The 55,289-nt window shown below is 71.8% G+C and carries 56 protein-coding genes (1 of these 56 running past the window's edge); 33 read left to right on the plus strand and 23 right to left on the minus strand.

The features are described 5' to 3' along the window. Positions 1-161: 161 nt before the first annotated feature. Together ACVKXF_RS16925 and ACVKXF_RS16930 are read right to left on the minus strand one after the other, a co-directional pair. The gene (locus ACVKXF_RS16925) at positions 162-1,208 is read right to left on the minus strand and encodes a YdcF family protein (RefSeq protein WP_456796420.1); all 1,047 of its coding nucleotides are present in this window, start codon (positions 1,206-1,208) and stop codon (positions 162-164) included. Positions 1,209-1,258: 50 nt separating this feature from the next. Beyond that, positions 1,259-1,714, minus strand: coding sequence for an iron chaperone (locus tag ACVKXF_RS16930; RefSeq protein WP_340196019.1), 456 nt, complete (start codon positions 1,712-1,714; stop codon positions 1,259-1,261). An 89-nt stretch (positions 1,715-1,803) separates the two neighbouring features. Here ACVKXF_RS16930 and mgrA point away from each other — a divergent pair, with 89 nt between their 5' ends. Further along, on the plus strand, positions 1,804-2,847 hold the full coding sequence (gene mgrA / locus ACVKXF_RS16935) for an L-glyceraldehyde 3-phosphate reductase (RefSeq protein WP_456796421.1): 1,044 nt from the start codon (positions 1,804-1,806) through the stop codon (positions 2,845-2,847). Positions 2,848-2,856: 9 nt separating this feature from the next. On the opposite strand, the gene ACVKXF_RS16940 is transcribed toward mgrA, so the two are convergent. Further along, on the minus strand, positions 2,857-3,903 hold the full coding sequence (locus ACVKXF_RS16940) for an aldo/keto reductase (protein WP_222659220.1): 1,047 nt from the start codon (positions 3,901-3,903) through the stop codon (positions 2,857-2,859). A gap of 206 nt (positions 3,904-4,109) precedes the next feature. Here ACVKXF_RS16940 and ACVKXF_RS16945 point away from each other — a divergent pair, with 206 nt between their 5' ends. Next, positions 4,110-5,375: an MFS transporter gene (locus tag ACVKXF_RS16945; protein ID WP_456796422.1), complete on the plus strand. Its 1,266-nt coding sequence runs from the start codon at positions 4,110-4,112 to the stop codon at positions 5,373-5,375. A gap of 3 nt (positions 5,376-5,378) precedes the next feature. Here ACVKXF_RS16945 and ACVKXF_RS16950 read toward each other — a convergent pair whose 3' ends face one another. From ACVKXF_RS16950 to ACVKXF_RS16980, 7 genes are all read right to left on the minus strand, one after another. Beyond that, entirely contained in the window at positions 5,379-5,735 is a 357-nt protein-coding gene (locus ACVKXF_RS16950) for a cation:proton antiporter (RefSeq protein ID WP_396289919.1), read from the minus strand. Beyond that, a complete protein-coding gene (locus tag ACVKXF_RS16955; RefSeq protein WP_222659222.1) occupies positions 5,732-6,076 on the minus strand; it encodes a sodium:proton antiporter in 345 nt (114 codons plus the stop codon). The genes ACVKXF_RS16950 and ACVKXF_RS16955 overlap by 4 nt, the downstream gene beginning before the upstream one ends. Next, positions 6,073-6,657, minus strand: coding sequence for a Na+/H+ antiporter subunit E (locus tag ACVKXF_RS16960; protein WP_123310848.1), 585 nt, complete (start codon positions 6,655-6,657; stop codon positions 6,073-6,075). The genes ACVKXF_RS16955 and ACVKXF_RS16960 overlap by 4 nt, the downstream gene beginning before the upstream one ends. Beyond that, positions 6,654-8,345: a Na+/H+ antiporter subunit D gene (locus tag ACVKXF_RS16965; RefSeq protein WP_456796423.1), complete on the minus strand. Its 1,692-nt coding sequence runs from the start codon at positions 8,343-8,345 to the stop codon at positions 6,654-6,656. The genes ACVKXF_RS16960 and ACVKXF_RS16965 overlap by 4 nt, the downstream gene beginning before the upstream one ends. After that, the gene (locus tag ACVKXF_RS16970; RefSeq protein WP_123310844.1) at positions 8,342-8,752 is read right to left on the minus strand and encodes a Na(+)/H(+) antiporter subunit C; all 411 of its coding nucleotides are present in this window, start codon (positions 8,750-8,752) and stop codon (positions 8,342-8,344) included. The genes ACVKXF_RS16965 and ACVKXF_RS16970 overlap by 4 nt, the downstream gene beginning before the upstream one ends. Next, the gene (locus tag ACVKXF_RS16975) at positions 8,749-11,661 is read right to left on the minus strand and encodes a Na+/H+ antiporter subunit A (protein WP_456796424.1); all 2,913 of its coding nucleotides are present in this window, start codon (positions 11,659-11,661) and stop codon (positions 8,749-8,751) included. The genes ACVKXF_RS16970 and ACVKXF_RS16975 overlap by 4 nt, the downstream gene beginning before the upstream one ends. Before the next feature lie 202 nt (positions 11,662-11,863). Then, positions 11,864-12,613 (minus strand): SDR family NAD(P)-dependent oxidoreductase, encoded by a 750-nt coding sequence (locus ACVKXF_RS16980; protein ID WP_123310837.1) that lies wholly within the window; start codon positions 12,611-12,613, stop codon positions 11,864-11,866. A gap of 45 nt (positions 12,614-12,658) precedes the next feature. On the opposite strand from ACVKXF_RS16980, the gene ACVKXF_RS16985 reads away from it, so the two are divergent. The 6 genes from ACVKXF_RS16985 to ACVKXF_RS17010 all read left to right on the plus strand — a co-directional run bounded on the left by ACVKXF_RS16985 (position 12,659) and on the right by ACVKXF_RS17010 (position 17,794). Further along, positions 12,659-13,381: an SDR family oxidoreductase gene (locus ACVKXF_RS16985; protein WP_456796425.1), complete on the plus strand. Its 723-nt coding sequence runs from the start codon at positions 12,659-12,661 to the stop codon at positions 13,379-13,381. Further along, positions 13,378-14,037 (plus strand): FadR/GntR family transcriptional regulator, encoded by a 660-nt coding sequence (locus tag ACVKXF_RS16990; protein ID WP_456796426.1) that lies wholly within the window; start codon positions 13,378-13,380, stop codon positions 14,035-14,037. Before ACVKXF_RS16985 ends, ACVKXF_RS16990 begins: the two co-directional genes overlap by 4 nt. A gap of 66 nt (positions 14,038-14,103) precedes the next feature. Beyond that, the gene (locus ACVKXF_RS16995; protein ID WP_123310831.1) at positions 14,104-14,724 is read left to right on the plus strand and encodes a DedA family protein; all 621 of its coding nucleotides are present in this window, start codon (positions 14,104-14,106) and stop codon (positions 14,722-14,724) included. A 37-nt stretch (positions 14,725-14,761) separates the two neighbouring features. Beyond that, positions 14,762-15,640 carry an SMP-30/gluconolactonase/LRE family protein gene (locus ACVKXF_RS17000; RefSeq protein ID WP_456796427.1) on the plus strand — a complete coding sequence of 293 codons (879 nt, stop codon included), beginning with the start codon at positions 14,762-14,764 and terminating at the stop codon, positions 15,638-15,640. Between the two features lie 7 nt (positions 15,641-15,647). Further along, a complete protein-coding gene (rlmC, locus tag ACVKXF_RS17005) occupies positions 15,648-16,799 on the plus strand; it encodes a 23S rRNA (uracil(747)-C(5))-methyltransferase RlmC (protein WP_456796428.1) in 1,152 nt (383 codons plus the stop codon). 302 nt (positions 16,800-17,101) lie between these two features. Beyond that, positions 17,102-17,794, plus strand: a complete 693-nt coding sequence (locus ACVKXF_RS17010) for a LysM peptidoglycan-binding domain-containing protein (RefSeq protein ID WP_111085877.1) — start codon at positions 17,102-17,104, stop codon at positions 17,792-17,794. 83 nt (positions 17,795-17,877) lie between these two features. Here the strand turns inward: ACVKXF_RS17010 and ACVKXF_RS17015 are convergent, their stop codons facing one another. Together ACVKXF_RS17015 and ACVKXF_RS17020 are read right to left on the minus strand one after the other, a co-directional pair. Beyond that, positions 17,878-18,912 carry an LCP family protein gene (locus ACVKXF_RS17015; RefSeq protein WP_456796429.1) on the minus strand — a complete coding sequence of 345 codons (1,035 nt, stop codon included), beginning with the start codon at positions 18,910-18,912 and terminating at the stop codon, positions 17,878-17,880. A 78-nt stretch (positions 18,913-18,990) separates the two neighbouring features. Next, entirely contained in the window at positions 18,991-19,404 is a 414-nt protein-coding gene (locus ACVKXF_RS17020; RefSeq protein WP_456796430.1) for a MarR family winged helix-turn-helix transcriptional regulator, read from the minus strand. Between the two features lie 99 nt (positions 19,405-19,503). On the opposite strand from ACVKXF_RS17020, the gene ACVKXF_RS17025 reads away from it, so the two are divergent. Next, positions 19,504-21,630, plus strand: coding sequence for an MMPL family transporter (locus ACVKXF_RS17025; protein ID WP_456796431.1), 2,127 nt, complete (start codon positions 19,504-19,506; stop codon positions 21,628-21,630). Positions 21,631-21,642: 12 nt separating this feature from the next. Then, positions 21,643-22,293 carry a GntR family transcriptional regulator gene (locus ACVKXF_RS17030; RefSeq protein ID WP_340196007.1) on the plus strand — a complete coding sequence of 217 codons (651 nt, stop codon included), beginning with the start codon at positions 21,643-21,645 and terminating at the stop codon, positions 22,291-22,293. 16 nt (positions 22,294-22,309) lie between these two features. On the opposite strand, the gene ACVKXF_RS17035 is transcribed toward ACVKXF_RS17030, so the two are convergent. Continuing rightward, positions 22,310-23,086, minus strand: coding sequence for an IclR family transcriptional regulator (locus ACVKXF_RS17035; protein ID WP_340196006.1), 777 nt, complete (start codon positions 23,084-23,086; stop codon positions 22,310-22,312). A 29-nt stretch (positions 23,087-23,115) separates the two neighbouring features. Beyond that, complete coding sequence (locus tag ACVKXF_RS17040) at positions 23,116-25,362, minus strand: FAD-dependent oxidoreductase (protein WP_456796432.1); 2,247 nt, start codon at positions 25,360-25,362, stop codon at positions 23,116-23,118. A gap of 109 nt (positions 25,363-25,471) precedes the next feature. Here ACVKXF_RS17040 and ACVKXF_RS17045 point away from each other — a divergent pair, with 109 nt between their 5' ends. The 3 genes from ACVKXF_RS17045 (at position 25,472) to ACVKXF_RS17055 (ending at position 29,224) form a co-directional block, all read left to right on the plus strand. Further along, entirely contained in the window at positions 25,472-26,824 is a 1,353-nt protein-coding gene (locus ACVKXF_RS17045; RefSeq protein WP_123310813.1) for an MFS transporter, read from the plus strand. An 88-nt stretch (positions 26,825-26,912) separates the two neighbouring features. Next, a complete protein-coding gene (locus ACVKXF_RS17050; protein WP_123310811.1) occupies positions 26,913-28,406 on the plus strand; it encodes an LCP family protein in 1,494 nt (497 codons plus the stop codon). A 35-nt stretch (positions 28,407-28,441) separates the two neighbouring features. Continuing rightward, complete coding sequence (locus ACVKXF_RS17055; protein ID WP_456796433.1) at positions 28,442-29,224, plus strand: endonuclease/exonuclease/phosphatase family protein; 783 nt, start codon at positions 28,442-28,444, stop codon at positions 29,222-29,224. Position 29,225: 1 nt separating this feature from the next. Here ACVKXF_RS17055 and ACVKXF_RS17060 read toward each other — a convergent pair whose 3' ends face one another. Beyond that, the gene (locus ACVKXF_RS17060) at positions 29,226-29,957 is read right to left on the minus strand and encodes a hypothetical protein (RefSeq protein ID WP_456796434.1); all 732 of its coding nucleotides are present in this window, start codon (positions 29,955-29,957) and stop codon (positions 29,226-29,228) included. Positions 29,958-30,156: 199 nt separating this feature from the next. On the opposite strand from ACVKXF_RS17060, the gene ACVKXF_RS17065 reads away from it, so the two are divergent. Beyond that, positions 30,157-31,098 carry an SDR family oxidoreductase gene (locus ACVKXF_RS17065; protein ID WP_123310805.1) on the plus strand — a complete coding sequence of 314 codons (942 nt, stop codon included), beginning with the start codon at positions 30,157-30,159 and terminating at the stop codon, positions 31,096-31,098. Between the two features lie 156 nt (positions 31,099-31,254). Here the strand turns inward: ACVKXF_RS17065 and ACVKXF_RS17070 are convergent, their stop codons facing one another. After that, complete coding sequence (locus tag ACVKXF_RS17070) at positions 31,255-31,572, minus strand: hypothetical protein (RefSeq protein ID WP_148061697.1); 318 nt, start codon at positions 31,570-31,572, stop codon at positions 31,255-31,257. 173 nt (positions 31,573-31,745) lie between these two features. On the opposite strand from ACVKXF_RS17070, the gene ACVKXF_RS17075 reads away from it, so the two are divergent. Next, complete coding sequence (locus ACVKXF_RS17075) at positions 31,746-32,429, plus strand: TetR/AcrR family transcriptional regulator (RefSeq protein WP_340196004.1); 684 nt, start codon at positions 31,746-31,748, stop codon at positions 32,427-32,429. 10 nt (positions 32,430-32,439) lie between these two features. Here the strand turns inward: ACVKXF_RS17075 and ACVKXF_RS17080 are convergent, their stop codons facing one another. Next, positions 32,440-33,960 carry a threonine/serine exporter family protein gene (locus ACVKXF_RS17080; RefSeq protein WP_396289936.1) on the minus strand — a complete coding sequence of 507 codons (1,521 nt, stop codon included), beginning with the start codon at positions 33,958-33,960 and terminating at the stop codon, positions 32,440-32,442. Between the two features lie 113 nt (positions 33,961-34,073). Beyond that, entirely contained in the window at positions 34,074-34,514 is a 441-nt protein-coding gene (locus ACVKXF_RS17085; protein ID WP_111085865.1) for an OsmC family protein, read from the minus strand. Positions 34,515-34,780: 266 nt separating this feature from the next. Here ACVKXF_RS17085 and ACVKXF_RS17090 point away from each other — a divergent pair, with 266 nt between their 5' ends. Continuing rightward, positions 34,781-35,824, plus strand: coding sequence for an NAD(P)-dependent alcohol dehydrogenase (locus ACVKXF_RS17090; protein ID WP_396289938.1), 1,044 nt, complete (start codon positions 34,781-34,783; stop codon positions 35,822-35,824). Positions 35,825-35,933: 109 nt separating this feature from the next. On the opposite strand, the gene ACVKXF_RS17095 is transcribed toward ACVKXF_RS17090, so the two are convergent. Beyond that, positions 35,934-37,811, minus strand: coding sequence for a gamma-glutamyltransferase family protein (locus ACVKXF_RS17095; RefSeq protein ID WP_456796435.1), 1,878 nt, complete (start codon positions 37,809-37,811; stop codon positions 35,934-35,936). 163 nt (positions 37,812-37,974) lie between these two features. On the opposite strand from ACVKXF_RS17095, the gene ACVKXF_RS17100 reads away from it, so the two are divergent. The 4 genes from ACVKXF_RS17100 (at position 37,975) to ACVKXF_RS17115 (ending at position 42,094) form a co-directional block, all read left to right on the plus strand. Then, on the plus strand, positions 37,975-39,171 hold the full coding sequence (locus ACVKXF_RS17100) for a peptidoglycan DD-metalloendopeptidase family protein (RefSeq protein WP_456796436.1): 1,197 nt from the start codon (positions 37,975-37,977) through the stop codon (positions 39,169-39,171). 116 nt (positions 39,172-39,287) lie between these two features. Then, the gene (locus tag ACVKXF_RS17105; RefSeq protein WP_456796437.1) at positions 39,288-39,938 is read left to right on the plus strand and encodes a DNA alkylation repair protein; all 651 of its coding nucleotides are present in this window, start codon (positions 39,288-39,290) and stop codon (positions 39,936-39,938) included. 69 nt (positions 39,939-40,007) lie between these two features. Then, positions 40,008-41,528 (plus strand): MFS transporter, encoded by a 1,521-nt coding sequence (locus ACVKXF_RS17110; RefSeq protein ID WP_456796438.1) that lies wholly within the window; start codon positions 40,008-40,010, stop codon positions 41,526-41,528. A gap of 8 nt (positions 41,529-41,536) precedes the next feature. Then, positions 41,537-42,094, plus strand: coding sequence for a TetR/AcrR family transcriptional regulator (locus tag ACVKXF_RS17115; RefSeq protein WP_340195998.1), 558 nt, complete (start codon positions 41,537-41,539; stop codon positions 42,092-42,094). Between the two features lie 75 nt (positions 42,095-42,169). Here the strand turns inward: ACVKXF_RS17115 and ACVKXF_RS17120 are convergent, their stop codons facing one another. Next, positions 42,170-42,538 carry a nuclear transport factor 2 family protein gene (locus tag ACVKXF_RS17120; RefSeq protein WP_456796439.1) on the minus strand — a complete coding sequence of 123 codons (369 nt, stop codon included), beginning with the start codon at positions 42,536-42,538 and terminating at the stop codon, positions 42,170-42,172. 22 nt (positions 42,539-42,560) lie between these two features. Between ACVKXF_RS17120 and ACVKXF_RS17125 the strand changes: the two genes are divergently transcribed. From ACVKXF_RS17125 to ACVKXF_RS17150, 6 genes are all read left to right on the plus strand, one after another. Further along, positions 42,561-43,448, plus strand: a complete 888-nt coding sequence (locus tag ACVKXF_RS17125) for an aminoglycoside phosphotransferase family protein (protein ID WP_456796440.1) — start codon at positions 42,561-42,563, stop codon at positions 43,446-43,448. Between the two features lie 124 nt (positions 43,449-43,572). Then, a complete protein-coding gene (locus ACVKXF_RS17130) occupies positions 43,573-44,766 on the plus strand; it encodes a zinc-dependent alcohol dehydrogenase (protein WP_123310777.1) in 1,194 nt (397 codons plus the stop codon). Beyond that, a complete protein-coding gene (locus tag ACVKXF_RS17135; protein WP_340195995.1) occupies positions 44,766-45,854 on the plus strand; it encodes an NAD-dependent epimerase/dehydratase family protein in 1,089 nt (362 codons plus the stop codon). Before ACVKXF_RS17130 ends, ACVKXF_RS17135 begins: the two co-directional genes overlap by 1 nt. A 149-nt stretch (positions 45,855-46,003) precedes the next feature. After that, a complete protein-coding gene (ccmI, locus tag ACVKXF_RS17140; RefSeq protein WP_456796441.1) occupies positions 46,004-46,258 on the plus strand; it encodes a c-type cytochrome biogenesis protein CcmI in 255 nt (84 codons plus the stop codon). A 9-nt stretch (positions 46,259-46,267) separates the two neighbouring features. Beyond that, a complete protein-coding gene (locus ACVKXF_RS17145; protein ID WP_456796442.1) occupies positions 46,268-46,678 on the plus strand; it encodes a DUF6314 family protein in 411 nt (136 codons plus the stop codon). A gap of 34 nt (positions 46,679-46,712) precedes the next feature. Further along, a complete protein-coding gene (locus ACVKXF_RS17150; RefSeq protein ID WP_456796443.1) occupies positions 46,713-47,378 on the plus strand; it encodes a pentapeptide repeat-containing protein in 666 nt (221 codons plus the stop codon). On the opposite strand, the gene ACVKXF_RS17155 is transcribed toward ACVKXF_RS17150, so the two are convergent. Beyond that, on the minus strand, positions 47,363-48,340 hold the full coding sequence (locus ACVKXF_RS17155) for an NAD(P)/FAD-dependent oxidoreductase (protein ID WP_456796444.1): 978 nt from the start codon (positions 48,338-48,340) through the stop codon (positions 47,363-47,365). The two genes, ACVKXF_RS17150 and ACVKXF_RS17155, sit on opposite strands and share 16 nt — an antisense overlap. A gap of 58 nt (positions 48,341-48,398) precedes the next feature. On the opposite strand from ACVKXF_RS17155, the gene ACVKXF_RS17160 reads away from it, so the two are divergent. Next, positions 48,399-49,016 (plus strand): helix-turn-helix domain-containing protein, encoded by a 618-nt coding sequence (locus ACVKXF_RS17160; protein ID WP_456796445.1) that lies wholly within the window; start codon positions 48,399-48,401, stop codon positions 49,014-49,016. A gap of 25 nt (positions 49,017-49,041) precedes the next feature. Here ACVKXF_RS17160 and ACVKXF_RS17165 read toward each other — a convergent pair whose 3' ends face one another. Continuing rightward, entirely contained in the window at positions 49,042-49,719 is a 678-nt protein-coding gene (locus ACVKXF_RS17165) for a hypothetical protein (RefSeq protein ID WP_456796446.1), read from the minus strand. 94 nt (positions 49,720-49,813) lie between these two features. After that, on the minus strand, positions 49,814-50,569 hold the full coding sequence (locus ACVKXF_RS17170; RefSeq protein ID WP_456796447.1) for a glycosyltransferase family 2 protein: 756 nt from the start codon (positions 50,567-50,569) through the stop codon (positions 49,814-49,816). A 52-nt stretch (positions 50,570-50,621) separates the two neighbouring features. Between ACVKXF_RS17170 and ACVKXF_RS17175 the strand changes: the two genes are divergently transcribed. The 6 genes in view from ACVKXF_RS17175 to ACVKXF_RS17200 are tightly spaced (at most 57 nt apart) and all read left to right on the plus strand, a layout consistent with a single transcriptional unit that may run on beyond the window. Then, entirely contained in the window at positions 50,622-51,047 is a 426-nt protein-coding gene (locus tag ACVKXF_RS17175; protein WP_123671116.1) for a MarR family winged helix-turn-helix transcriptional regulator, read from the plus strand. Between the two features lie 57 nt (positions 51,048-51,104). Further along, the gene (locus ACVKXF_RS17180) at positions 51,105-51,746 is read left to right on the plus strand and encodes an MBL fold metallo-hydrolase (RefSeq protein ID WP_456796448.1); all 642 of its coding nucleotides are present in this window, start codon (positions 51,105-51,107) and stop codon (positions 51,744-51,746) included. 55 nt (positions 51,747-51,801) lie between these two features. Beyond that, positions 51,802-52,491, plus strand: coding sequence for an HAD family hydrolase (locus ACVKXF_RS17185; RefSeq protein ID WP_340195987.1), 690 nt, complete (start codon positions 51,802-51,804; stop codon positions 52,489-52,491). A 40-nt stretch (positions 52,492-52,531) separates the two neighbouring features. Further along, positions 52,532-53,014 carry a GNAT family N-acetyltransferase gene (locus ACVKXF_RS17190; RefSeq protein WP_260232943.1) on the plus strand — a complete coding sequence of 161 codons (483 nt, stop codon included), beginning with the start codon at positions 52,532-52,534 and terminating at the stop codon, positions 53,012-53,014. Positions 53,015-53,064: 50 nt separating this feature from the next. Further along, positions 53,065-53,685, plus strand: coding sequence for a TetR/AcrR family transcriptional regulator (locus tag ACVKXF_RS17195; protein WP_260232942.1), 621 nt, complete (start codon positions 53,065-53,067; stop codon positions 53,683-53,685). Then, on the plus strand, positions 53,682-55,289 hold the 5' portion of the coding sequence (locus ACVKXF_RS17200; protein WP_340195985.1) for an MDR family MFS transporter. The gene runs 99 nt beyond the window's last position; only the first 1,608 of its 1,707 coding nucleotides appear in the window; it begins with the start codon at positions 53,682-53,684; its stop codon lies beyond the right edge, outside the window. Before ACVKXF_RS17195 ends, ACVKXF_RS17200 begins: the two co-directional genes overlap by 4 nt.

The raw sequence follows: 55,289 nt of genomic DNA on the forward strand, positions 1-55,289 counted from the left end.
CCCGGGGGGGCGGGGGGGGGGGGGGCGGCGCCGTGCGCGCGCCCCGCCCCCCGCGCGGGGGGGGGGGGGGGCCCCCCCGGGGGGCCCCGGGCGGGGCCGGGGGGGGGGGGGGGGGGGGGGGCGCCCCCCCCGGGCCCCCCCCCCCCCCCCGTCGCCCGGGTCTACCGCTGCTGGAACGACTCCCAGAGCAGGAACGCGGTGAACAGGACGAACGGCGTGCACGCGACCACGTTGAGCCACCGGTGCTCGACGACCACCGCGACGAACTCGCGCAGGAACGCGCTCGGCACGTAGTACGGCGCCGTGCGTGCACCGACGACCTGCGCCGGCAGGTCGAGCCGCCGCGCCAAGGTGGCGGCGCGGAGCACGTGGTAGTCGTTCGTGACCACGACGACCTGACCGTCCCGCCCGGCCTCGGCCTGCACGGCGCGCGAGAACCGCAGGTTCTCGCGGGTGTTGCGGGAGTCGGTCTCGGGTCGGACGTCGTCGGGGTCCGCGCCGTTCGCCAGCAGGTACTCCGCCATCGCCGTGCCCTCGGCGCGGGGTTCGTCGTCGCCCTGCCCTCCGGAGGGGATGAGCAGCGGCCGACGCCCGGCGGCTCGTTCGGCGCGGTACACGACGAGTGCGCGGTCGAGGCGGCTGCGGAGCAGTGGCGGCACCTCGCCGCGGATCAGGCCGGAGCCGAGGACGACGATCGTGTCCGGCACGGTGCCGTGACGCATCCGGCCGTAGACGACGGAGTACACCGCGAACGCGACGAGGGACACGGCGAAGTACCCGCACACGAACACCATCAGCACGGCGACCGCGATCCGGGTGCCGTCCCAGAGCGTGAACCCCGCGCCGCTCGCCGACACGAACAGTGCGATCGCCACCGCGGGCAGCACGAAGACGAGCACCCCGGCGAGCAGGGAGAGCGTGTTGCCGAGGCTGCGCCCCTCGGAGCGGAGCATCCGGAACCCGTTCGCGATGAGGGCCACGCCGAGCACGACCACCGCGAGCGGCACGAGCAGCAGCACGGTACCGACGACCAGGCTGAACCCGGGCACCACGAGCGTCAGGGCGGCCACGGCCGTGGCGAGCGCGAAGAACGCGGCGGCTGTCAGGAACACCCCGTTGCGGAGCATCCGCGGGTCCCGCCGCCTGCTCACGACGTACAGCAGCAGGAAGACCAGCGCGAAGACGGCGGGCGCGCCCACAGCGGTCATCGGGCGGCCGAACGGAGCGCGGTCATGCGCTCCACGCTACCGGTCGATGCTCAGGAGACCGCCCGGCGGATCAGGTCGGCGACGGTCGCTTCGTCCGCCTCGGAGAACTCCGGCGTGATCGCCCACGACGTCGGCCAGAACGACCCGTCGTCGAGCGCGGCCGAGTCCTGGAACCCGAGCGTCGAGTAGCGGGCCTTGAACTTCGCGGCGTCCTGGAAGAAGAACACCGCCTTGCCGTCCTTCGCGTAGGCGGGCATGCCGTACCAGAGCTTCGGCGCGAGCTCGGGCGCGACCTCGAGCGCGATGCGGTGGATGCGTTCCGCGAGCCCGCGGTCCGGCTCGGGCATCTCGGCGATCTTCGCCTCGACCGCAGCGGCGTCCGCTGCCGCCTTCTCCGCCTTGGTGCCCTTCGTGCCGCGCGTGCGTCTGACCTCGGCGGCGTGCTCCTGCATCGCCGCGCGTTCCTCGTCGGTGAAGGTGCCCTCGGTCTTCGTCGTCCGTGCCATCGTCGTGCCCTTCCGTGTCGGTGGGACGATCATGCACCCGATCACGCCTCGCTGCGCTCGTCCGACGGCGCTGGTGGCAGGCTCGGGCCATGACCTACATCGCCAGCGACGACCGCTACGACTCCATGACGTACCGCCGCACCGGCCGCTCCGGCCTCGACCTGCCGCTGCTCTCCCTGGGGTACTGGCACAACTTCGGCGACGACGTGCCGTTCGAGACGCAGCGCGCGATCAGCCGTCGGGCCTTCGACCTCGGCATCACGCACCACGACCTCGCGAACAACTACGGCCCGCCGTACGGTGCCGCCGAGGTGAACTTCGGGCGCCTGATGCGTGAGGACTTCCGCCCCTACCGCGACGAGATGGTCGTGTCGACCAAGGCCGGCTGGGACATGTGGCCGGGGCCGTACGGGCAGGGCGGTGGCTCGCGCAAGTACGTGCTCGCCTCGCTCGACCAGTCCCTGCAGCGCACGGGCCTGGACTACGTCGACGTCTTCTACTCGCACCGACTCGACGCCTCGACCCCGCTCGAGGAGACGATGGGGGCGCTGCACACCGCCGTCCAGCAGGGGAAGGCGCTCTACGTCGGCATCTCGTCCTACGACGCCGACCGGACCCGGCAGGCCGCCGCGATCCTGCGCGACCTCGGCACCCCGCTCCTCATCCACCAGCCGTCGTACTCGATGCTCAACCGCTGGATCGAGACGGAGGGCCTGCTCGACGCCGCGGGCGAGCTCGGCTTCGGCGTGATCGGGTTCACCGCCCTGGCGCAGGGCCTGCTCACCGGCAAGTACCTGGACGGGGTCCCGTCGGACTCGCGCGCCGCCGCAGGCAAGTCGCTCGACGCGTCGAGCATCACCCCCGAGGTCGTCGGGCACCTCCGGGCGCTGGACGACGTGGCCTCGGCCCGCGGGCAGTCCCTGGCGCAGCTCGCCCTGGCGTGGGCGCTGCGTGACGACCGGGTGACCTCGCTCGTGATCGGGGCGTCCAAGGTGTCGCAGCTCGAGGACAACGTCGCGGCGCTGGCGAACACGTCGTTCACCGACGAGGAGCTCCACACCATCAACGAGCACTCGGTCGGCATCACCGACGTCGACCTGTGGGCGGGAGCGCGTGCCGGCGAGGTCTCCTGACCGCAGGGGCTACCGGCGGTCCGGCCCGGCGCCCACCGGCGTGCGGCCCCGCAGTCGCTCGCGGCTGAGCGCCGGCAGCGCGAACCCGGTGTCGCGCTCGAGCACGTGGGTTCCCGGCGCGACGATGGCGTCGATCGCGTCGAGCAGCCCGTCGTCGAGGACGATCTCGGACGCCTGCACGTAGGCGTCCACGTGCGAGACGGTGCGCGGTCCGATCACCACGGAGGACACGTCCGGGTGGGTCAGGGCGAAGGCGACCGCGAGCTCCGACACCGTGAACCCGGAGTCGTCGGCCAGGCGTCCGAGCCGGTCGGCGACCTCGAGCTTCCGACGGTTCCGCGGTGCGCCGATGTCGTACGCGTCCGGGTGCTCGTCGACGTGCGGTGAGCGCGGTTGGACGGTGCCGGCGCGGTAGGTCCCCGCGAGCCAGCCGCCGGCGAGGGGTGCTCCTGCCAGCACCCCGAGGCCGAAGCGACGGGCGATCGGGAACACCGTGCGCTCCGCCGTGCGGGTGAGGACCGAGTAGGGCACGTGCGTCGCGGTGGCGCTCTTCGACCCCGACCGGAGCCACTGCGCCTCGACGAGTTCCTCGGCGGGGAACCCGGGGATGCCGAAGGCGCGGATCTTGCCCTGCGCCACGAGGTCGGCGAGGGCGTCGAGTGTCTCGTCGAGCGACGTCGCCGGGTCCGGCAGCGCCGGCTGGTACAGGTCGATGACGTCGGTGCCGAGCCGCTGCAGGCTCCGCTCCACGGCACGGAACATCCACCGCCGCCCGTTGCCCCGGTGCGCCGGGTCCTGGTCGACGGGGGCGCCGAACCGCACCGACAGGAACACGTCCTCGCGCCGACCCGCGATCGCCGCACCCACCGCGGTCTCGGCCAGGCCCGCGCCGTCGGCGTCCGAGACGTCGACCGACGTCACGCCGCGGGTGAGGGCCTCGAGCACGAGGGTGACGCCGGCCGACGGGTCGTGGGCCGCGACGCCGGCGACGGCACGCGTCCCGAGCGTCAGCGAGCTGACGGGCGCCCCCGTGCGCCCCATGCGTCGCTGTTCCATGCGCGCCACGATATGGGCCGGGCGGGACGCGGGACCCTCCGGTGACGAAGCATTACCCCTGGCCCGGACCGGAACGATTGGTACGATGGGCGCAGTTCTGAAACACGCAGTGTGTATCTACCGGCCGCCGGCTCCCCGGCGGACAACGGCGGCACCCGATGGGTCCGCCCCCACCGAACCGGGCCGGGCCGAGAAGGCACACCCCCATGCTCCACACCAGTCCCTCCCCGTCCGCGCCCACCGCGGACCGCACGGACACCACGACCGCCGGCGACGCCTCGCTCGTCTCCCTCGCCGGACGCTGGTACTTCCCCGTGGCGTTCATCGCCCGTCTGCCCTTCGCGATGATGGTCGTCGGGGTCCTCACCCTCGTCGTCGCCGCGCGTGACTCCGTCGCCCTCGGCGGCGTCAACTCCGCCTCGGTCGGCATCGGTGCCGCGGTCTTCGGGCCGCTCGTCGGCGCCGCCGCCGACCGGTTCGGCCAGCGTGCCGTGCTCGTCCCCGTCGGCCTCGTCAACGCTGCGCTGCTCGGTGCGTTCCCCTTCGTCGTCAGCGGCAGCGCTCCCGACCTGGCCGTGCTCGCGATGGCGTTCTGCATCGGGGCGTCCGCGCCCCAGGTCGCGCCGATGTCCCGCACCCGGCTCGTCGCGATCATCGCGCAGCGCATGCAGCCGGCCCGCCGCGAGAAGACCCTCAGCGGCACGATGGCGTACGAGTCGGCTGCCGACGAGACCGTCTTCATCATCGGACCGTTCCTGGTGGGCATCCTCGCCAGCGCGATCGCCCCCTGGGTGGCCGTCGCCGGTGCATCGGCGCTGACCTTCGTGTTCGTGACCGCGTTCGCGTTGCACCCCACCGGCAAGCTCGTGCTCGGGCAGCACGAGGAACTCACCCAGGCGCCGGCCCGTCAGCTCCTGCGCCCGCGGCTCGTCGTCGTGGTCGTCGGGATCCTCGGCATCGGTCTGTTCTTCGGCTCGACGCTGACGTCGCTGACGGCGTTCATGGAGACCCACGGCGAGGCGTCCCAGGCGGGCCTGCTCTACGGCCTGATGGGCATCGGTTCGGCCGGGCTCGCCCTCGGGTCCGCCGCGTTCCCACGGTCGTTCGGCCTCGGCTGGCGCTGGCTCGTGTTCGGGGTCGTCCTGCTCGGCGGTGCGATCGCGTTCTCGCAGGCGGACTCCGTCGTGGCGGTCGGCATCGTCCTGGCGATCATGGGCGTCGGGATCGGCCCGACCCTGGTCGCCCAGTACAGCCTCGGTTCGGACCGTTCACCGGTCGGCCGCTCCGCGACCACGATGACGATCCTGGGGTCCGCCGTGATCGTCGGGCAGTCGATCGCCTCCGCCGTCACGGGCGACCTGGCGGAGCAGCACGGCACGTCCGTCGCGATGGTGCTCCCCGCGGCCTCGGCAGCGGTCGTCGTGCTGGCGGCCGTCGTCAACCTGCTGCTGCGTCGCCGGACGGCCGCCTGACCGTCAGGACTCGGTGTCGTCGACCAGCAGGTCCTCGTGCCGGTAGTCGTCCGCTCGCAGCCCGGCGCGGGCGATCATGTGCGTCGAGACGGGCACCAGGAACAGCTGGAACACCATGATGGGCAGGACGACCCAGAACGCCGTCCACGTCCCCACCGCGACCACGATCGCGGCCAGGGCGAACGCGAGTCCGAGCACCTGCGGCTTCGCCATGGCGTGCAGGCGGACGAGCGGGTCCGGGAACCGGACGATGCCGACCCCCGCACCGAGGGACAGCACCGAGCCGACCAGCAGCAGGGCGAGTGCGATCCACGCCCGCACGCCGGCACCGTCGAGGAACGCCTGGATGATCTCGGTCACGACTGCTCCTCTTCTTCGACGGCGTGCTCGGGGGTGGTGGCGGTGAGCCCCTCGTCCGACGGGTCCGACGACGGGGTGACCGCTCGGGCCACCGCGATGGTGGCGAACACGCTCGTCGCGGCGATGACCACGAGCACGGGGATGCCGGTCAGGTCGCGCCGGACCACCATCGACGCGGCGATCACGACGAGCACGGTCGTCAGGACCATGTCCGATCCGATCATCCGGTCGAGGATCGTCGGGCCGCGCACGATCCGGAACACCGCGAGTGCCAGGGTGGCGCCGAGCAACGCCAGGACGAGGGCGATGCCGATCCCCATGACGACGACGGCGGCGCTCATCGGGTGACCTCCGGCAGCGGTTCGGACAGTTCGGCGACGTCCTGCTTCGACCCCAGGGCGCGGATGACCATCGCCTCGATGCCGACGGCCTCGCGTCGGGCCGCCTCGACCTGTTCGACCCGCTCGGTGTCGAGCACGTGCAGCAGCAGGCGCCGGCGCCGGAGGTCGACGTCGGCGACGTACGATCCGGGCACCAGCGAGATCGCGAGCGTCGCCAGCGTGAAGGTCATCTCGGCGGTGGAGTGCAGCTGCACGAGCGTGATCGAGCTCCGGCGGACGCCCCGCGGCCGGAACGCGACCCAGGCGACCCGGAAGGACGCCACGACGACGAGGCCGGACCACACCACCAGGAACCGGACCGCGTGCACGATCGAGAACCGCGCCGACAAGGGGACGGGCGGGAGCGGCAGCGCCTGGGTGACCAGGAGTGCGACCACGATGCCGCACAGCAGCGTCAGCGGAGTCCACGAGCCCCAGAGCAGGGCCCACAGGACGGTCAGGCCGGCGACGAGCGGGACGTCGTACCGCCACGCCACCGCGATGCGGCGGGCGTTCGCGACGTGTCGGGTGTCGGTGTTCACCGGTCACCCCCGAGGACTGCCTGCACGTACCGGTCCGGTGACTCGAGCGACTCCGCTGCGCGGGTCGCGTAGCCGTAGAGCGGGCCGGCGACGACGGTCAGGGCGACGGATCCGAGGACCGCGACCGTCGTCACGCCGACGAGCATGCGCGGCAACCGGACCTTCGTCGGCGCCTCGCCGACGGTGGCGGTCGACCCGGTGGTCGGACGGGAGGCACTGCTCGCGTGGGGTGCGTCGGTGACCGTCACCGAGCCTCCCGGGTGGAAGGCCTCACCCGTGTCCTCGGAGACCGTCAGGGGGGCGGGTTCCGGCGACCGCAGGTGGGCGTGCGGCTCGGCGGTCGTCGCGTGCGGCGCCGCGGCCTCGGCCGCGGGCTTCGGCCGCCAGAAGGCGGCGTCCCACACGCGCATCAGCGCGTAGAGCGTCAGGAGCGACGTGACCACACCGGCGGCGATCGTGAGGTACGCCATCGGGGAGCCGTCCTCGGCGGCGGCGCGGAACAGCCCGAGCTTGCCGATGAAGCCCGAGAACGGTGGGATGCCGCCCAGGTTGAACGCGGGGACCAGGTACAGCGCCGCCAGCAGCGGAGCAGCCTTCAGCAGGCCGCCGAGCGACCGGGTCGACGTGGTCCCGCCGACGCGTTCCATCAGGCCCGACACCAGGAACAACGTGGTCTGCACGACGATGTGGTGGACCGTGTAGAACACCGCGGCCGCCGTCCCCGTGACCGTGCCGAGTCCGACGCCCATCACCATGAAGCCGATGTGGCTGATGAGCGTGAAGGACAGCAGCCGTTTCACGTCGGTCTGGGACACCGCGCCGAGCACCCCGACCACCATCGTCAGCACCGCCACCACGAGCAGCACGGTGTTCAACTGCGGCCCGGGGAAGATCACCGTCTCGAGGCGGATGATCGCGTAGATGCCGACCTTCGTCAGCAGGCCGGCGAACACCGCCGTGACCGGGGCGGGAGCGGTCGGGTACGAGTCGGGCAGCCAGAACGCCAGCGGGAAGACCGCCGCCTTGATGCCGAACCCGATGAGCAGCATCGTGTGCAGGAGCAGCTGCACGTGCTCGGGCAGCTCGGCGACGCGCTCGCTGATCTGGGCGATGTTGACGGTGCCGGTCGCGCCGTAGACCAGGCCGATCGCGGCGAGGAAGATCGCCGACGCGATCAGGCTGGTCACGATGTACGTGGTGCCGGCCCGGACGCGCTGTTCACTGCCGCCGAGGGTGATGAGCACGTAGCTCGCCACGAGGAGCATCTCGAACGCGACGTACAAGTTGAACAGGTCACCGGCGATGAACGAGTCCAGCACACCGGCGGCGAGGACCAGGTAGGTCGGGTAGAAGATCGTGACCGGCGCCTCGCCGTCGTCGGCCGCGAGCCCCTGACCGATCGAGAACAGCAGGACGATGAGCAGCACGCTCGCGCTCACCGTGAGGAGCAGGGCGCTCAGGCGGTCGACCACGAGCGAGATGCCGTACGGGGCGTCCCAGCCGCCGACCTGCACGACGATGGTGCCGTGGTGGTCGACGAGCACCATGAGGGTCGCGGCGACGGCCAGGGCGACGACGAGCACCACGACGGTGATCGCCCGCTGGAGCTTCTGGTGACGCAGCAGGCCGAGTGCGACCGCTGCGCCGAGCAGCGGGACGAGGACGAGGAGCGGGACGAGCCAGGTCATCGGGTCGCCTCCTGTTCTGCGTCGGTGGTGGTCTCCGGGTCTTCGTCGGCGGGCTCGTCGCGATCGCGTCCGATGGCGGCGTCCGCTTCGTCGACCTCGACCTCGTCGGCGCGGGACAGCTGCCACGAGCGGTGGATGAGGGCGAGCAGGAACGCGCTGACGGCGAAGGTGATCACGATCGCGGTCAGGGCGAAGGCCTGGGGGAGCGGGTCGGTGATGCCCTCGGCGGACTTGCCGATCGGCGGGTTGCCGGCCGCGCCGGACATCACCAGCAGGAGCAGGTTCAGGGCGTTGCCGAGCAGCAGGAAGCCGAGCAGCATCCGGGTCAGGGAGCGTTCGAGCAGCAGGTAGACGCCGCAGGAGAACAGCACGGCCATCGCGATCACGAGGACGAGGGTGACGGTCATGTGGCGCTCCCTTCCGGGGTGGGTGCCTCGAGGGTGTCGCGGACGGACCCCTCGGTGGTGTCGCGGGTGGGCGCCCCGGCGTCCTCGAGGCGTTGCCGGTCGACCTCGGCGCCGAGGCTGCGGAGGACGTCGAGCACCAGGCCGACGACGACCAGGTACACGCCGATGTCGAAGAACGTCGCGGTGACGAACTCGACGTGGCCGAGGATCGGGACGGTCGCCTCGAAGAACTCGGAGTACAGCGCGTCGCGACCGAAGAACAGCGGCACGATCGCGGTGATCGCCGCCGTCGCGACGCCGAGCCCGAGCAGTCGACCGGCGCGGACCGGTGCTGCGGCTCCGAGCTCGGCGGGGCCGCCGGCCAGGTAGCGGGCCGCCAGGGCGATGCCGGCGACGAGGCCACCGGCGAAGCCGCCGCCGGCCGCGTTGTGCCCGGCGAACAGCAGGTACACCGACAGGACGATGAGCCCGTGGAACAGCAGCCGGACGACCACGTCGAGGAGCGCCGAGCGGCCGGTCGGGATCGCGGCGCTCGTCGGCAGCCAGGCGCGCGGTTCGCCGTCGGTGCGCTGGCCGTCGGCCGTCAGGGTCTCCGGCAGGTCACGGAGGCGCGGCAGCGTGTCCTCGCGGGAGTTCACGAAGATGAGGCTCGCGACGCCCGTCGCCGCGGCGACGACGACGGTGAGCTCCCCGAGGGTGTCCCACCCGCGCAGGTCGACGAGGGCGACGTTGACGACGTTGAGGCCGTGCCCGAACGAGCTCGTGAGCGCCGGCAGGTCCGGCCAGATCGGGTCGGCGGTGCGTGAGGACGCGGCGACGATGACGACGATCGCCAGGGTGAGGCCGGCGAGGCCCGCGAAGAGCGCACGGACGATGCGGAACCGGCTCGGGTTCGTCGTCGCGATGCGCGGGGGGAGCCGCCGCAGCACCAGGACGAACGCGATGAGGGTGACGGTCTCGACCACGAGCTGGGTGAGCGCGAGGTCGACGGCACCGTGCAGGACGAACAGGACGGACATGCCGTAGCCGGTCACGCCCACCAGGACGGCGGCGGCGAAGCGGGTCTTCGCGGTGAGGACGGCGATGGCGCCGACGGACATCACGATGACGACCGGGATCTGGCCCCACGAGTCGGAGAACCGGACGTGGAACTCCCACGGCCCGCCGAGCACGAGGTTCGCCAGCGCTCCCGCGACGAACACCGACAGGATCACCGTCAGGTAGTAGGGGAGCGAACCGCGCTGGACTCCCGCGGTCAAGCCCGTCGCGAAGCGGTCGAGACCCCGCATGAGGTGCCGGTACGTGCCGGAGGCGCTCGGGAACCCGGCGAGCCGGTGCTGCAGTGCTTCGACCGGTCGTCGTAGGGCGAAGAGCGCGAGACCGCCGACCAGGGTGACGGCCGAGATGCCGAGTGCGGGTTCGAGGCCGTGCCAGAGCGCGAGGTGGGGGACTTCCTCGCCGGAGAGCGATGCCACCGTCGCCGCGGGCTCGAGGCCGTGCGCGACGACCGGCGTCAGCAGGCCGAGGGCGAGTCCGGTCAGGGCCAGGATCGACGGCACCACGCCCAGGCCGTGCAGGGCGTGCGGTTCGGTCTGGGCGACGTCGGGCTTGCGGGCGAACGCGCCCCAGAAGAAGCGGAGCGAGTACGCCACCGTCAGCACCGAGCCGAGCGTCACACCGACCAGGGCGAACCACGCCCAGCCGGCGTCGGGGCCGTGCAGGGACTCGGTGAAGCCGGTCAGCACGGCTTCCTTCGCGACGAAGCCGATCGTCGGTGGGATGCCGGCCATCGACACGAGTGCGAGCGCGGCCACGACGGCGAGCCACGGTGCCTTCCGGCCGAGGCCGCTCAGGCGCCCGAGGTCGCGCGTGCCGGTGGTGTGGTCGATCGCGCCGACGACCAGGAAGAGGGTGGACTTGAACGCGGCGTGCGCCACGAGCAGGGCGATCCCGCCGAGCGCCACCGCGGGCGCGCCCCACCCGGCTGCGAGCACGAGGAATCCCAGCTGCGCGACGGTGCCGTAGGCGAGCAGGAGCTTGAGGTCGGTCTGGCGGAGTGCGCGGTAGCCGCCGATGAGCATGCCGAGGACACCGAGCACGGTGATGGTCTCGCGCCAGCCGTCGAGCAGTGCGAAGGCCGGGGCGAGCCGGGCCACCAGGTAGATGCCCGCCTTCACCATCGCCGCGGCGTGCAGGTACGCGCTGACCGGGGTCGGCGCGGCCATCGCGGCCGGGAGCCAGAAGTGGAACGGCACGATGGCCGACTTCGTGAGCGCACCGAGCAGGACCAGCACCACGGAGACGGTGACGATCGGACCGGTCGGCGGGGCGGCGATGATGCCGGAGAGCGAGGTCGTGCCCGCTGCGACCGACAGCACCACCAGGCCTGCGAGCATCGCCAGGCCGCCGGCGGTGGTGACGACGAGTGCCTGCATCGCGGCGGCACGGCTCGCGCGTTTGTCGGCGTCGTGTCCGATGAGCAGGTACGAGAAGACCGTGGTGGCTTCCCACAGGACGAAGAGCACGATGACGTCGTCGGCGAGGACGAGGCCGAACATCGATCCGGCGAACGCGGTCAGCACGCCCGCGAACCGGCCGATCCCCGGTTCGTCCCGCCCGAAGTACGCGGCGCAGTACACGAGCACGAGTGCCCCGACGATCGACACCACGAGTGCGAGCACCCACGACAGGGCGTCCATCCGCAGTGTGATCTCGAGGTCGAGCTGCGGCACCCACCGGTGTCGTTCGACGACGCTGCCGTGCAGGGCCGCGTCCGTCTGCAGCACCGTCAGCACGGCGGCGGCTGCGGGTGCGAGGGCCGCGACATAGAACACGCGGCGGCCGAGGACGGGGGTCAGGGCGGGGACGATCAGGGCGACGATCGCGAACGCGACGAGGACGAGGACCATCGGGCACCTCCTCGGGGTCGGGCTGCAGTCCGGCTCACTGGGCCCTCACAGCCTACGAAGAGCGGCATGTGGAGAACCTGTGCGACCGGACAGGCTGCTCGCGCTCGGTCCACACTGTGAACACCACTCTGCCCGTGCTCCCGGCGGGCTGTCCGGCCCGCGTCGCCCAGTGGCAGCGCGGAGCGGATGCTGCGCTGAACCCTCAGCGGCCGTGCGCGCGCGACGGGATCTGCGTCGCGAGCTTGCCGCCGGAGACGTCGAGCAGGGTGCCGGTGATGTACGCCGAGGCGTCACTCGCCACGAACACGAGCAGGTCGGCGACGTCGTCGGCGGTCTCCCACCGGCGCAGCGACAGTGTGTCGAGCAGGCGGTCCTGCGCCTCGGCCGGCATGGTGGCGAACCCGTTCATCGCGGTCGGGACCATGCCCGGCGCGTACGCGTTGACCGTGATGCCCCACGGGCCGAGTTCCGACGCGAGCACCCGGGTGAACGAGACGACAGCGGCCTTCGACGCGGCGTAGGCCGCGCTGCCGACGCTCGGCACGATCGCGGCGAACGAGGCGGCGTTGACGATCCGACCCCGTCCCGCGGCCTGCATCACCGGCGCGACGGCCTGGCTCATCAGGAAGGTGCCGCCGAGGTTGACGTCCATGCAGCGGCGCCAGGCATCCCACTGCAGCTCGGCGACGGTGCCCTCCACGTTGATGCCGGCGTTGTTCACGAGCACGTCGATCGTGCCGTGGCGCGCGACGACCTCGTCGACGGCGGCGCGGACGGACGCCGGGTCGGCGACGTTGCACACGACCTGGTCGAGCGGGAAGTCGGGCTCGAAGGCCAGGTCGAGGGCGACGACGCGGCAGCCCTCCGCGACGAACCGGTCGGCGAGCGTCCGCCCGATCCCGCGTGCTGCTCCGGTCACGACCACCACGCGGTCGGTCAGGTCGAGGTGCATCGTTGCTCCTGTCGTCGGTGCCTTCAATAGGCATACTATTCGAGCATGACGGATCAGCGTGTGCTCTGGGTCACGGGTGGGGGCAGCGGCATGGGGGCCGCGAGTGCCGAGGCAGCGGCACGTGACGGTTGGTCCGTGGTGCTCAGCGGGCGTCGTGTCGATCGGCTCGAGCAGGTCGCAGGTGCCATCCGGGACGCCGGTGGCACCGCGGAGGTCCTGCCCCTCGACGCGAACGACCCCGACGCGGTGGCAGCCGCGCGGGACACCGTGCTCGAACGGCACGGCCGACTCGACGGGCTCGTGCTGGCGGCCGGGCTCAACGCCCCGCGACGCCGGTGGGCCGACCAGTCGCTGAACGACTTCCGCGCGATCGTGGACACGAACCTCACCGCCGTCGTCACGCTGGTGGACGCCACGCTGCCGGCACTCCGCGCGGCCGGCGGTGTGGTCGTGGTGGTGTCGTCGTACGCCGGGTGGTCCTTCCAGCCGGGGGCGGGTGTCGCGTACTCGGCGAGCAAGTCCGCGCTCGCGTCGGTCGTCCGGACGCTCAACCAGCAGGAGGCCGAGCACGGCGTGCGCGCCACGCACCTGTGCCCGGGCGACGTCGCGACCGACTTCCTCGACCAGCGGCCGGAGGTCCCCGACGCGGCCGCCCGGCAGCGCATGCTCCAACCGGAGGACGTCGGGCGGACGGTCGCCTTCGTGCTCGGGGCGCCGGCGCACGTGCGCATCGACGAGCTCGTGCTGTCGCCGGTCTCGCAGCGGTGACGAGCACCTTCGAGCGGGTCCTCGACCAGGTCGGGGCCGCCGTCGTCTCCGGTGAGGTCGCCGTGGGCAGCCGCCGGAGCGTCGACGACCTGGTGACCTGGACGGGCGCCAGTCGCAGCATCGTCCGCGAGGCGGTCCGCGTCCTCGTCGCCCTCGGCCTGCTCACCGCGCGGCGCCGGGTCGGCGTGACCGTCCTCGGCGTGCGGGAGTGGGACGTCCTGGACCCGCGCGTGGTGCGGTGGCGGCTGCAGGGTCCCGACGGTGACCGCGTGGCGGTCGAGCTCCGCGAGCTGCGTGCGGCGGTCGAACCCGTCGCCGCTGCCGCAGCGGCCCGACGGGCAGCGCTCGACGAGTGCGCGGACCGACGGGAGGCCCTCCGCACCACCGCGGACGAACTCGCCGCCGCCGCGACCCGCGACGACCGCCTCGGCTTCGTGATCGCGGACGTGCGGTTCCACGCGCTCGTGCTCGACCTGTCCGGCAACGCGCTGTACCGACGACTGCACCAGGTCGTCGGCCAGGTGCTGCGCGAACGCGGGAGCATCCGCCCGGACCGCCACGACGTCGGCCTCCACCTCGCACTCGCCGATGCCGTCCTCGACGGTCGCCCGGACGAGGCGGCCTCGACGATGCGGGCGATCGTGGACCGCACGTGAACGGGGAGCCCCGGACCTGCGAGGATGGACCCGGCGCGCCCCTCCGGTGCCCGTGGAGGGTGAGTCGTGGACGCAGCACAGGACCTGGTCGTCCAGCTCGTCGGTACCCCGTGGGCGTTCTTCGTGGTCGGCCTCGTGCTCGCCGTGGGCAGTGTCGCGGTCTTCCTGCCCAGCCAGGCACTCGTCGTCGCGATCGGCACGCTCCTGGTGGGCGGTGACGGCGGCCTCCTGTCGGTCCTCTTCCTCGTCGTCGCGGCCTCGATCGGCATGGTCCTCGGCGACCTCGGGCTGTACCACCTGGCGCGCTCGGTCGACCTCGGCTCGCGGTCGTGGTTCGCGCGTCCGAAGGTCCGTGCGGCCCGGGACGCCATCGACGGCCGCTACCGTGCCGCTCCCGGGCGCATCGCGGTGCTCGGACGCTTCATCCCGATGGGCCGGCTGACGACGAACCTGGTCGGCGCTGACAGCGGGCTCGACCTCCGGCGGTTCCTGGTCAGCTGCGTGCTCGCCGACGTCGTGTGGGCCGCGTACTGCGTCGGCATCGCCTCGGCCACCGGGCGCTGGAGCCGCGAGCAGCCCTTCCTCGTCACGACCCTCGCGGTCGTGGCGTCGATCCTGCTCGGCCTCGCGATCTCCGCGATCGAGAAGGCCGTGCGACGTCGCAACGAGGCGGCGGCCGCGGCCTGACGAACGTAGGGTGGGCACACCGTTCGAAGGAGAACCCGTGCTGCTCGACGACCTCGTACCGGACCCTGACGCGCTCGAGCGCATCGCCACCGGCAGCACCTGGGCGGAGGGGCCCTGCTGGATCCCGGCGACCCGCACCCTGCGGTGGTCGGACATCCCCGGGGACCGGATCCTGCAGTGGCACGCCGACTCCGGCGAGACGACCTCGTACGCCGACGGAGTCGAGTTCACCAACGGCCGGACCCTCGACCGCGACGGCAGCGTCGTCCAGTGCTCGCACGGGCTCCGGCGGGTGGAGCGGGACCGCGACGGCACGGTCACGCCGATCGTCGACGCCTGGGACGGCGGCCGGCTGAACTCGCCGAACGACGTCGTCGTCGCCCGTGACGGCAGTGTGTGGTTCACCGACCCGGCCTACGGCATCACGCAGCCGCGCGAGGGGCATCCCGGTGTGCGCGAGTACGGCGACCACTGGACGTTCCGCTGCGGGCCGTCCGGCGAGGACCTGCGACCCGTGGCGACCGACGTCGACGAGCCGAACGGCCTGGCGTTCGACCCGTCCGAGCAGGTCCTCTACATCGCGAGCTCGTCGGGGGACGAACCGGTCATCCGGGCCTACGACCGCCGCGGTGACAACGGCGAGCTGCTCAAGAACGGTCGGGTGTTCGCGCGACTCGCGCCGGGCGAGGGCGCACCGGACGGGATCCGGGTGGACGTGCACGGCAACGTGTGGTCGTCGTCGCACCGCGGCGTCGTGGTGTTCGACCCGTCCGGCGATCGGATCGGCGAGGTGGCCGTCCCGGAGGTCACGTCGAACCTGTGCTTCGGCGGTGACGACGGCACCACGCTGTTCCTCACCGCGACCACCTCGGTGTACCGGATCGCCACGACGACGCGGGACGCTGCCGTATCCTGACTCGGCCATGCAGTGCGACTACTTCGACCGCGGGGTGTGCCGGTCGTGCACGCTCATGGGGCAGCCCTACGCCGACCAGGTCCTCGACAAGGAACTCCGCACCCGCGAACTCCTGCACGACGCCGTCGAGGCGGCCGGCGGCCCCGGAGCGGTCGCGTGGTCGCCGGCGATCACGAGTCCCGAGGCCGGGTACCGGAACAAGGCGAAGATGGTCGTCGGCGGCTCGACCGAGCACCCGACCGTCGGCATCCTCGACCACCGGCAGCGCGGCGTCGACCTGCGGCACTGCGGGATCTGCACGCCCGGCATCCGGCACGCGCTGCCCCTGCTCGCCGAGTTCGTCACGACCGCGGGGCTGATCCCGTACGACGTCGCTGCCCGACGCGGCGAGCTGAAGTACGTCCTGGTCACCGAGTCGCCCGACGGTGAACTGATGGTCCGGTTCGTCCTGCGGTCCGAGGGGCAGGTCGCTCGGATCCGGCAGTACCTCGACGTGCTGCGCGAGGTCCTGCCGAACGTGGTGGTCGTCACGGCGAACCTGCTGCCCGAGCACAAGGCTGTGACCGAGGGTGACCGCGAGATCGTGCTCACCGAGCAGGAGACGCTGCCGATGCGCCTCGGCGGGATCACGATGCACCTGCGGCCGCAGAGCTTCTTCCAGACCAACACGGCCGTCGCCACCGAGCTGTACGCGCAGGCCTCGGCGTGGATCGACGAGCTCGACCCGGCGTCGATGTGGGACCTGTACTGCGGCGTCGGTGGGTTCGCCCTGCACGCCGCACGGCCGGGTCGAGTGGTGACCGGCATCGAGACGAGTGCCGAGGCGATCCGATCGGCGAAGCAGTCCGCGCGCGAGGCCGGGCTGGAGGGTCTCCGGTTCGCCGCCGACGACGCCACCGAGCACGCACTCCGTGCCCGGCCCGACGCCGTGCCGGAGCTCGTCCTGGTGAACCCGCCGCGACGCGGGATCGGCGAGACGCTGTCGACCTGGCTCGAGGGGTCGGATGTGCAGCACGTCGTCTACTCGAGCTGCAACCCGGTGACCCTGGCCAAGGACTTGGCGCGCATGCCGTCGTTCCGACTGCGTCGCGTCCGGGTGCTCGACATGTTCCCCCAGACCGGCCATCTCGAGGCCGTCACCCTGTTGTCGCGGACGTGATCCGGGCCTCCCGGTCGTCATTGCCAGGGAATTGCCAAGGTGACGTACCCGGGTACGAGTCGATCACCATGGCCATGGGCATCGCGGCGTACAGGTTCACCACCGGGGGACATAGCACCAACGGGTAGAACCGTTTGTCTCGGTTTGATAACGACGAAGAGTTTCCTATGGTTGCCGACCGAGGTGCCGCCGGCCCGATGACCACTGCCCCCGGTGGCGCACCCCACAACTGACCGCGATCGGTCGGGGTGGGCAGTGGATTCCGCGTTCGAAGCGGCTCGTGACCCCGGTGGAGCAATCACATGAAGAAGCTTTCCCGTACCCGCACCATCGTCGGCGGCCTCGCGTTCGCCGGCATCGCCGCGACCGGTGTCGGCCTCGCGGCAACCCCCGCGAACGCTGCGTCCGGCTCGACCTGGGACGCCCTCGCGCAGTGCGAGTCCGGCGGCAACTGGGCCATCAACACCGGCAACGGCTACTACGGCGGCCTGCAGTTCAACCTCGGCACCTGGCAGGCGAACGGTGGTGTCGGCAGCCCCGCCGGCGCGAGCCGAGAGGCCCAGATCGCCGTCGCCGAGCGCGTCCTGGCCACGCAGGGCTGGGGCGCCTGGCCCGCCTGCTCCGCGCAGCTCGGGCTGAGCGGCACGAGCGGCGCCGCACCGGCCGCCGCCGCGCCGGCTCCGGCAGCCCCCGCCGCTCCGGCCCCGACGCAGCAGGCCGCACCGGCCCCGGCTGCCCCGGAGCAGGCCGCCCCGAGCACTCCGGCTCCGGCACCCGCGCAGGAGGCCGCACCGGCCGCCACGACGCCGAGCAAGCCCGCCGCCGTGAAGACGAGCGGCAAGACGTACACGGTCGCCTCGGGCGACACGCTCGACACCATCGCCACCAAGCTCAAGATCGACGGTGGCTGGAACAAGCTGTGGGCCGCGAACACGTCGACCATCGACGACGCGAACCTGATCTACTCGGGCCAGGAGCTGCAGCTCCCCGCCTGATCGTCCCAAGACGAACACGACGCCCCGCGACCTCGGTCGCGGGGCGTCGTCGTGCGTGGCGCGTGTCGGAAGGGGTGGGAGCGCTACTGCGGGTTGTCGGCCAGCCAGGCCGCGACGTCGTCGGAGCGCAACGCCTGTGACAGCGAGCCGACCGCCAGGTCGTTGAGCATGACGATGGACTGCCCGTCCGGGGAGGTCCCGGACCCCGCCGTGGGCACCGTGAAGGTCGTGAGGTCGTCCGTCCGGACGTCGCGCAGCGACCACCCGAGGCCGACCAGGGTGCGGAACGAGAGCCCGGCGTCCACGGCGAGGTGCTCGCTCGTCGCGGTGACGAAGTCCTGGATGCGTCCGGGGTTCGTGATCGTGCCGCGGGAGAGCAAGCCGCTCATGACGCCGCGCATGAACGCCTGCTGGTTCCGCACGCGCGTGTGGTCGGCGTCGGCGAAGGCGTACCGCTCGCGGACGAAGGCGAGTGCGGCGTCGCCGTCGAGTCGGTTCGCGCCGGCGACGAAGTCGTGACCGCCCGCGGAGAACGCACGGCCGGAGTCGACCGTGACGCCGCCGAGGGCGTCGGTCATGCCCTTGAAACCCGTGAAGTCGATCTCGGCGACGTGGTCGACGCGGACGTCCAGCAGCTGCTCGACGGTCTGCACCGTGAGCGGGACACCGCCCCACGCGTACGCGGCGTTGATCTTGGCTCGTCCGTGACCCGGGACGTCCACCCACGAGTCACGCATGATCGACATGAGGTAGACCGCTCGTCGATCGGCCGGGACGTGCGCGAGCATCAGGGTGTCCGACCGACCGCCCGCGGTCCGGTCCGCATCGCCGCTCGATCGCCGGTCCGAGCCGATCAGCAGGATGTTCTCCGCGCCGTCGGTCGCCGTCGGGCGTTCGCCGGCCGGGAAGGCATCGGTGATCGTGTCGGTGTGGGTGTCGAAGCTGCGCGCCAGGCCGCCGACGAAGACGCTCGCCACGACGGCGACCACGGTGGCGATGCCGACGAGCGAGCCGATCGTCGCGATCAGGGCGACGAGGAGGGGTCGTCGGCGCTTCGGGCGGCGGGCGGTCCGTGCTGCGGTCTCGGCGGCCTGACGGGCCGCCCGTCGTTCGGACATGCGGGACTCCTGCGGATTCGGTCGGCCGTGCCACCGACCGATCCATCCTACCGCATGTGGTATTTCAGGTACAGGGTGTCACCGTTCGGTCTGTGACGGCTTCCCGAGGAGCCTGCTGAGAGCAGCTCGCAGTGCCGGGTCGTCCGGCAGGACCTCGCGCTCGATGTGCCGAGCGGTCTCCCATGCCCGGCGTCCGCCGTCCGTCACCGTCACGAGTCGTCGACGTCGGTCGTCGGGGTGCGGGGTGCGCTCGACGAGGCCGTCCCGCTCCATCCGCTCGAGCGTCCGCGACATGGTCTGCGGCTGCACCCGTGCCGTCCGGGCGATCGTGTCGGCACCGGTGGGCCCTGTGCGGATCAGGATGTCGACCGCGATGAGGGCTGCGTGCGGCAGTCCGATGGCGCGGAGTCGTTCGTCCCAGTCCCGTTCGACGGAGCGTGCGGCGGCCGAGAGCAGGCGACCGAGGGGCCACTGCTCGGTCGTGTCGTCCATGGCCGCAGTCTACGGTCGACACCGACAGCGGCTGTTCGGGGCTCTCCATCACATCCGTCTAGTAATCAGCATGCTGACGATCGGTGTACGCTCACCGACGTGTCCCGCTTCCTCCGCATCGTCCTCCCCGCGCTCGTCATCGTGGTCTGGCTCGCGATCGCCTCCGTCGGCGGTCCGTACTTCGGCAAGATCTCCGAGGTGTCGACGAACGACCAGACCTCGTTCCTGCCGGCGTCGGCCGACGCCACGAAGGTGCAGGAGCGGTCGTCCGAGTTCCGGCAGGAGTCGGGCGCACCCGCGATCATCGTGCTCGAGCGTGACGGCGGGATGTCGTCGTCCGACCTGTCCGCGGCGAAGGACCTCACGACGCAGCTCGGCGACCGCGACGACGTCGAGTCCGTCAGCCCGGTGATCCCGAGTGCGGACGGCGACGCGGTGGAGATCGTCGCGACCCTCACCACGGCAGCCGACACCGGCGATGCCGTCGAGGCGATCCGCACCGACGTCCAGGACGCCCTGCCCACCGGTGTGAGCGGCTACGTCACCGGACCAGCCGGGTTCACCGCCGACCTGACCGAGGCGTTCGCCGGCATCGACGGCCTGCTGCTCGGGGTCGCGCTCGCCGCGGTGTTCGTGATCCTGATCATCGTCTACCGCTCACCACTGCTGCCGATCCTCGTGCTCGGCACCGCGACGTTCGCCCTGTGCGCCTCGATCCTGGTGGTGTGGTGGCTCGCGAAGGCCGGCATCGTCACCGTGAACGGCCAGGTGCAGGGGATCCTGTCGATCCTGGTGATCGGTGCGGCGACGGACTACGCCCTGCTCTACACGGCGCGCTTCCGCGAGGCGCTGCGCGACCACCGCACCGGCTGGGGTGCGACGAAGGCGGCCCTGCGGGGGAGCCTCGAACCGATCCTGGCCTCCGGCGGCACCGTCATCGTGGGCGTGCTCTGCCTGCTGCTCTCCGACCTCAACTCGAACAAGGCGCTCGGTCCGGTCGCGGCGATCGGCATCGCGTTCAGCCTGCTCGCCGCCCTGTCGCTCCTGCCCGCACTGCTGCTCGCGTTCCGTCGAGCGGCGTTCTGGCCGCTGCGTCCCGCGTACGGCAGCGCCCACCCGGTGCTCACCGGTCCGGAGGCCCGCGGCGTCTGGGCCCGGGTCGGTCGGCTCGTCGCCAAGCGCTCCCGGATCGTGTGGATCGTCTGCACGGTGGGCCTGGTCGCGATGGGCACGGGCCTGGTCGGGCTCAAGGCCGACGGGGTCCCGCAGAGCGACCTCGTCATCGGGGCCTCGCAGGCACGTGACGGGCAGGACGTCCTCGCCGACCACTTCCCGGGCGGCTCCGGCAGCCCGGCGCAGGTCATCGGGTCGGAGCGTGACCTCGACGCCCTCGTCGACGCCGTCACGGCGGTCGACGGCATCGACGGGGTCGTCGCCGCCGCGAAGGACGCCCCGTCCGGCACCGTGCCCGTGACGAGCGACACGAGTTCCGCCGGCGGCGTCGCCGCCGAGCCCACCGTCTCGCGCGGGGACGTGCTGCTCGAGGCCACGTTGTCCGACCCAGCCGACTCCGACGCGGCCGAGCAGACGGTCCGTGACCTCCGCACCGCCGTCGAACGGGTCGATCCCGACGCGGTCGTCGGTGGCGTCACCGCGACCGCCGTCGACACGAACGACACCGGGATCCGTGACCGCACGCTGATCATCCCCGTGGTGCTGGTCGTGATCCTGCTCATCCTGATGCTCCTGCTCCGCAGCATCGTCGCCCCGCTCGTGCTCATCGGCAGCGTGATCGTGTCGTTCGCCGCGGCCCTCGGCGTCGGGGCGCTCGTGTTCGACCACGTGTTCCACTTCCCCGGTGCGGACCCGAGCGTGCCGCTCTACTCGTTCGTGTTCCTCGTCGCGCTCGGGGTGGACTACAACATCTTCCTCATGACGCGGGTGCGGGAAGAGGCACTGCGGCACGGCCCGCACGAGGGGGTCCTGCGAGGGCTCGGTGTCACCGGCGGGGTCATCACCTCGGCCGGCGTGGTGCTCGCGGCGACGTTCGCGGCCCTCGGCGTCATCCCGATCCTCTTCCTCGTGCAGATTGCGTTCGTGGTGGCCTTCGGCGTCCTGCTCGACACGATCGTCGTCCGTTCGCTGCTCGTGCCGGCGCTCGCGTACGACCTCGGACGGCGGGCCTGGTGGCCGTCGCGCCTCTCGCGCGCGAACCATCACATGTGACACGCTGGGTGCATGCCAGTTCCTTCGACGCAGCCCGCCGCCGAGCGCAAGCTCCTCCGTGACACCGTGCAGGACAAGATCCGCGACGCGATCATGGACGGCACGCTGGAACCCGGCGAACGGCTCAACGACGACGACCTGATCGCGTGGCTCGGGGTCTCACGCACCCCGATCCGCGAAGCGCTCGCGGAACTCGCCCGCGCCGGCCTGATCGAGATGGCGCCGAACCGCTACACCCGCGTGGCGGCCCCGACGAAGGACGAGCTCCTCGACGCCTACCGCACGCTCGGCGTCATCTACGGCGGCGTCGTGCGCCTGGCCGTGCCCAACTTCACCGAGTCGCAGCGCAAGAAGATCGTGAAGATGCTCGACGACGTCATCGCGCGGGTCGGTGCCGACGAGCAGGACCAGATCGCCCGCGACGGCGCCGACATCTACTCGCAGTGGGCGGACGCCTGTGGCAACCCGTCGCTCGTGCAGCTCTGCCGATCGACCACCGACGGACTGTCCTTCAAGCTCCGGGTCCCCGAGCTCGCCGAGCTGGTGCCGGCCGCGGTGATCCTGCCCGAGATCGAGAAGCTCAAGGCAGCCGTCCTGGCGAAGGACCCGATCGCGGCAGAGCTCGCGATGGAGGCCATCCACCTGCTGCCGTCGCGCGCGTAGCGCCGTCACGCGCGCGTCAGTGCGCGACGGCGCTGATCATCCCGAGGCCGACGCTGATGCGGTCGGCGACCTCGATGAGGTCCTCGGCGAGGGAGTCCAGGTCGCGGTCGCGCAGCTGCGTGAGGCGCCCTGAGATCGACAGTGCCGCCGCGATGCGCCCCGAGGCGTTGCGGATCGGTGCCGCGATGCAGAACCGGCCGAGCGCGAGCTCCTGGTTCTCCTCGCACCAGCCGCGCCCGGCCGAGGCGACCAGGTCGGCCGTCAGTGCGTCGTGGGTCGTGATCGTGTGGTCGGTGTACCGGGCCAGGTCGTCCCCGAGCAGTGCGCGCCGCTCGTCCTCCGACAGGTCGAGCATCAGCGCCTTGCCGAGCGCCGACGCGTGCATCGGCTGTCGCATCCCGATCATCGTGTGCGACTTCGGCGCGAGCGAGCCCTCGAAGTGGCAGAGGTAGATGCACGAGGCAGTGTCCTGCACGCCGACGTTGGCGGTCAGCCCGACGCGGTGCGCGAGTTCCTGCGCCGCCGAGCGGCTCTCGCGGTGCACCGGGTTGTGGTTGAGTCCCTGGCTGGCGAGCTCGAGCACGGCTCGACCGACCGAGTACGCCTGGGTCTCCGGGTCGCGTCGGACGTACTCGAGCGACTCGAGCGTCGCCAGGAGCCGTCCCGTGGTCGAGGTCCCCAGCCCGATCGCCCGCGCGATGTCGGAGGCGCGCACGGCCCCGTCGGACGCGCCGAGCGCGCCGAGGACCGCTGCGGCTCGCTCGATGCTCTGGTTCGGAGGGGTGGTCGCCATGCCCTCATTCTGGCCCGTCCCGGCGCGCGTCAGGAGACCTTCACGGCGCTCGCGGTGACGAACGGGGATCCGTTCGTCGCGGTCACGACGACCCGCAGTGCGGCCGTGCGCACCGGTTCCACGTCGTGGATGCGGTGGCGGTGCCGGTTCGCGTCGACCGCGGCGAGCGTGCGCCAGGCCCCTTCGACGCACGCCTCGATCCGGTAGTCGCGGGCGAGTGTGGGCACGGCGTCCCAGGGGGTGCGGTGGTGGTGCAGGTTGATGAGGTCGGCGTCGACGTCGTCGTTCCAGACGATGCGCACCTGTCGGACGTCGACGGGCTCCGCCCAGTCGAGCGAGAGCACGGCTGCGCCGGCACCCGCGTCGGACGACCACATGTGCGGTCCGCCGAACGGGCGCTGCTGGCCGTCGGCGACCCGGGAGGCCCGCCACGCGTCCGTCTCGCCGGCTGCGGTGAACGAGAACGCGTGTCCGCGCAGGGCGCGCGCCTCCCAGTCGGTCACCGGCTGTCCGGACTCCTCGGGGATGTGGTCGTCGAACTGCTCGTCGTCGGCGCTGCGTGCGCGCAACGCCATGACGCCGTACGGGTGGCCGTCGGTCAGGACGAGTCGGACGCCGGGCTGCCGTCGGACCACGACGACCGCGTTGCACGACTCGTCCGGGTGGAAGGCCAGGTCGACCACCGCTTCGTCCGGTCCGGCGGCGACGTGTGCGGTGTGGGTGCTGACGTGGTCGATCGGGGCGTAGTTCTGGGGTCTGCCGGTGGTCCAGAGCTCGAGGGTCAGGTCGGTGCCCTCGTCCGCCTCGGTGCGGAGCCGGAACTCGCCGAGCGCGGGGTCGGCGGGCAGGAGGACGGCGACGTCGCGGTCCAGGTCGAAGCGGTCCTCGGTCGCGAACGGCGTCGTGTCGATCGTGGTCAACTCGCTGCTCGCGGTGATGCGGGCGGTGCGGGCCAGGTCGGCGGGGTCGTCGGCGCGGACCCCGATGAGCGGTGCGTCCTCGCGCAGCAGGGTCTGCTGCAGCAGTTCGATCCGATCGGTGCCGAGGGACCGCGGTGTCGTGCCGTGCCGTGCCACGAGGTGCGCGGCGGTGCCGGCGGCCTGCCCCTGGGCGGCGCAGGTGGCCATCACCCGGGTGGACCCGAATGCGACGTGCGACGCGGAGATGTCCCGGCCGGCGAACAGCAGGTTGGACACGTTCGCCGAGTACAGCGAACGGAACGGGATGTCGTAGGTGCCGTCGGTGTACCGCTGCTGGGCGCCGGCGGTCTCGGCGTAGACACCCTCGACGGGGTGCAGGTCGATGGACCAGCCTCCGAACGCCACCGTGTCGGGGAACGCGCGCTGCTCGAGCAGGTCCTGCTGCGTCAGGGTGTGGTCGCCGACGAACCGGCGGTACTCGCGCTTGCCGGGGATCGCGCCCACCCAGTCGAGCGTCAGGGTGTCCGCGTCGAAGGCCCCCGAGTTCTTGATGTGGTCCCAGATGCCGTAGACGACGCCCCACAGCTCGTCGCGGATGCGCTCGTTCTCGGTGACGGTGTCGAGCGCTCCGCCCCACTCGATCCACCAGTAGTTGCAGCCGTTGTCGCCGGTCCGGATCGCCCGGTTCGCCAGGATCGGCGTCGTGGACAGGTCGACGGCGATCGACGGCGGGACGAAGCGGTCGTGCCTGCCGGTGTCGTGCGTCGAGAAGAAGATCGAGCTGCCGAGCAGTTCGTCGTCCGCCTGTTCGGGTGCCCAGGCCTCGCCGTGTTCGTCGCGGCCCTCGCGCCCGATGCGGTACGCGGCGCCGGCGAGGGCCCCGACGAGGCCGTCTCCCGTGCAGTCGAGGAACACCGGGGCCGTGAACGTCGTCTCGATCTCGGACCCCATGGTCCAGCCCGTGACGGCGGTGATGCGCGGGGCGCCACGGTCGTCGTCCGCCGTCTGCACGGTCCGGACGTCGGTGTTGAGGTGGAGGTGCACGTTCGGCTCGGCCCGGACGAGGTCGAGCACGACCTGGTCCCAGTAGACGGCGTTGCCCTGCGGGTTCCGGTACTGGTTCTCGAGGAAGAGCTCGCCCATGATCCCGGTCTCGCGGGCGAACCGGTGCGTGCCGTGCGCCGTCGCGCCGACCACCCACACCCGGATCTCGCTCGAGGCGTTGCCGCCGAGGACCGGGCGGTTGGTGACGAGGGCGACGCTCGAGCCGAGGCGGGCGGCGGCGACGGCGGCGCTGACACCGGCGAGACCTCCGCCGACGACCACGACGTCGTGGTGCTGTTCACGGGATTGCATGCTCGGGACGGTATCACTCGGCGGCTCTTCTTTCCCACTGTGTGGCAATGTGTGCCCGGCAAGTGCTATCGTCAACGAATTCTCGACAACGAAGTGTGAGGCCCACCCCATGAGCGACGGAACCCGGACGCAAGCCAGCGTCGATGCCGCCACCGCCCCCGACGTCCAGGTGGCCCTGGGCGACGACGCACGCCGCCAGGGCATGCGGAAGGTGATCGTCGCCGCGGGCGTCGGTCACTTCGTCGAGTGGTTCGACTTCGGCCTCTACGGCACGTTGGCGACCGTCATCTCGCTGTACTTCTTCAAGCAGGGCGATCCGCAGGTCGCACTCCTGTCGGCCTTCGCCGTGTTCGGCGCCGGCTTCGTGATGCGTCCGCTCGGCGGGCTGTTCTGGGGCTCGCTCGGCGACCGGGTCGGCCGGAAGACCACGCTGGCGACGGTCATCCTCATCACGAGCGGCGCGACCGCCGTGATGGGCATCCTGCCGACCTACCAGAGCGTCGGGATGCTCGCACCGATCCTGCTCGTCGTGGTGCGTCTGGTGCAGGGGTTCGCCGCCGGTGGCGAGGGCGCCGGGGCGACGACCCTGCTGGCGGAGTACGCCCCGTCGAACCGGCGCGGCTTCGTGACGAGCTTCATCGACGTCTTCGGGTTCGCCGCGTTCATCGTCGGTGGCGGCCTGGTCTTCCTGTTCACGGCGCTCGCCGGGGACGGAGCTCTCGAGTCGTGGGGGTGGCGCGTCCTGTTCCTCGTCGCGGTGCCGCTCGGCCTGGTCGGGTTGTACCTGCGGACCAAGCTCGAGGACACCCCGGAGTTCCGCGCGCTCAAGGCGAAGGGCGAGGTCGCCGCGAACCCCCTGCGCCGCTCGCTCCGGACCGGCTGGAAGGCCCTGCTCTTCTGCGTCGGGTTCGTCGTCCTCAAGGCCGTCGGCCACTGGATCCTGCAGACCTTCATGCCCTCCTACCTGCAGGCGGACCTCGGGTACTCGCCGCTGGTGTCGTACGGCGTCGTCGTCATCGGCTTCCTGGTGATCGCCGGCCTCGTCCCGTTCTTCGGGCTGCTGTCCGACAAGATCGGCCGGAAGCCCGTCATGCTCGCCGGCTGCGCGGGGTTCCTCGTGCTGACGTACCCGACGCTCATGCTCATGGACGCCGGCAACTTCTGGGCGGCCGCAGCCGCGATGGTGCTGCTCGGCCTGTTCATGGCGGCGTTCGACGGAGCGGTGAGCGCCGCGATGGCCGAACTGTTCCCGACCGCGATCCGCTACGGGTCGATGGGCATCGCCTACAACATCAGCGTGGCGCTCTTCGGCGGCATCACGCCGTACTTCGCCACGTGGCTGATCAGCGCGACGGGGAACACCTTCGCGCCGGCCTTCTACGTGATGGCGGCCGCCGCGATCACCGGTGTGACGGTGCTCCGCGCACGCGAGACGCACAAGCAGGGACTCGTCGCCGAGTGAGCCGAGCGCGGGCCCGTCGCAGGGGCTGTGGAGTGACCTTCCAGGCGGATTCCATGTCCCCTGCGCGCGCTGCGGTTATGGTTTCCCGGTGAGCAACGAACCCGAGCAGACGACGGAGCCCGCGCGCCGCGGTGCCGTGACGCCGCGCCACGGGCGCCAGAAGCGACGAGCGGGTGTGGTGTTCCCGGCGATCGCGGGCGTGCTCACCATGGCCGTCCTGCTGAGCGGTGGCTACGCGGCGTACGCGTACAACCAGCTGTCCGGCGGGGTCACGATCGTCAACGCGATCACCGGCAAGAAGGACACGAAGGACGACGTCGACGGCAAGGCGCAGAACATCCTGCTCGTCGGTGACGACCACCGGCCGGACAACGCCACCCCCGAGCAGATGGCGGAACTCAGCACCACGTCGGACGGCGGTGCGACCAACACCGACACGATGATCGTCCTGCACATCAACGCCGACGGCTCGCAGGCGACGATGATCTCGTTCCCGCGTGACTCGTACGTCGACATCCCGGACGTGGGCAAGGGCAAGCTCAACAGCGCGTTCTACTACGGCACGCTCAACGGTGGCGGCGACACCGGTGGTGCGAAGATGCTCATCAAGACCATCGAGAACCTGAGTGGTCTGCAGATCGACCACTACGTCCGTGTCTCGCTGCTCGGCTTCTACCAGGTCGTCAAGGAGCTCGGGCCGGTCGAGGTCTGCCTGAACCAGGCGACCAACGACCCGTACTCCGGCGTCGACCTGCCGGCCGGCAAGTCCTCGCTGAACGCGAAGGAAGCCCTGTCCTTCGTCCGTCAGCGCCACGGCCTGCCGAACGGCGACCTCGACCGCAACGTCCGCCAGCAGTACTTCCTGTCGCAGGAGGCCCGGAAGGTCACATCCGCCGGCACGCTGCTCAACCCGGTCAAGATGGGCAACATCCTCAAGGCCGTCGGGGGGTCGATCCAGACCGACACGAACCTGATCGACCTCGCCTCGCAGATGCGCAACCTGCGACCCGCGAACATCCAGTCGGCCACGATCCCGACCCTCGGCACACCGACCGTGTACGTCAACGGTTCGGCGCTGTCCATCGTCGAGGTCGACACCGTCGGCCTGCCCGCCTTCGTGCAGGGCCTCGTCGGTGAACCGGAGGCCTACGCCAAGGCCGGTCGCGCCCAGCCGGCGAACACCTCGGTCACCGTGCTGAACGGCAGCGGTGTCGAGGGTGCCGCGACCACGGCCGGTCAGGTCCTGACCAGCCGCGGGTTCCAGGTCGCACCGGCCGGTTCCTCGGCCACCACGAAGGTCACGCAGGTGCAGTACCCGGCCGGCCAGGAGTCGCAGGCGAAGGCGATCGCGGCGGCCGTGCCCGGCTCCGTCGCCGTCCGCACCAGCGCGGTCACCGGCGTCACGCTCGTGCTCGGCACCGACGGCAAGACGGCGAAGGCCGCGAGCGAGCCGAGCGCGACGGCGTCGAAGCCCGCCAGCACCGGCTCCGGGTCGAAGCCGAGCAAGCAGGCGACGAAGGAGCCCGCGCCGAAGTCGACCGACGTGCACAACTACGGCACCGAGGGCACCTGCATCAACTGAGGCCACGGCCGGGACTTCCTCGCTAGGTTCGAGGGGTGAGCAGCGCAGCGCGTCCGATCGTCCTGATGACCTACAACATCAAGAATCCGGACCCGGAGCACGACTGGCCGGCCCGGCTCCCCGTCCTCCTCGACGTCATCCGACGGCACGACCCCGACCTGGTCTGCGTGCAGGAGGCCTTCGCGCACCAGCTCGACGACCTGCGCGCCGGCCTGCCGGACCACGCGGACGTCGGACAGGGCCGCGAGGGCGGCACCGCTGGCGAGCACCCGGCGGTGTTCTACCGACGCGACCGTTTCCGGCCGACCGACGAGGGCTCGTTCTGGCTGTCGGACACCCCGGACGAACCGGTCTCGAACACGTGGGACAGCCTGTACCCACGGATCGCGAACCACGCCGTGTTCCTGGACACCGACGGCCCGGCCGTCACGGTGCTCACCACGCACCTGGACCACGAGCCGGGTGAGCACGGTGACGAGGTGCGCGGCAAGAGCGCGGCGCTGATCGTCGAACGGCTCGCGCGGGAGACCGGTCCCGTCGTCTTCGCCGGTGACTGCAACGAGCCGGCCGGCACCGGCGCCGCGTCACGCGTCTTCGCCGAGGCCGGGTTCGACGACACCTGGCTGCTCGCCGGTGACCCGGAGGACCGGACCGCGACGTTCAACGACTGGCAGCCACCGGTCGACACCGCGGAGCGCATCGACTGGGTGCTGACCCGCGGCGTCTCCGGCGTCGATCGTGTCGTCATCGACCACGACGGTCCGGAGACGTGGTTCGCCAGCGATCACTTCCCGGTGATCGCGACGATCCGCGTGTGAGTCAGCAGCTCCGCTGCGCGTGCACGGGCATCGGGGATCCGAGCACCGTGACCGTGGTCTCGTCCGTCAGCGCCGAGACCCCGTTGGTGCCGGCGGAGTCGGCCGGGTGGTCGTCGCCGGAGGTGTCGTCGGCCCAGCCCTCGCGCAGCAGCAGCTGCCACGCGCGGGAGTCGTCCGAACCGTAGGACACCCGCTCGGAGCGGGGAGCGTCGGCGATCTCGTCCGCGATGTCGTCGCCGACCTGCACGCCGCCGGGGCCGGTCAGCTCGATCCGTGCACCGAGTCGGCTGCGGACCTGGTCGCGCAGGACGCGGATCTCGACGGCATTGCCCGCGCGCGCCTCGGTGGTCAGGGCCGCGACCCGGATCGCACCGCCCCACGTGGACGTGGTGCCGGCAGGGAAGCACGCGCCGCCGACGCCTTCAGCGGTCTGCGTGCGAGTCGGGGTGCCGAGCAGACGGTCGAGCAGGCTCACGGTCAACCGGGAGTCGCGCATCGACGACTCGACGACGGTCTTCCCGCCGTTGCGGAGCACCAGGGACTCGGCGTCGAGCTCGATCGAGTCGACCCGACGGAGCTTCGCGTTCGACACGTGCACCGGAGCGGCGTCGTGTGAGGTCTCGGCGGCCACGGCCGCGTCGGCACCGATCCCGGTGGTGCCGTCGAACGCGAGCGCGCCGGCCGAGAAGGCGAGCACGGCAGCGCCGAGCGCCAGCAGGGTCCGAGGAGTCACTGTTCGACGGTACGACCCCGACCCGTCCAGAACGACAGGTGTTACCGAATCGGGTCCTGGCCGTCACCGGACCGTGACAATCGAGGAAGACGCAGGTGCGGCCCTGGACCGGTGGGGCCGGCGGACGTCAGCCGGTCCGCGCGCCCGGGGGACAGCCTCCTGGACGGCCCGTGGTGCGCCCCTGCGTACCGTCGGCGGCATGACGGACCAGCAGAACGACCAGGCAGGGCTCGACCAGGCAGCGCTCGACCAGTACTCCATGCAGGACCCGACGAAGATGTACGCCGACAAGAAGCCGGACGAGCAGTACCTCGAGGGTGCCGGCACCGACGCCGAGATGGCGGAGAACGTCCCCGCCGACCACGGCGAGGACACCTACCGCGGCTCCGGCCGACTCGCGGGCCGCAAGGCACTCGTCACCGGTGGCGACTCCGGCATCGGCGCAGCAGTCGCCATCGCCTACGCACGCGAGGGCGCCGACGTCGCGATCTCGTACCTGCCCGAGGAGCAGGAGGATGCCGACCGCATCGTCGCGCTCATCGAGGCCGCCGGCCGCAAGGCGGTCGCACTGCCCGGCGACATCACGTCCCTCGCGGTGTGCGAGCAGATCGTCGCCGACACCGTGGCGCAGCTCGGCGGGATCGACATCCTCGTGAACAACGCGGGCAAGCAGCAGAACGTCGACGACATCACGAAGATCTCCGACGAAGAATTCGACGAGACCTTCAAGACGAACGCCTACGCGACCTTCCGGATCACGAAGGCCGCCGTGCCGCACCTGCAGCCGGGCTCCGCGATCATCAACACGACGTCGATCCAGGCCTACGCACCGTCGCCGCACCTCGTGCACTACGCGGCCACGAAGGCGACCGTGAACAACCTGGCGAAGGGCCTGGCGGCGCAGCTCGCGCCGAAGGGCATCCGCGTCAACGCCGTCGCACCGGGGCCGATCTGGACCCCGCTGCAGCCGGCCGGTGGCCAGCCGCCCGAGGCGCTGCCGTCCGCGGGCGAGCAGACCTACCTCGGCCGCTGGGGGCAGCCCGCCGAGCTCGCGCCGGCCTACGTGTTCCTGGCGAGCGGTGAGTCGTCCTACGTCGTGGGTGAGACGCTGCACGTCGACGGCGGGATGCCGACGCCGTAACGCGTCGCCGACGAGCCGACGAGCCGACGAGTTCGACGAGTCCGACGAGTCCGACGAGTCCGACGGAACCAGGTTCCGGACACAGCACCGTGTGATCGCGTGGTGTGGTGTCCGGAACCTGGTTCCTTGCGTACGGGCCGACCGCGCGGGCACGCGTCAGCAGGTGACGGCGCGCGCCATCCGCTCGAGGAGCTCCCGCGCGGAGAGCGCGGCGGCGAGTTCGACCTCGACCGGGTTGATGCCGATCGCGTGCTCGAACGCGCGTCGGCGTGCCTGGTCGACGATCGGGACCTCGGGGCGTTGCGGCAGCACCGCGATGGCCCGTGCCGCGGCGTCGAACGCGCCGGCGGGGCGGCCGAGCTGCTCCCACATCGCGCGGACGTCGTGCGCGACCTGCTCCGGGTCGCCGCCGAACTCGAAGCCGGCCGAGGCCATCGTCGCGAGTCCCTGTGCGGTGGGGTCGTTCGGGGTCATGCCCGGCATGGTCACACGGATCCGTGCGAACCCGCTGGGCATCGCTCCCGTGTCCCCCCATGTGCCGACACCCGTACCGGGGATTCTGTTGTCCCCCGTTCTGCGTTTGGATGGACGTGCCCCGGCGTCGGGGCGACCCCGGACAGGACGTCCGTGGAACGACGGAGGGCACGATGCTCGAACACACCAGCGCCGACACGCAGGCCGCAGCGGCCGCGGCGGCGACCCTGCACCTCCGGATCACGATCGTGGGGGCCACCGTCGACCTGCTCCGCGACGTCCCCTTCCACGAAGCACGCGCCGTGCAGGTCGCCGAACGGATGGGCATCTCCGTCGAGGAGCTCGAGCAGCACTTCCCGTCCTGGGACGGCCTGGTGCTCGCCGCCGTCGACCGCTGGAACGGCGGCCGGATGGACGAGGTCACCCGCGAGGTCGGCGACGGCTCGACCGTCGAGCTCCTGCGCGCGATCGTCGCGTCGAACGCCGAGGACCCCGCGCTCATGCGCCTGCTGGTCGCGCTGCTGTCCGTCGCGGGCAACCCCGAGCACCCGATGGCGACGTACCTGCGGTCGCGGTACCAGCTCTTCTACGCCCAGGTGAAGCGCGGCCTCGAGCGCGACATCGCGGTCGGTCGCGCACCGCACACGATGGAACCCCGTCGCGGCGCCGAACAGCTCATCGCGCTGTACGAGGGGCTGCAGCTGCAGGCCCTGCTCCGTTCCGACCTCGACCTCGTCGCGGCGTTCGACCGTGCGGTGGCCCGCCTCGAGCGCGGCTGGATGGAACGCTACGAACCGCACGCCGCACGCCGGCACGCGACATGGAGCGACGGCGACGACGGCAGCTGGGACATCTGACCCCGGACCGTCAGCGCCCGTCGGACGCCGATCGCGACCCGCGCGGCACCGAGCCGTCGCCGGGGTCGTACCCGGTGTCGCGGATGACCCGGAGCGCCGTCGTGTCGTTGTGGACCGAGTGCACGACGACCCGGCGGGTCCGACGGAGCGCCCGGCGCGCGCCCGGTGTCGCGAACAGGCCGCCGAGCACGAGCCCGGCGCCGATCCCGAGCGCCACGGAGACCGCCGCCACGAAGTCGAGGGCCGCGCTCGACGACCCCGACATGAAGTTCAGCAGCGCGTTCGACACCGCGACACCGGGCAGCAGCGCCCCGCAGAACGCCGGCACCGCGATCGCCGCGACCGCGGTCCGCATCCGTGCCGCCGCGTAGGTCGAGAGCACGCCCAGCAGGACGGCGGCCAGGAACGTCGCGCCGAGCAGCGGCAGCCCCAACTGCCGCAGGCCCCACAGCGAGGCACCGGCGGCCACCGAGAACACCACGGCGACGGGGATCACCCGCGCACTGGCCTGCTGCACGAAGCAGTTCGCCCCGGCCGACACCACGGTGAGCGAGAGCGAGGCCCACAGCGGCAGCGCCTGGGTGACGATGCCGGACGGGTCGACCTCGAGGTGCAGCCACTTCGTCATCGCGATCCCCGCCGGCACCCCCACCACGATCGCGGCGATGACCAGCCCGATGTAGAAGGCACGGGCGACCGCCATCGCCCGGAAGCCGGAGATCGCGTCCTGGGCCCAGGTCACGAGCGAGACGTGCGGCAGGAGCAGCACCACCAGCGCGGCGACCATGGTGGCGGCCCCCGCCGGGTGCAGGACGCCCGCGCCGATCGCCAGGGTGCCGATCACGGACGCGACCGCCCCCTGGGCCCCGGACACGAAGAACTGCGGGTAGCCACGACCGGTCAGCCAGCGCCCGGACAGGATGATCCCGAACATCAGCACGAACGCCCCGATGCCCGCTCGCCACCCGCCACCGGCCTGCATCGCGATCGAGGTCCCCAGGATCGAGAGCCCCACGTCGGCGAGCCAGGTCGGCCAGCGCGGCGGCATCCGCAGCACCGCGACGAGGGCGCTCACGGCCGAGGTCATGTCGCGCTCGTCGTGGACCAGGTCGTCGACGATCTGGTTCGCGCGCGCCAACCGGTCCAGGTCGGAGCCGTCGGAACTCACTGTCCGGACCTTCACGAGCGGCGGGATGTCGGCCGGCGCGTACTGGATCGTCACCGAACTGCCGGAGAAGTCGAGGTCGAGCGGCGCCAGGTTCCACTTCGTCGACACCGCGACGACGGCGGTCTCGACGCTGCGGGTGTCGGCGCCGGAGGCGAGCATCACCTCGGCCAGGTCGAGGCAGAAGTCGACGATCTGCGTCGCCGTGTACTGGTCGCGCCCCTTCGCGTCGGGCTCCACGTGCTCGTAGATCGTCCCGCGCAGGCGGGCCCGCGCATCGCGCAGGTCGTGCTGCGCGAGACTGCGGCGACGTGGCCGGGGTGGGCGGCCCGGCTTGTGCGGGCCCGGGGGGTGCTGCTCGGCCATCCCGCCATGGTGCCAGTCGAGATCTGGACGCGACCAGAGCGGACGGGAGGCCCGGTGCCAGCTGGCACCGGGCCTCCCGTCCGTCACGTGGTGACGTCGCCTGCGTCGCTCGCCTACTGCTCGAACGTCGCGTCGAGCGTGATGTCGACGCCGGTGAGTGCCTTGCTGACGGGGCACGTGGCCTTGGCGTCCTCGGCGGCCTTCAGGAAGGTCGCCTCGTCGATGCCGGTGACCTCGCCGTGCACGGTCAGGGCGATGCCGGTGAGCTTGAAGCCGCCGGCGGAGTCCGGGCCGAGCGAGACGTCGGCCTTGACGTCGAGGGCCTCGACCGTGCCGCCGGCCTCGCCGAGGACGGCGGAGAACTGCATGGCGTAGCAGGCCGAGTGTGCGGCTGCGATGAGCTCCTCGGGGCTGGTGCTGCCACCGGCCTCGTCAGCGGCGCGCTTCGGGAACGAGACGTCGTAGGTGCCGACCTTCGAGCTGGAGAGCTCGACCTGACCGGAACCGTCGTTGAGACCGCCGTTCCAGGCGGTGCGTGCGGTGCGCGTGGGCATGGCCGCTCCTTTCGTGTGGGGGATCGGTCCCGGACGGGACCGTCGCAGCCGAGTCAAGCGGAGAACGCTCGTTCTCGCAACCGGCTCACGGTGAAGACGCAGGGTTCGCCGGTGGTCCGCGCGTCCTTGGTGTCCTCGGCAACATCCGTTGCGCAGAGCAACAGGTGTAGGATTGCTGACCGGATCGTTCGATCCGCCGCGACGCCGCACCCCTCCTGACGCCCGACGGATCCCCGTCGACCCGCCGTCCACATCAAGGAGAACCCATGCGCGCCGTCGTGTTCGAGCAGTACCAGACCTTCCCGTCCCTCACGGACGTCCCCAAGCCCACGCCGGGTCCGGGGGAGGTGCTCCTCAAGGTTGCCGGTGCCGGTGCGTGCCACTCGGACGTCGCCGTGTACCGCGAGTTCCAGGAGGGGCAGCCGGGCGCGCAGTCGCCGTCGTTCGTCCTCGGGCACGAGAACTCCGGCTGGGTCGAGGCCGTCGGCGACGGGGTGACCGGGTTCACCGAGGGTGACGCCTACCTGGTCTACGGGCCGGTCGGCTGCGGGCACTGCTCGTACTGCTCGAAGGGGCAGGACACCTACTGCGAGAACGCCGCGACGAACCCGTACATGGGCATCGGTCTCGGGCGGGACGGCGGCATGGCGGAGTACGTCAGCGTCCCCGCCCGCAACCTCGTGCCGCTCGGCGACGCCGACCCGGTCGCCGCCGCACCGCTCAGCGACGCCGCGCTCACGCCGTACCACGCGATCAAGAACTCCCTGCCGAACCTGGCGGGTGGCGGTCGCTTCGCGCTCGTCGTCGGCCTCGGCGGTCTCGGGCAGATCGCCGTGCAGATCCTCACCGCGCTCACCGGCGCCACGGTCATCGCCACGGACATGAAGCAGGACGCCATGGACCGCGCCGCCGCCCGTGGCGCGATCACCGTGCCCGGCGGGCCGGACCAGGCCGCCGCGATCCGCGAGATCACCGGCGGTCGTGGCGTCGACGCTGCGTTCGACTTCGTCGGTGCCACCCCCACGATCAAGGTCGCGCAGGCCTCGATGGCGGTCGGTGGCCGGTTCACTGTCGTCGGGATCGCCGGCGGTACCACCGAGTGGAACTTCTTCGCGACGCCGTACGAGTCGACGATCACGAACACCTACTGGGGCACGATCGAGGACCTGCACGAGGTCGTCGCGATGTACCGCGCCGGGCAGATCGTCCCCGACGTCGAGCGCTACGCGCTGGCCGACGCGCTCGAGGCGTACCGGAAGCTCGAGGCCGGCGAGCTCTCGGGCCGCGCGGTCGTCGTCCCGACGCTCTGACGTCCCGCGGCGTACCTGGTCGAATCGGGCGTACCTGGTCGGAAGTTCTGACCAGGTACGCCCGATTCCGCTTTCCATCGCGAGTGTTCTGGGAAGGAACGAGCGCGGGTCAGCGGCCGGCGGCGTAGCCCTGCGAACCGCGTGGGTTCGCCGCGGCGCCGAGCACACCCGTCGCCGGGTCCCGCGTCACGCACGTCAGACGGCCGAGGCTCCAGTCGCCCGCGCGGGTGACGACGTGACCGCGTGCCTCGAGTTCCGCGATGACGTCGTCGCCGAGCCGGTCCTCGACCACGAGCCCGGCCGGCTCCCACGTGCGCGGCCAGAACGACCCCGGGAACGACGTCGTGTGCAGCGCCGGGGCGTCGATCGCCTGCTGCGGGGTGTACCCACCGACGATCCAGCGCAGCAGGAACAGCAGCTGCCACTGGTCCTGCTGGTCGCCGCCGGGTGAACCGAGCGCCGCCACGGGCACGCCGTCACGGAGCACCAGGGTCGGCGTCAGCGTCGTGCGGGGCCGCTCGCCGGGGCGCAGGGTCGACGCCGTGCCCGGCTCCAGCCAGGTCATCTGCAGTCGGGTGCCGAGGCAGAACCCGAGCTCGGGGATCGTCGGCGACGACTGCAACCAGCCGCCGGACGGCGTCGCGCTGACGATGTTGCCCCAGCGGTCCACGACGTCGATGTGGCAGGTGTCGCCCCGGGTACCACCGTCCGGGGTCACGAAGGGCTCGCCGCGGTCCTCGACGGGGACGACGGGGGCGGCCGGCGCGCGGTCGGCGTCCCGCGCGACCTGCACCGTGGGTTCGCCGAGACCAGCGCCGTCGCCGGAGGAGTACGACGTCCGGACCGGCGGCAGCGCGTGCTCGACACCAGCGACCGAGCCCGGTCGCAGCTCGGCCGAGGCCCGTTCGCGGATCAGCGCACGGCGCTCGTCGGTGTACGCGTCGGACAGCAGCACGTCGAGCGGGACGTCGCCGTCGCCGTAGAACGCCTCACGGTCGGCCAGCGCGAGCTTCTGCGCCTCGACGATGGTGTGTGCGCCGACCGACGTCGACGGGTCGAGCAGCGCGTCGTCGAGCGGTTCGAGCAGCCGCAGGGTCTGCAGGAGCGCCGGACCTTGACCCCACGGCCCGGTCTTCGCGATCGTGCAGCCGCGGAACTCCGCCGTCGCCGCGGGCTCGTACGACGCCCGGAACGCCGCCAGGTCCGACGCGCGGATGACCCCGGCGTGGTCGGTGCCCGACGCGTGTCGGTGCGGCTCCCGCACGGAGCGGTCGATCGCCTCGGCGACGAAGCCCTCGGCCCACTCGCTCCGTGCGGCGTCGATGCGCGCGGTCCGACTGCCGGAGCCGTCACCGGCGTCGACGAGCCGGTCGAGCACTGCGGCCAGCGTCTCGTTGCGCACCAGGTCCCCGGGGACCGGCACCGTGCCTCCCGGCAGCCACTGCGTGGCGGACGTGGGCCAGTGGTCACGGAACAGGTCCTGCACGGCGGTGATCGTCCGGACCACCCCGGCTGCGACCGGGTGGCCCTCACGGGCGTAGCCGATCGCCGGCGCGAGGACGTCCGCGAGCTCCCACGTGCCGTGGTCACGGAGCAGCAGGAGCCACGCGTCGACGGCACCCGGGACGGTGGCGGCGAGCGCGCCGGAGCCGGGGACGAGGTCGAGACCCTCGGAGCGGTAGTGCTCGGGCGTCGCGCCCGCCGGTGCCGGGCCCTGGCCGACGAGCACGACCGGGGTCGGGTCCGACGCCGTCGCGAACACCGCCGTCAGGTCGCCGCCCGGCCCGTTCAGGTGCGGCTCGACCACGTGCAGGACGAAGGCCCCGGCGACGGCCGCGTCGAAGGCGTTGCCCCCGCGCTCGAGCACCGACTGCGCGGTGGCGGTCGCGATCCAGTGCGTCGCGGCCGCCATGCCGAACGTGCCCTGGAGGTCCGGGCGCGAGGTCTGCGTGGTGGGCGGGACGAAGGCGGGGTTCGGCGTCGGCATGCACCCATCCTCTCCCCGGGGTCCGCCGCTCAGCCGCCGTGCGCACCCCCCTGTCAAGGGGTTGTGCGCCCCGCGCAGAAAAGCGAACATCGTTCGGTGACTCGTACAGGGCGAGCGCCGAACGACCGCGCAGTGGCGTGGTCGGTTCCGAGTCAGGGGATCCATGACCACCACTCCGTCGACCGTCGCACGTGCGCGCCGACTCCCACGCTTCGCCGGCGCCCTCACGGTGCTGGCCCTCGCAGCCGGTGCCCTCGTCGCGACGGCTGAACCCGCCGCAGCGTCGGCGGTGTGGGTCGGATCGGCACCCGCCGGTACGAAGATCAACCCGGGCGACCAGGTGACGTCGCCGAACGGCCAGTTCAAGCTCATCATGCAGGGCGACGGCAACCTGGTCGAGTACGGCATCGGCAACCGCGTGCTCTGGGCCTCGAACACCGCCGGTTCGCCCGGCGCGATCGCCGTCGTCGGCAAGAACCGTGCCCTCGACATCACCAAGAACGGCAAACGCCTGGCGCGCTGGGCCTCGGCCGGCACCGCGAACTCGACGGCGCTGAAGATCCGCGCGGACGGCACCATGGCGCTGCTCGCCGGCAGGTCCGTCGTCGTGAACTGGACCACGTACCAGGACCGGGTCCCATCGGGGAACACACTGCTCGGCGGCACCGTGCTGCGCTCCGACACCACGAACACGCGCATCCTCAACATGCGCACCGACGGCAACCTGGTGCAGAAGGTCAGCGGCCGTGTCGTCTGGCAGTCGCGGACCGGCGGGCACCCCGGCGCCTGGGCCGAGCTGCAGCCCAAGGGCAACTTCGTCGTCTGGACCCGTGACGCATCGCGCAAGAAGGTCGCGCTCTGGACCTCGCGCACCGGCACGGCCGGCTCCGGCAACCTGCTCGTGCAGGTCGACGGCAACGTCGTGCTCTACGGGTCGAAGGACACCCGCGTCTGGTCGAGCCGGCCCGTCACCGGACTGGCATGGCCCGTCAACGGGACGAGGATCACCGGCAAGTACGGCGACGACCGCGGTGCCGGGCACGTCCCGCGCTACCACCAGGGCACCGACGCGCCCGTGCCGGTCGGCACCCCGGTGTACGGCTCCGGCACCGGCGAGGTGACCAAGACGGTGGCGAACGACGCCTCGTACGGCAACTACATCGTCGTGACCTACGGCATGACCGCGGTGCTCACCGCCCACCTCAGCAAGATCGAGGTGAAGAAGGGCCAGATCGTGAAGCTCGGCACCGAGATCGCGAAGTCCGGCAACACCGGGCAGTCGACCGGCCCGCACGTGCACGTCGAGACGCGGCGCAACGGCACGCTCGTCGACCCGTTGAAGAACATGCACTTCCGCTGATCCGCGGCCGGTGGCGTCGTTCAGCTTCGTGAGCAGAAATGGTCGGGTCGCCTTCGGGCACCCGACCATTCCTGCTCACGAAGTGCGGGCGGGGCGGCGCGGATACCCTTGACCGGATGACATCGCGCCGCGGGACCAGGGCTGGCAGCGCGGCCGATGCGGAAGCCGTGCTCGCGGCGTTCGCACGCACCGACGGCGGCGTCGCGGCGGCGCGTCGGGTCGCACGGCAGTTCCAGGGGCTCGACGACGGTGAGCGGTCGGCACTGCTGTGGAGCGAGGACGACGGGGCGAAGCTCGTCGCGGTGCTGCTCCTGGTGCAGGCGATGCGCGAGCACCCCGATCCGGAGCTGACCGAGGAGTACCTGTCGGCGGCGAAGGCCGAGCGGTTCGACGACCCGGCGCTGGTCGACCTGGCAGCCGAGGAGCTCGTCGGCGCACCGCTCGTGGGCGGCTCGACTGGCCCGCTGTTCGCGCTCGTGAAGTCCGACGTGGCGATGGTGCGGCGGATCGCGATCGTGGCGACCCTGGCGTTCGTGAAGCAGGGCGACGCCGAGGTGCCGCTCGGGATCGCCGGACGCCTGGTGCGGGAGCGGAGTGACACCGTGCAGTCGGCGCTGGGGTGGGTGTTGCGGGAGACCGGCAAGCGGGCGTCGGAGCCGGCGCTCGTGGCGTTCCTCGAGAAGAGCGCGAGGTTCCTGACCCCCGCGGCTCGCCAGACGGCGACCGAGCACCTGCCGCCGGCAGCACGCGACCGCCTGCGGGGCTGAGCACCAACGACGCTGGCAACCAACTGTGCAGTCGGCTCTACCGACCATGTGGTCGGTTAAAGTCTCCGGGTGACCGAAACCAGCACCACCCCGATCCACCGCGCCTCCGTCCGGGAGTGGGCGTCGCTCGGCGTCCTCACCCTCGCGGTGGTGTTGCTCGCGATCGACGGCACCGTGCTGGCCCTCGCCGTGCCGTCGCTCACCGCCGACCTGGACCCGACCGCGACGCAGGTGCTCTGGATCGGCGACGTCTACTCGTTCGCGCTCGCCGGACTGCTCGTCACGATGGGCAACGTCGCCGACCGGATCGGCCGGAAGCGCCTGCTGCTCATCGGTTCGGTCGCGTTCGGCCTGGCATCCGCGGCGGCGGCGTTCGCACAGACGCCCGAACTGCTCATCGCTGCACGGGCGCTGCTCGGCATCGCCGGCGCGACCCTGATGCCGTCGACCCTGTCGCTGGTGCGCACGATCTTCCGTGACGCCCGGCAGCGCACCACCGCGATCGCGGTGTGGTCGGCGGGTGCGACGGGTGGCGCCGCCGCCGGGCCGCTCGTCGGCGGTGCGCTGCTCGAGCACTTCTGGTGGGGCTCGGTCTTCCTCATCAACATCCCGGTCATCATCGTGATCGTGATCGCCGGCGCGATCCTGCTGCCCGAGTCCAAGGGCGGTTCGCGCACCCCGATCGACCTGCTGTCCGCCGTGCTCTCGGTGCTGGCGATCGTGCCGCTCGTGTACGCGGTGAAGCACGTCGCGGGGCACGGGTTCGACTGGACGGTGCCCCTGACGGCGCTCCTCGGCATCGGTGCGGGCTGGTGGTTCGTCCGCCGGCAGAAGCGCCTGACGACGCCGCTCATCGACCTGCAGCTGTTCCGGATCCCGGCGTTCTCGGGCGCCGTGGTCGCGAACTCGCTGTCGGTCTTCGCGCTGAGCGGCCTGCTGTTCTTCTTCTCGCAGTACCTGCAGCTGGTGCGGGGGTTCACGCCACTGCTCGCGGGCGCGGCCGAGCTGCCGGCGACCCTCGCCTCGATCGCGGTCATCGCGATCATCGGGCTGCTGTCCCGACGGGTCGGACCCGGTCGGTCGATCGGCCTCGGCCTGGCGGTCGCCGCCGTCGGCATGGCCGGCCTCGCGTTCGCCGAGGGGCTGCCGACGTACTGGGGCATCGCGATCGCGCTCGCCGTGGTCGGCCTGGGCGTCGGGGTGTCGATGACCCTGGCCACCGACGCAGTGGTCGCCGCGGCACCCCGGGAGCGTGCGGGTGCGGCCTCGGCCATCTCGGAGACCGGGTACGAACTCGGCGTCGCGCTCGGCATCGCGGTGCTCGGGTCGTTGCAGACCGCGTTCTACCGGTCGAACCTCGACCTGACGGGCGACGGCCTGGCAACGGGGGTCGCGGACCGGGTCCGGGAGTCGCTGGCATCGGCGAGCCAGGTGCTGCAGCCGGGGTCGCCGGTGCTCGACCACGCACGTGCAGCGTTCACCGGCGGCATGCAGCTCGCGTCGATCTGCGCCGCCGTCGCGCTCGCCGTCGCCGCTGCGGTCGCGCTCCGGGTCATCCCCAACCGGCAGGATGGACCGCATGAGCACTGAGGGTCGTCATGAGCGCTGACGGGACACGCGACCGTGAGCGGACCCGCCAGGCGGTCCTCGAGGCCGCCGAGCGCCTGCTCGCCGAACGCGGTACCCGGGTGAGCGTCGCCGAGATCGCCGCGGACGCCGGCGTCTCGAAGAGCGGCCTGCTCCACCACTTCCCGTCGAAGGACGAGCTGCTCCTCGCCGTCGCGGCGCACGGTCTCGCGACGTTCAAGGACGAGGTGCTGCGGCACGTCGACCTGGCCGAGAACCGCCCCGGCAAGGTCCTCCGCGCCTACGTCCGGACCCTGTCCGGCGGCAGCGAGCGGGCGATGGAGGTCTTCTCGCCGACGTCGCACTGGACCGGGCTGATGGCGGTGCCGGGGGTCGAGGCGGTCGTCGCGGCCGACGCCGAGGACTGGCGCACGATGTTCGCGCGCGACGGCCTGCCCGAGGACCGCACGTTGGTCGTCCGGCACGCGGCCGAGGGGCTCGCGGCCGCAGCCGCGATGCCGCCCTACCTCGACGCACGCGAGCTCGCGGTCACCCGCGACGCGTTGCTCGCCCTGGCAGAACCCGCCTGACGACCCGGCCAGGAGGCCCGGTGCGCGTCCGCCCCGCTCGCTCGGCGAGCAGGCGGGCGGCCCGACCCCCGCGGTTCAGTCGGTCTCGAGCGGTTCGGCGAAGAACGTGGTCAGGGAGACCACGACGCCGTCGCGGACCTCGATCACGTCGATGCCGCGCACCGCGGGGGCGCCGACCGGACCGAAGCCCCACGCCAGGGCGCCGTGCGTCTCGGAGGCGTAGCGGCGGCCCTCCTCGACGAACTGGAACACGCCGGGCACCTGATCGAGCAGTTCGCCGGCCTTCTGGTCGAGGGCGTCCCAGCCGACGGCGGTGCCCTCCGGATCGGTGAAGGCGACATCGGGGGAGTACGTCCGCTCGATCGCGGCACGGCGGGAGGTGGCGTCTCGGTTCCCGAAGACGTCGTGGAGGTTCGCGGTCAGCAACTCGGACACGGTGGCCATGCCCGGAGCCTAACCTGGGGCGATGCACACCGAGGTGCCCCGGATCGACGTCGCACTCGTGGAACGACTCGTCGCGGCGCAGTTCCCCGAGTGGAGCGGGCTGCCCGTGCACGAGGTGGAGCACCAGGGCTGGGACAACCGCACGTACCGACTCGGTGACGCGCTGTCGGTCCGGCTGCCGAGCGCCGACGGCTACGTGCCCGCGGTCGAGAAGGAGCAGGACGTCCTGCCGTACCTGGCCCGACGGTTGGACATCGCGGTCCCCGAGCCGGTCGGCCTGGGCGAACCGGGCGATGGGTACCCGTTCCCGTGGTCGGTCATGCGGTGGCTCGACGGCACGGTGGCCGCGCGTGCGGTCGACCTCGACCACGAGCGCTTCGCCGCCGAGGTGGGTGCGGTGCTCCGGCAGCTCCGGAGCCTCCCCGCCACCGGTGGGCCCACCGCGGGCGCGCACTCGTTCCACCGTGGTGAGCACCCGTCCGTGTACGGCGCCGAGGTCGTCGCGGCGCTCGGCTCCCTCGGATCGGACGTCGACCGTGCCGCCTGCGAGCGCGTCTGGGCCGACGCGGTCGCCACCGCGTGGGCCCGTCCGGGGGTCTGGTTCCACGGGGATGTGGCGCCGGGCAACCTCCTCGTGGACGACGCGGGGCGGCTCACCGCCCTGATCGACTTCGGCACGTGCGGGGTCGGCGACCCGGCCTGCGACCTGGTGCTCGCGTGGACGTTCCTCGACCCGGCGGCGCGCCCGGTGTTCCGCGAGGCGGTGGGACTGGACGCCGATACGTGGGCGCGGGCTCGTGGCTGGGCGTTGTGGAAGGCGCTCATCATGCTCGCCGGCAGTGCCGGGCCCGGCGACCGCGCGGAGCACGAACGCGTCCTCGCCGCGGTGCTCGCGGATCCCCTCCTCTGACGCGGCGGCGCGCCCGGGGCCGTGCGTGGGGCTGTGAACGCACCACGGGACGGGCGCGTACCGAGGAGGCAGAAGCGAGCCGCGCCTCCCGGCCGGCTCGAAGCGACCACGAGAGGAACGCGACGTGCGCGCACTGACCTGGCAGGGCACCGAGAAGGTGTCCGTCGAGACCGTCCCCGACCCGACCATCCAGGAACCGACCGACGCGATCGTGCGGATCACGTCCACGGCGATCTGCGGCTCCGACCTGCACCTGTACCGGGTCCTCGGCCCGTACATCGACAAGGGCGACGTCCTCGGCCACGAGCCCATGGGCATCGTGGAGGAGGTCGGCAGCGCCGTCACGAACCTGAAGGTCGGCGACCGCGTCGTCGTCCCCTTCAACATCTCGTGCGGCCACTGCTGGATGTGCAAGAACGGCCTGCAGTCGCAGTGCGAGACCACCCAGGTCACCGAGTACGGATCGGGTGCGGCGCTGTTCGGCTACACGAAGATGTACGGCCAGGTCCCCGGCGGCCAGGCCGAGTACCTCCGCGTCCCGCACGCGGACTACGGCCCCATCGTCATCCCGGACGACGGCACGCCCGACGACCGGTGGCTGTTCCTCAGCGACATCCTGCCGACGGCGTGGCAGGCCGTGCAGTACGCCAACGTGCCGGAGGGCGGCACACTCGCGGTGCTCGGCCTCGGCCCCGTCGGTCAGTTCGCCGCCCGCATCGGGAAGCACCTGGGCTACCGCGTGCTCGCCGTCGACCCCGAACAGGTCCGACGCGACCTCGGGGCGAAGCACGGTGCCGAGGTCTTCGACCTGTCGAAGGACACCGTGCCGGAGCTCGTCGACCTGACCGACGGTCGCGGCCCCGACGGCGTCGTCGACGCCGTCGGCATGGAGGCACACGGCAACCCCGTCGCAGGCTTCGCCCAGCGGGCCGCCGGTCTGCTGCCCGACGCGTTGGCGAAGAAGGCGATCGAGACCGCCGGCATCGACCGGCTCGCGGCCGTGCACGCCGCGATCGACCTGGTCCGCCGCGGCGGCACCGTGTCCCTGAGCGGCGTCTACGGCGGCATGGCCGACCCGATGCCGATGATGACGATGTTCGACAAGCAGATCACCATCCGCGAGGGACAGTGCAACGTGAAGCACTGGATCGACGACATCATGCCGCTCGTGCAGGACCCGTCGGACCCGCTCGGCACGCTCGACCTCACCACGCACCGGGTGTCGCTCGAGGATGCCCCGCACATGTACGAGGTGTTCCAGAAGAAGCAGGACGGCTGCGTCAAGGTCGTGCTCGACCCCGCCCTGGCCGCTGCCTGATGCGGATCGTCGTCGTCGGCGGGACCGGCAACGTCGGGACGGCGGTGCTCCGCCGCCTGGCCGAGGCCCGGGCCGCCGCGCGTGCGGCGGGCGGCGCAGTCGCGCCCCCGTCCGACGACGGCCGGCACGACGGCAGCGTCGAGATCGTCGGCGTCGCCCGACGGCTGCCGGACGTGCACGCGGAGCCGTACGGTTCCGCGGTCTGGCACGCCGTCGACGTCGGGGCCTCGGACGCCGTCGGCCAGCTCACCGCGATCTTCACCGGCGCCGACGCGGTGATCCACCTGGCGTGGGCGCTCCAGCCGACGCACGACATCCCCGCGCAGTACCGGACGAACGTCACCGGTACCGCGAACGTGCTGTCGGCCGTGGCGCGAGCAGGGGTGCCGCAGGTCGTCGTCGCGTCCTCGGTCGGGACCTACCGCGGCGTCGACGCCGCGGGGAAGCGGACCCCGGTCGACGAGAGCTGGCCGACCGACGGCATCCCCACGGCGACGTACTCGATCCACAAGGCCGCGAACGAGTCGGCGATGGACGCCTTCGAGGCGGACCACCCGTCCGTCGTCGTCACCCGACTGCGCCCCGGGCTGATCTTCCAGCGGGACGCCGCCGCTGAGATCCGCGGGCTGTTCCTCGGACACCTCGTGCCGATGTCGATCGTGCGATGGATCCGGTGGCTGGTGCTGCCCCTGCCGTACCCGTTCGTGTTCCAGGCGGTGCACGCCGACGACGTCGCGGACGCCTACTGGCGGACCGTCGACCAGCGGGCCGGTGGTGCGTTCAACATCGCCGCGTCGCCCGTGCTCAACCCGCCGCGGTTGGCCCGGGCCTTCGGCATGCTCGGAGCCGTCCGGATCCCGCTCGGACTGCTGCGCGGGATCGTGACGCTCACGTGGCGGCTGCGGTTGCAGCCGACGGACGCCGGCTGGATCGACATCGCCGCCGGCGTGCCGATCATGCGGACCGACCGTGCCCGGTCGGTGCTCGGATGGGAGGCCCGGCACACCTCCGAAGACGCGTTGCGTGCGCTCGTGGCCGGGTTCGCGGACGGTGCGCACGTGGCCGCGTCGGACCCGCTGCGGGGGTAGCGGGGGCTGGCGCTGCCGGGTCGGATCGGGCGTACCGAGTGCTTTCGGGCGTACCTGGTCGGAAGTTTCGACCAGGTACGCCCGTTTCCACGTTCCATCGCTGGTGTTCTGGGAAGGACCGGGCGCTCGGATCGCGCTACGCTGCGCGGATGATCGCCTCCGAGGAGCTGCACAACCCCCTCATCCCGCAGCTGTACGACATCGCGTGGAGCGTGGCCATGGGGCTCATCGTGGTCGCCGTCGTCGTCATCGTGTGGATCGCGGTCGTCCGGAGCCGTCGCTCGAACGGCGCGCCGCGCACGCTCCGGGAGCAGCGGCTCGCCGAGCTCGACGACCTGCACGCCCGCGGCGTCATCACCGACGACGAGCACCGCTCCGCGCGAGCCGAGGCCCTGCGCGGTTAACCTGGTGCGGTGCTGCTGCCGACGGACCTGCTGGGGGACTGGGTCCTCCGCCGGACGGTGGACGACCGGCGTGCCGGCCTGCAGGGCGTCGTCACCGGCACCTCGACGCTGACCGCGGTCGGCGCGGACGAGGTCCGATGGGACGAGGCGGGCGTGATGACGTTCGACGGCCGCACGACCCCGGTGTCGCGCACGCTGACCGTCCGGCGCGGCGATGACCACGCCTGGACCGTGCACTTCGCCGACGGCCGGGTGTTCCACGACTGGGTCTGGGGCGCGAGTGTGGCTCACGCCTGCGCACCGGACGAGTACACCGGCTCCCTGGACGGCGACGAGCAGCGGTGGACCGTGGGCTGGGAGGCCCGGGGCCCGGCGAAGGACTACCGGCTCGACAGCGTGCTCACGCGGTCGCCGGCGTGACCACGACGTCAGCGGCACGCGCCAGACTGAGTCCATGGCACGCTCTTCCGGCACCGACGCCCCGCGCATCACCCTGACCGAACCGACGAACCTCGAGGACTGGGCCCCGGCTCCCGGCGACGTCCTGACCGGTGACCGCATCGAGGGCAAGCGCATCGGCGTGCTCGACCTGGCCGGCGAGCGGCTGCCCGACCTCGAGATCGAGGAGTGCGTCATCGACACGCTGCGGGGCGACGGCGCCGACTTCCGCGGGCTGCGGGTGCACGACTCGGTCATCGACACGCTCGACGCCCCGGTGCTGCGGGCGTCGAGCAGCTCGTGGCGCGAGGTCCGGGTGTCCGGCGGTCGCATCGGTTCGGGTGAGCTGTACGACTCCGGGCTGAGCGGCGTCGAGTTCGTCGGGATGAAGTTCGGGTTCGTGAACCTGCGCGGATCGACGCTCACCGACGTGGTGTTCCGCGACTGCGTCATCGACGAGCTCGACATCGCGGACGCGAAGCTGCTCCGGGTGTCGTTCGAGGGCAGCAGCATCCGCGACGCCGAGGGGTCGAACACCCGGATCGACCACGTGGACCTGCGCGGCGCCGACCTCGACCGGGTCGAGCGCCTCGAGGGGTTCCGCGGCGCGACGATCGGTGCCGACCAGCTGTACACGCTCGCCCCGCTGCTGGCGGCGCAGGCGGGCTACCTCGTCGACTGAGGGACCGCAGCCAGCGCGGCGGCGAGGTCGGCCTGCACCAGGTCGCCGTGCGCAGCCGCCCCGGCCTGGACCCCGGCGGCGGCGGACGCGACGACCGTCGCCATCGGGTTCGCGACGTTGCCGGCGGCGTACACCCCGCGCACCGACGTCTGCCCGGCCGGGTCGACCGTCAGCGCGCTCGCGTACCGGAAGTCGCCCATGAACTGGTCGGCCGCGACCAGACCCAGGTCGGACAGGAAGTCCACGCGCGCCTCAGCGGTGCTCGCCGCGGCGAGTGCATCGAGTTCGACGACGTCGCCGGAGCCGAGCGTGACCCCGGCCAGTGTGCCGTCCGACGAGCGGACCTGCGTGACGGTGTCGTCCACGACGTCGATCCCGCGGGACCGCAAACCAGCCAGGGCGGTGTCGTCGACGAGAGCCGGATCGGTGACGAACGCGGTCACGTGCTCGCTCAGTGCCCGGAACATGAGCGCGTGGTGCACGCCGTTCGGGGTGGTCACGAGCACGCCGATGCGCTGGTCGCGGATCTCCCACCCGTGGCAGAACGGGCAGTGCACGACCCCGCGCCCCCACTGCTCGGCGAGCCCCGGGACCTGCGGCAGGACGTCCACGGCGCCGGAGGCGACGACGAGCCTGCGGGCGGTGACGGCCGCGCTGGAGTCCAGCGTGACCGAGAAGCCGACCGGGTCGGTACCGTCACCCGTCGTGGCGGACGCGGCCACGATCCTCCCGGCCGTCACCTCGACTCCGTAGGCGGCGACCTCGTCGCGACCGATCGCGGACAACTCGGCGGGCGCGATGCCCTCGCGCCCGAGGTAGTTGTGGGCGCCCGCCGACGGCGCGTTGCGGGGCTCGCCCGCGTCGACGACGAGGACGGAACGGCGGGAACGCCCGAGGACGAGGGCGGCGGAGAGGCCGGCGGCTGCTCCGCCGATGACGATGACGTCGTAGTGATCACGCATGCAAGGAGCATGCGGCCCCTGCGGTACGGACGGCAAAGAACCTTGCTGATGTGGCAACATGGGCAGCATGCCCCACGGCCCGCAGGAACCAGTCGTCCCCCGCACGACCGCGCAGGTGGTCGACGGGGTGGGGCCCCGGTTGCGCGCGCTCCGTGCCCACCGCGACGTCACGCTCGCCGCGCTGTCCGAGCAGACGGGGGTGTCGGTGAGCACCCTGTCGCGACTCGAGTCGGGGCAGCGCAAGCCGACCCTCGAACTGCTGCTCCCGCTGGCGCAGGCGTACCAGGTTCCGCTCGACGACCTGGTCGGAGCGCCGCAGACGGGCGACCCCCGGGTGCACATGAAGCCCGAGGTGCACGGCGGGCGGGTCGTCGTGCCGCTGACGAAGCGCACCGGCGGCGTGCGGTCGTTCAAGCAGCTCTTCCCGCCGAACGAGCCCGGCGGCGAGCCCTCGCTGAAGACGCACGAGGGGTACGAGTGGCTCTACGTGCTGTCCGGGCGGCTGCGCCTGGTGCTCGGCGAGCACGACCTCGACCTCGGGCCGGGTGAGGTCGCCGAGTTCGACACGCACACCCCGCACTGGATCGGCAACGTCACCGACTCGGTCACCGAGGTGCTGTGCCTGTACGGGCCGCAGGGCGAACGAGCGCACGTGCGGTCGAGGCCGACGCGCTGACCGGCAGGCGGCGGGCCCGCTCGGTCTACGCCGTGAAGACGTGGTCCATGACGTCGTCGAGGAGCCCCGACGTCTCGGTGTTCGACTGCTGGATGTGGATGCCGATGTCGCCCCGCGTGAAGTAGGTGTCGCCGTCGGTCACCGGGTACTGCGGGTTGTCGGAGATCTTCTGGCACTGGAGGCCCTCGGCCTCGGTACCGCAGTCGTAGCCCTTCGCCGAGAGCTTCTGCAGTTCCGTGCTCGCCGTCGCCGAGTCGACGACGTCGACCGCGATGGACAAGAAGGTGATGTCGGCTTGCGGGTCCCGCCACACGCAGTACAGACGCTTGCCGTCGGCCTGCAGGACCGGAGTGAAGGCGCTCTTCGGCGTCGCGATCGGGTCGCCGACGACCGAGGGGTCGTTCAGCGGAGCCGAGGCGAAGGCCTTGTCCCACTTGCCGGGGGTGATGAGATCGGTGCAGCTCGCCGGCACCGTGCCGCCGTCGTAGTCGACCCCGGGGATCTGCGTGATCGTGGATGTGGGCTCCGGCGTGCTGCTCGGGCTGGCGCTCGGCGTGCCCGTGCTCTCCGCCGTCGTCGCGGACGGCGTGCCCGGTCCTGCCGGAGCGCTCTGGGCGCAGCCCGACAGGGCGAGTCCGATCGCCAGCGCCGCCGTCAGCGTCGCCGTGATCCCGGATGTCGTCGTGCGCGCTGGTCGCCGCATCGTTCCCCCTCGTTCGTCGTGCGGACGTCGCCGCGCCTCCGAACATAGGCGGCGGAGCCGGCGGCGTCCGCGAGCGTCACCGTTCCGTGACCCGTCAGCGGGTGCGCCACCCACGCCGCACCCGCAGCGCTGCGCGCACCCGCCGCGCCCACCGGCGCACCGGGTTCGCGCGTCGCCCGTTCACGCGGAACGTGTGGAAGGCGCGTCGCGTCCGCAGCAGGGCGGACGGGAGGCCCGACAACGGTCGCGCGGACACCTGCACCGTGAGCACGGGGTCGGCCACCACCCGCCAGGCCGGGTCGAGCTGCATGCTCAGGTCGACGTCGTCGTGGACCTCGGGGTCCTCGCGGTGCGCTCGGCCGCGGATGGCGTCCCAGGTCGACCGCCGCATGGCCATCGCAGAGCCGAACAACGGTGGCCGGCCGAGCGCGGCCCACATGAGCGCGAAGTACGGCCGCATGTAGACGGCGTCCCACAGCCGACCGATCAGCGGACCGCCGTCGTGCGGGCGTCCGGGACCGGTCACCGCGACGACCTCCGGATCGGCCAGCAGTTGCAGCGCGTCGGCGATCCACCCCGGCGGCGGCACGGAGTCGGCGTCGAGTCGGACGAGGACGTCCCCGGAGGCCCGGTCGTAGCCGCGCGCCGATGCCCGGGCGATGCCCCGGATGCGTTCGGTCAGCACGACCGCCCCGGCTGCCTGGGCGACCTCGGCGCTGTCGTCCCGGCTGCCGTTGTCGACCACGACCACCTCGTCGGCGAGCAGCGTCTGCACCGCGAGGGCGTCGAGACAGCGTCGCAGGTGTGCGGCGTCGTCGCGCACGGGGATGACGACGGAGACGCGGACCATCCTCCGATTCAACCGGAGGTTCGCTGTGCGCCCACGCGGTAGCGTTCCGAGCATGGACCGGACCGACGAACTCGCCGTGGAGCTCCGGCACGCGATCGGTCGTGTCGTGCGCGCTGCGAAGCGCGAGGCGGACTCGCTGCCGACCGCCCACGCGACGACCCTCGGGTTTCTCGAGCGCGAGGGGCCGATGCCGATCGCGGAGCTGGCACGTCGCCGTGCGGTGAAGCACCAGGGACAGTCGCGCACGGTCGGGGAGCTCGCGGACCTCGGGTACGTCGAGCGGACGGCGTCGGACACCGACCGGCGCGTGTCGGTCATCCGCATCTCCGACACGGGCAGCGAGGTCCTCCGCCGGGACATGACGGCGCGGGCGGACTGGTTGGCGACGGCGATCCGCGAGGAGCTCGACGACGAGGAACGGGCGGCCCTCGAACGCCTGCCCGGCATCTTCGAACGGCTTGCCCGTCGCGCCGACTGAGCGCTTCCTCACCGAGATCCCCGACCGGAAGTACAACATGGTTGTAGTGTTGGCGCCATGGAGTTGACGAAGTACAACCACGCCACCGTCGTCCTCGAGCAGGACGGCACCACCCTCGTCATCGACCCGGGTACCTTCACCCCCGAGGCCGCCGACCTCGCCGGCGCTGCCGCCGCGGTCCTCATCACCCACGAGCACGCCGACCACTTCGACGTCGACGCGGTCCGTGCCGGGCTCGACGCGAACCCGTCGCTCGTGGTCCGCGGGCCGGCGGCGATCGTCGAGCAGCTGGGTGACCACGACGGCCGCGTCGCTGCGGTCCGTGCCGGTGACGCGTTCGAGGTCGGGCCGTTCTCCGTGCAGGTCTTCGGCGAGGAGCACGCCGTCATCCACCGCGACATCCCGACGATCGCGAACGTCGGCTACTTGGTCAACGATGCCGTCTTCCACCCGGGCGACGCCTACCTCGTGCCTGGGGTCCCGGTCGGCACGCTGCTCATCCCCACGAGCGGCCCGTGGGCGCACACCGCCGCCGCCGTCGACTACGTCCGCGAGGTCGCGCCGCAGCGCGCGATCCAGATCCACGAGCTCCTGCTGAGCGATGCGGGACAGCAGATGAACGTCCGCATGCTCGGGACCGACGGTCTCGGCGGTGTGCCGACCACGATCCTCCAGGCGGGTGAGCACGTCACCGTCTGACGGGCCCGACCGTGCTCCTGGGAGGCGATCCGTGCCTCCCAGGCAGCATGGAGGGATGTCCGATGCTCCCTCGACCGCAGTCCTCTTCGACATCGACGGCACGCTCGTCGACTCGAACTACGCCCACATCGATGCCTGGTGGCGCGCTGCCCGCGCAGCGGGCGAGTCCGTCGACGCGTGGCGCATCCACCGAGCGATCGGCATGGACTCGGCGAAGCTGCTCGAGACGCTGCTGCCGGATGCCTCCGACGAGACGCGCGAGACCGTCAAGCAGTTCAACACCGCCTACTTCGCCGAGCACATGCCCCAGCTGCGGCTGCTGCCGGGGGCCCGCGACCTGCTCCGTGCGGTCGCCGAGGCGGGGCACGCCGTCGTCCTGGCGACGAGTGCGCCGGAGAACGAGCTGACGCGGCTGCGTGAACTGCTCGACGCCGAGGAGTGGCTCACCGCGGTGACGAGCTCCGAGGACGTCGAGCAGGCGAAGCCGGACCCGGGGATCATCGAGGTGGCGCTGGACCGGGCTGGCGTGCGTGCCGACGCCGCCGTGATGGTCGGCGACGCGATGTGGGACGTCGAGTCGGCCGGACGCGTCGGCGTGACCTCCGTCGCGGTGATGACCGGCGGCATCGGCGGCGACGAACTCCGCGGAGCCGGTGCTGCGGAGGTCCACGACGACGCCGCTGCCGTGCTCGCCGCGCTGCGGGCCGGGGACGGTGCGATCGCCGCGCTGGGCAGGCGTGCGTGAGCGTGCACCGCGGCTGGCATCCGTGACAGGATCGTCGACCGTGATCACGATCGAACGCGTGTCCTGGGACGACCCCCGAGGCGTGGTGCTCCGCGCCCGTATGGACGACGAGATGCACGAACGCTACGGCTCGTCGAACGGCGACGAGGACCCGGCGATCACGGCCGAGCGGGGCCGTGCGCTGTCCGTCGACCCGTCGACCGTCGTCACCTCGGTCCTCGCGCTCGACGAGTCCGGCGACGCCGTCGGGCACATCGCGATCCGGCGCCTGGGTGACGAGGTCGAGCTGAAGCGCCTGATCGTGCTGACCTCGGCCCGTGGCCAGGGTGCGGCCACCGCGCTGCTCGACGAGTGCGAGCGCATCGGTCGTGAGCTCGGTGCGCCCCGGCTGATCCTGCAGACCGGTGACAAGCAGCCCGACGCGGTCGCCCTGTACGAGAAGACCGGGTGGAACCCGATCCCCGTCTACGCGCCGTACGCGGCGACCATGCCGTGGTCGTTCTGCTTCGAGAAGGCGCTCTGAGCGTACCGATCCGTATTGCACTCTCGTCGAGATAGTGCAATTCTGTGTCGGTGAGCACCACCGAACGCACCCGCGCACTGCGCCGACGCATGATCGGCGAGGCGCGTCGGGCGACGGTCGAGCACGGGTTGAGCGGTTTCACGATCGAGCAGCTCTGCGAGAGCGTCGGGGTGTCGCGGCGCACGTTCTTCAACCACTTCGCATCGAAGGACGACGCCGTGCTCGGCATCGAGTTGCACGCCGACGTCGAGGCGATCGACCGGTACGCCGCGGGCGGCATCGTGCCCGGCGGACTCGACCCGCTCGACTCGATCGTCGCGCTGGCCATCGACCAGTTCCACCGCGTCGGCATCGACCGGGCGGACGAGGTCCTGGTGCGCCGGGTCTTCGAGCGGGAGCCGGCGCTCGTCGCGCGGTTCCTCTCGGCGACCGACGTTCAGCTCGCCCGGGTCACCGTGGCACTGCGCCGGCGGTTCGGGTGGGACGACCCCGCCGACCGCCGTGCGCGCCTCGTCACCGAGGCCGCCGCCGGGCTGCTCAAGGTCACCGCCACCGAGTACTTCGACGACGGGTTCGACGAGGCCACCGGGCCGACGTTCGACGCGCTGCTCACCGAGAACCTCCGCCTGCTCAGGGCGGTCACCACGACCGAACGGGAACACACCACATGAGCGCAACCGCGCCGGGCACCACCAAGCGTGCCCGCCCCGGCACCGACGGGCCGCTGCTGCTGACGCAGCGTCGGATCTGGATCATCTTCTCCGCGCTCATCGCGGGGATGCTGCTCTCCAGCCTCGACCAGACCATCGTCTCGACGGCGATGCCCACCATCGTCGGCGAACTCGGCGGCGTCGCGCACCAGGCGTGGCTGACGACCGGGTACCTGCTCGCGTCGACCATCGTGATGCCCGTCTACGGCAAGTTCGGCGACGTCCTGGGGCGCCGCAACCTGTTCCTCATCGCGATCGCCCTGTTCACCATCGCGTCGGCGGGGTGTGCGTTCGCCGGTGACTTCACGCAGCTCGTCGTGTTCCGTGCGATGCAGGGGCTCGGCGGCGGCGGTCTGATGATCCTGTCGCAGGCGATCATCGCCGACATCGTGCCCGCCTCGCAGCGCGGCAAGTACCTCGGCCCGCTCGGTGCGATCTTCGGCCTGTCCGCGATCGGCGGCCCGCTGCTCGGTGGCTTCTTCGTCGACCACCTGACCTGGAACTGGGCGTTCTACATCAACATCCCGGTCGGCATCGCGGCGTTCTTCGTGGCGTGGTTCGCGCTGACCCTGCCGAACAAGAAGGCGACGAAGCGCATCGACGTGCTCGGCGTGCTCTTCATGTCCGCCGCGACCACGTGCCTGGTGTTCTTCTCGGAGTTCGGCGGCAGCAAGGACCACGGCTGGGACGCCCCCGAGACGTGGGCCTGGTTCGCGGGGCTCGTCGTCTCGGCCGCGCTCCTCGTGCTCGTCGAGTCGCGCGCGCAGGACCCGGTCCTCCCGCTGTCGTTCTTCAAGAACCGCACGTTCCTGCTGGCGACCGGCATCGGCCTGGTGCTCGGCATCGGCATGTTCGCCGCGATCGGGTTCGTCCCGACGTTCCTGCAGATGGCTTCGGGCACCTCGGCCGCGGTGTCGGGGCTGCTCATGCTGCCGATGATGGTCGGTCTGATCGGGACCTCGATCGCGTCCGGCAACCTGATCACCAAGACCGGGCGCTACCGGATGTTCCCGATCATCGGCACGGTCCTGGTCGCCATCGCGATGCTCGCGATGACCCAGCTCGCAGCGGACACCCCGATCTGGCTGATCTGCGCGTACCTGTTCGTCTTCGGCGCCGGGCTCGGGCTGATCATGCAGGTGGTCGTCCTCGTCGCGCAGAACGCCGTGCCCGCCGAGCAAGTGGGCACCGCGACCTCGACGAACAACTACTTCCGCGAGGTCGGCGCCTCCCTCGGCACCGCCGTCTTCGGTGCGCTGTTCACGGCCCGGCTCACGACGTCGCTCACCGACGTGTTCCGCGGTGCCGGCGGCTCGGCCACCGATGCGGCGTCGTCGGCGGGCAGCATCGACCCGTCGACCGTGGCCGGGCTGCCGCCGGCGGTGCAGGACGGCATCGTGAACGCGTACGCCGACTCGCTCGCGCCGGTGTTCTGGTACCTGCTGCCCTTCATCGCGGTGGCGTTCCTGCTCGCACTGTTCCTGCCGCAGATCACGCTCTCCGACACGGCCGGCATGGTCGCCCGTGGTGAGGCCGTCGGCGGCGACGAGGCCGACGAGCTCGAG

The sequence above is a fragment of the Curtobacterium sp. PvP017 genome (assembly GCF_054060195.1).

Coding starts and splice junctions, on each gene's coding strand:
- ACVKXF_RS17135 (WP_340195995.1), top strand. CDS start 44,766: ATGCGGATCGTCGTCGTCGGCGGGACCGGCAACGTCGGGACGGCGGTG.
- mgrA (WP_456796421.1), top strand. CDS start 1,804: ATGACCTACATCGCCAGCGACGACCGCTACGACTCCATGACGTACCGC.
- ACVKXF_RS17015 (WP_456796429.1), bottom strand. CDS start 18,912: ATGTCCGAACGACGGGCGGCCCGTCAGGCCGCCGAGACCGCAGCACGG.
- ACVKXF_RS17185 (WP_340195987.1), top strand. CDS start 51,802: ATGTCCGATGCTCCCTCGACCGCAGTCCTCTTCGACATCGACGGCACG.
- ACVKXF_RS17045 (WP_123310813.1), top strand. CDS start 25,472: ATGAGCGACGGAACCCGGACGCAAGCCAGCGTCGATGCCGCCACCGCC.
- ACVKXF_RS17070 (WP_148061697.1), bottom strand. CDS start 31,572: ATGACCCCGAACGACCCCACCGCACAGGGACTCGCGACGATGGCCTCG.
- ACVKXF_RS17150 (WP_456796443.1), top strand. CDS start 46,713: ATGGCACGCTCTTCCGGCACCGACGCCCCGCGCATCACCCTGACCGAA.
- ACVKXF_RS17125 (WP_456796440.1), top strand. CDS start 42,561: ATGCACACCGAGGTGCCCCGGATCGACGTCGCACTCGTGGAACGACTC.
- ACVKXF_RS16985 (WP_456796425.1), top strand. CDS start 12,659: ATGACGGATCAGCGTGTGCTCTGGGTCACGGGTGGGGGCAGCGGCATG.
- ACVKXF_RS17065 (WP_123310805.1), top strand. CDS start 30,157: ATGACGGACCAGCAGAACGACCAGGCAGGGCTCGACCAGGCAGCGCTC.
- ACVKXF_RS16970 (WP_123310844.1), bottom strand. CDS start 8,752: ATGACCGTCACCCTCGTCCTCGTGATCGCGATGGCCGTGCTGTTCTCC.
- ACVKXF_RS17170 (WP_456796447.1), bottom strand. CDS start 50,569: ATGGTCCGCGTCTCCGTCGTCATCCCCGTGCGCGACGACGCCGCACAC.
- ACVKXF_RS17030 (WP_340196007.1), top strand. CDS start 21,643: ATGCCAGTTCCTTCGACGCAGCCCGCCGCCGAGCGCAAGCTCCTCCGT.
- ACVKXF_RS17075 (WP_340196004.1), top strand. CDS start 31,746: ATGCTCGAACACACCAGCGCCGACACGCAGGCCGCAGCGGCCGCGGCG.
- ACVKXF_RS16965 (WP_456796423.1), bottom strand. CDS start 8,345: ATGACCTGGCTCGTCCCGCTCCTCGTCCTCGTCCCGCTGCTCGGCGCA.
- ACVKXF_RS17160 (WP_456796445.1), top strand. CDS start 48,399: ATGGGCAGCATGCCCCACGGCCCGCAGGAACCAGTCGTCCCCCGCACG.
- ACVKXF_RS17120 (WP_456796439.1), bottom strand. CDS start 42,538: ATGGCCACCGTGTCCGAGTTGCTGACCGCGAACCTCCACGACGTCTTC.
- ACVKXF_RS16955 (WP_222659222.1), bottom strand. CDS start 6,076: ATGAGCGCCGCCGTCGTCGTCATGGGGATCGGCATCGCCCTCGTCCTG.
- ACVKXF_RS17010 (WP_111085877.1), top strand. CDS start 17,102: ATGAAGAAGCTTTCCCGTACCCGCACCATCGTCGGCGGCCTCGCGTTC.
- ACVKXF_RS16945 (WP_456796422.1), top strand. CDS start 4,110: ATGCTCCACACCAGTCCCTCCCCGTCCGCGCCCACCGCGGACCGCACG.
- ACVKXF_RS17115 (WP_340195998.1), top strand. CDS start 41,537: ATGAGCGCTGACGGGACACGCGACCGTGAGCGGACCCGCCAGGCGGTC.
- ACVKXF_RS17020 (WP_456796430.1), bottom strand. CDS start 19,404: ATGGACGACACGACCGAGCAGTGGCCCCTCGGTCGCCTGCTCTCGGCC.
- ACVKXF_RS17090 (WP_396289938.1), top strand. CDS start 34,781: ATGCGCGCCGTCGTGTTCGAGCAGTACCAGACCTTCCCGTCCCTCACG.
- ACVKXF_RS16980 (WP_123310837.1), bottom strand. CDS start 12,613: ATGCACCTCGACCTGACCGACCGCGTGGTGGTCGTGACCGGAGCAGCA.
- ACVKXF_RS17080 (WP_396289936.1), bottom strand. CDS start 33,960: ATGGCCGAGCAGCACCCCCCGGGCCCGCACAAGCCGGGCCGCCCACCC.
- ACVKXF_RS17155 (WP_456796444.1), bottom strand. CDS start 48,340: ATGCGTGATCACTACGACGTCATCGTCATCGGCGGAGCAGCCGCCGGC.
- ACVKXF_RS17035 (WP_340196006.1), bottom strand. CDS start 23,086: ATGGCGACCACCCCTCCGAACCAGAGCATCGAGCGAGCCGCAGCGGTC.
- ACVKXF_RS17180 (WP_456796448.1), top strand. CDS start 51,105: ATGGAGTTGACGAAGTACAACCACGCCACCGTCGTCCTCGAGCAGGAC.
- ACVKXF_RS17040 (WP_456796432.1), bottom strand. CDS start 25,362: ATGCAATCCCGTGAACAGCACCACGACGTCGTGGTCGTCGGCGGAGGT.
- rlmC (WP_456796428.1), top strand. CDS start 15,648: ATGCAGTGCGACTACTTCGACCGCGGGGTGTGCCGGTCGTGCACGCTC.
- ACVKXF_RS17100 (WP_456796436.1), top strand. CDS start 37,975: ATGACCACCACTCCGTCGACCGTCGCACGTGCGCGCCGACTCCCACGC.
- ACVKXF_RS16975 (WP_456796424.1), bottom strand. CDS start 11,661: ATGGTCCTCGTCCTCGTCGCGTTCGCGATCGTCGCCCTGATCGTCCCC.
- ACVKXF_RS16930 (WP_340196019.1), bottom strand. CDS start 1,714: ATGGCACGGACGACGAAGACCGAGGGCACCTTCACCGACGAGGAACGC.
- ACVKXF_RS16925 (WP_456796420.1), bottom strand. CDS start 1,208: ATGACCGCTGTGGGCGCGCCCGCCGTCTTCGCGCTGGTCTTCCTGCTG.
- ACVKXF_RS17175 (WP_123671116.1), top strand. CDS start 50,622: ATGGACCGGACCGACGAACTCGCCGTGGAGCTCCGGCACGCGATCGGT.
- ACVKXF_RS17085 (WP_111085865.1), bottom strand. CDS start 34,514: ATGCCCACGCGCACCGCACGCACCGCCTGGAACGGCGGTCTCAACGAC.
- ACVKXF_RS17165 (WP_456796446.1), bottom strand. CDS start 49,719: ATGCGGCGACCAGCGCGCACGACGACATCCGGGATCACGGCGACGCTG.
- ACVKXF_RS17105 (WP_456796437.1), top strand. CDS start 39,288: ATGACATCGCGCCGCGGGACCAGGGCTGGCAGCGCGGCCGATGCGGAA.
- ACVKXF_RS17095 (WP_456796435.1), bottom strand. CDS start 37,811: ATGCCGACGCCGAACCCCGCCTTCGTCCCGCCCACCACGCAGACCTCG.
- ccmI (WP_456796441.1), top strand. CDS start 46,004: ATGATCGCCTCCGAGGAGCTGCACAACCCCCTCATCCCGCAGCTGTAC.
- ACVKXF_RS16940 (WP_222659220.1), bottom strand. CDS start 3,903: ATGGAACAGCGACGCATGGGGCGCACGGGGGCGCCCGTCAGCTCGCTG.